47 protein-coding genes and 1 riboswitch (2 of these 48 running past the window's edge) are annotated in these 57671 nt (G+C 47.5%); of the genes, 42 read left to right on the forward strand and 5 right to left on the reverse strand.

Annotated features, from left to right (window positions below):
* Positions 1-237: the final stretch of a transketolase gene (gene tkt, locus NST83_RS06650; RefSeq protein WP_342417040.1), read on the forward strand. Its footprint begins 1809 nt before the window's first position; the window shows 237 of its 2046 coding nt (coding positions 1810-2046); its start codon lies off the left edge, out of view; it ends in the stop codon at positions 235-237.
* A gap of 171 nt (positions 238-408) precedes the next feature.
* Positions 409-723, forward strand: a complete 315-nt coding sequence (locus NST83_RS06655) for a pyrimidine/purine nucleoside phosphorylase (RefSeq protein WP_044644689.1) — start codon at positions 409-411, stop codon at positions 721-723.
* A gap of 110 nt (positions 724-833) precedes the next feature.
* On the opposite strand, the gene NST83_RS06660 is transcribed toward NST83_RS06655, so the two are convergent.
* Positions 834-1733, reverse strand: a complete 900-nt coding sequence (locus NST83_RS06660; protein ID WP_342417041.1) for an NAD(P)-dependent oxidoreductase — start codon at positions 1731-1733, stop codon at positions 834-836.
* A gap of 257 nt (positions 1734-1990) precedes the next feature.
* On the opposite strand from NST83_RS06660, the gene NST83_RS06665 reads away from it, so the two are divergent.
* The 5 genes from NST83_RS06665 (at position 1991) to NST83_RS06685 (ending at position 7195) form a co-directional block, all read left to right on the forward strand.
* Positions 1991-3346, forward strand: a complete 1356-nt coding sequence (locus tag NST83_RS06665; RefSeq protein ID WP_014280425.1) for a glucose-6-phosphate isomerase — start codon at positions 1991-1993, stop codon at positions 3344-3346.
* Positions 3347-3495: 149 nt separating this feature from the next.
* Complete coding sequence (locus tag NST83_RS06670; RefSeq protein ID WP_014280426.1) at positions 3496-4128, forward strand: YigZ family protein; 633 nt, start codon at positions 3496-3498, stop codon at positions 4126-4128.
* 5 nt (positions 4129-4133) lie between these two features.
* Positions 4134-4715 (forward strand): TetR/AcrR family transcriptional regulator, encoded by a 582-nt coding sequence (locus NST83_RS06675; protein ID WP_342417042.1) that lies wholly within the window; start codon positions 4134-4136, stop codon positions 4713-4715.
* 494 nt (positions 4716-5209) lie between these two features.
* Positions 5210-6271 carry a sulfate ABC transporter ATP-binding protein gene (cysA, locus tag NST83_RS06680; RefSeq protein ID WP_342417043.1) on the forward strand — a complete coding sequence of 354 codons (1062 nt, stop codon included), beginning with the start codon at positions 5210-5212 and terminating at the stop codon, positions 6269-6271.
* A 153-nt stretch (positions 6272-6424) separates the two neighbouring features.
* Complete coding sequence (locus tag NST83_RS06685) at positions 6425-7195, forward strand: MBL fold metallo-hydrolase (protein WP_342417044.1); 771 nt, start codon at positions 6425-6427, stop codon at positions 7193-7195.
* A 9-nt stretch (positions 7196-7204) separates the two neighbouring features.
* Here NST83_RS06685 and NST83_RS06690 read toward each other — a convergent pair whose 3' ends face one another.
* Positions 7205-8698, reverse strand: a complete 1494-nt coding sequence (locus tag NST83_RS06690) for a PLP-dependent aminotransferase family protein (protein WP_342417045.1) — start codon at positions 8696-8698, stop codon at positions 7205-7207.
* A gap of 131 nt (positions 8699-8829) precedes the next feature.
* Here NST83_RS06690 and NST83_RS06695 point away from each other — a divergent pair, with 131 nt between their 5' ends.
* A complete protein-coding gene (locus NST83_RS06695) occupies positions 8830-9741 on the forward strand; it encodes an EamA family transporter (protein ID WP_342417046.1) in 912 nt (303 codons plus the stop codon).
* Between the two features lie 116 nt (positions 9742-9857).
* Here the strand turns inward: NST83_RS06695 and NST83_RS06700 are convergent, their stop codons facing one another.
* On the reverse strand, positions 9858-10658 hold the full coding sequence (locus NST83_RS06700; protein WP_044644680.1) for a Cof-type HAD-IIB family hydrolase: 801 nt from the start codon (positions 10656-10658) through the stop codon (positions 9858-9860).
* A gap of 162 nt (positions 10659-10820) precedes the next feature.
* Positions 10821-11822, reverse strand: a complete 1002-nt coding sequence (locus tag NST83_RS06705) for a lipoate--protein ligase (protein WP_342417047.1) — start codon at positions 11820-11822, stop codon at positions 10821-10823.
* Between the two features lie 164 nt (positions 11823-11986).
* On the opposite strand from NST83_RS06705, the gene cobD reads away from it, so the two are divergent.
* From cobD to NST83_RS06755, 10 genes are all read left to right on the forward strand, one after another.
* Positions 11987-13090: a threonine-phosphate decarboxylase CobD gene (gene cobD / locus NST83_RS06710; protein ID WP_342417048.1), complete on the forward strand. Its 1104-nt coding sequence runs from the start codon at positions 11987-11989 to the stop codon at positions 13088-13090.
* Entirely contained in the window at positions 13080-14051 is a 972-nt protein-coding gene (gene cbiB, locus NST83_RS06715) for an adenosylcobinamide-phosphate synthase CbiB (protein WP_342417049.1), read from the forward strand. The genes cobD and cbiB overlap by 11 nt, the downstream gene beginning before the upstream one ends.
* A 44-nt stretch (positions 14052-14095) precedes the next feature.
* Complete coding sequence (locus NST83_RS06720) at positions 14096-14845, forward strand: histidine phosphatase family protein (protein ID WP_342417895.1); 750 nt, start codon at positions 14096-14098, stop codon at positions 14843-14845.
* Positions 14846-15045: 200 nt separating this feature from the next.
* Positions 15046-15239, forward strand: a riboswitch (cobalamin riboswitch).
* 206 nt (positions 15240-15445) lie between these two features.
* On the forward strand, positions 15446-16450 hold the full coding sequence (locus NST83_RS06725) for a cobalamin-binding protein (RefSeq protein WP_137062082.1): 1005 nt from the start codon (positions 15446-15448) through the stop codon (positions 16448-16450).
* Complete coding sequence (locus tag NST83_RS06730) at positions 16447-17493, forward strand: iron ABC transporter permease (protein ID WP_342417050.1); 1047 nt, start codon at positions 16447-16449, stop codon at positions 17491-17493. Before NST83_RS06725 ends, NST83_RS06730 begins: the two co-directional genes overlap by 4 nt.
* Positions 17490-18356 (forward strand): ABC transporter ATP-binding protein, encoded by an 867-nt coding sequence (locus tag NST83_RS06735; RefSeq protein WP_342417051.1) that lies wholly within the window; start codon positions 17490-17492, stop codon positions 18354-18356. The genes NST83_RS06730 and NST83_RS06735 overlap by 4 nt, the downstream gene beginning before the upstream one ends.
* A 79-nt stretch (positions 18357-18435) precedes the next feature.
* The gene (cobT, locus tag NST83_RS06740) at positions 18436-19506 is read left to right on the forward strand and encodes a nicotinate-nucleotide--dimethylbenzimidazole phosphoribosyltransferase (RefSeq protein ID WP_342417052.1); all 1071 of its coding nucleotides are present in this window, start codon (positions 18436-18438) and stop codon (positions 19504-19506) included.
* Positions 19503-20267 carry a bifunctional adenosylcobinamide kinase/adenosylcobinamide-phosphate guanylyltransferase gene (locus NST83_RS06745; RefSeq protein ID WP_342417053.1) on the forward strand — a complete coding sequence of 255 codons (765 nt, stop codon included), beginning with the start codon at positions 19503-19505 and terminating at the stop codon, positions 20265-20267. The genes cobT and NST83_RS06745 overlap by 4 nt, the downstream gene beginning before the upstream one ends.
* Positions 20264-21136, forward strand: coding sequence for an adenosylcobinamide-GDP ribazoletransferase (gene cobS / locus NST83_RS06750; RefSeq protein ID WP_342417054.1), 873 nt, complete (start codon positions 20264-20266; stop codon positions 21134-21136). Before NST83_RS06745 ends, cobS begins: the two co-directional genes overlap by 4 nt.
* 39 nt (positions 21137-21175) lie before the next feature.
* Positions 21176-22792 carry a cobyric acid synthase gene (locus NST83_RS06755; RefSeq protein WP_342417055.1) on the forward strand — a complete coding sequence of 539 codons (1617 nt, stop codon included), beginning with the start codon at positions 21176-21178 and terminating at the stop codon, positions 22790-22792.
* A gap of 102 nt (positions 22793-22894) precedes the next feature.
* Here NST83_RS06755 and NST83_RS06760 read toward each other — a convergent pair whose 3' ends face one another.
* Positions 22895-24595, reverse strand: coding sequence for a methyl-accepting chemotaxis protein (locus NST83_RS06760; RefSeq protein WP_342417056.1), 1701 nt, complete (start codon positions 24593-24595; stop codon positions 22895-22897).
* Between the two features lie 438 nt (positions 24596-25033).
* Between NST83_RS06760 and NST83_RS06765 the strand changes: the two genes are divergently transcribed.
* The 24 genes from NST83_RS06765 to NST83_RS06880 form a co-directional block, all read left to right on the forward strand.
* Positions 25034-26269, forward strand: coding sequence for a PTS transporter subunit EIIC (locus tag NST83_RS06765; protein WP_342417057.1), 1236 nt, complete (start codon positions 25034-25036; stop codon positions 26267-26269).
* Between the two features lie 320 nt (positions 26270-26589).
* Positions 26590-27423, forward strand: coding sequence for a PRD domain-containing protein (locus NST83_RS06770; RefSeq protein WP_044644666.1), 834 nt, complete (start codon positions 26590-26592; stop codon positions 27421-27423).
* A gap of 165 nt (positions 27424-27588) precedes the next feature.
* Positions 27589-29493 carry a beta-glucoside-specific PTS transporter subunit IIABC gene (locus NST83_RS06775; RefSeq protein ID WP_342417058.1) on the forward strand — a complete coding sequence of 635 codons (1905 nt, stop codon included), beginning with the start codon at positions 27589-27591 and terminating at the stop codon, positions 29491-29493.
* A gap of 236 nt (positions 29494-29729) precedes the next feature.
* Positions 29730-31127 (forward strand): L-cystine transporter, encoded by a 1398-nt coding sequence (locus NST83_RS06780; protein ID WP_342417059.1) that lies wholly within the window; start codon positions 29730-29732, stop codon positions 31125-31127.
* Positions 31128-31366: 239 nt separating this feature from the next.
* Positions 31367-32065, forward strand: a complete 699-nt coding sequence (locus tag NST83_RS06785) for a queuosine precursor transporter (protein WP_342417060.1) — start codon at positions 31367-31369, stop codon at positions 32063-32065.
* A 569-nt stretch (positions 32066-32634) separates the two neighbouring features.
* On the forward strand, positions 32635-33687 hold the full coding sequence (locus NST83_RS06790) for a hypothetical protein (protein ID WP_342417061.1): 1053 nt from the start codon (positions 32635-32637) through the stop codon (positions 33685-33687).
* Between the two features lie 22 nt (positions 33688-33709).
* The gene (locus tag NST83_RS06795) at positions 33710-34144 is read left to right on the forward strand and encodes a DNA polymerase III subunit gamma/tau (protein WP_137062096.1); all 435 of its coding nucleotides are present in this window, start codon (positions 33710-33712) and stop codon (positions 34142-34144) included.
* A gap of 125 nt (positions 34145-34269) precedes the next feature.
* Complete coding sequence (locus tag NST83_RS06800) at positions 34270-34488, forward strand: hypothetical protein (protein ID WP_342417062.1); 219 nt, start codon at positions 34270-34272, stop codon at positions 34486-34488.
* Positions 34489-34553: 65 nt separating this feature from the next.
* Positions 34554-35228, forward strand: coding sequence for a hypothetical protein (locus tag NST83_RS06805; RefSeq protein ID WP_342417063.1), 675 nt, complete (start codon positions 34554-34556; stop codon positions 35226-35228).
* A gap of 56 nt (positions 35229-35284) precedes the next feature.
* Entirely contained in the window at positions 35285-35902 is a 618-nt protein-coding gene (locus NST83_RS06810; RefSeq protein ID WP_342417064.1) for an S-layer homology domain-containing protein, read from the forward strand.
* Position 35903: 1 nt separating this feature from the next.
* Positions 35904-36953, forward strand: a complete 1050-nt coding sequence (locus NST83_RS06815; protein WP_342417065.1) for a hypothetical protein — start codon at positions 35904-35906, stop codon at positions 36951-36953.
* A 10-nt stretch (positions 36954-36963) separates the two neighbouring features.
* A complete protein-coding gene (locus tag NST83_RS06820; protein WP_342417066.1) occupies positions 36964-40416 on the forward strand; it encodes a peptidoglycan DD-metalloendopeptidase family protein in 3453 nt (1150 codons plus the stop codon).
* Positions 40417-40523: 107 nt separating this feature from the next.
* Positions 40524-40943 (forward strand): hypothetical protein, encoded by a 420-nt coding sequence (locus tag NST83_RS06825; RefSeq protein WP_137062101.1) that lies wholly within the window; start codon positions 40524-40526, stop codon positions 40941-40943.
* Between the two features lie 3 nt (positions 40944-40946).
* Positions 40947-41333, forward strand: coding sequence for a Low copy number virion structural protein (locus tag NST83_RS06830; RefSeq protein WP_137062102.1), 387 nt, complete (start codon positions 40947-40949; stop codon positions 41331-41333).
* 17 nt (positions 41334-41350) lie between these two features.
* Entirely contained in the window at positions 41351-43669 is a 2319-nt protein-coding gene (locus tag NST83_RS06835) for a PKD domain-containing protein (protein WP_342417067.1), read from the forward strand.
* 40 nt (positions 43670-43709) lie between these two features.
* Entirely contained in the window at positions 43710-45134 is a 1425-nt protein-coding gene (locus NST83_RS06840) for a hypothetical protein (protein ID WP_137062104.1), read from the forward strand.
* A 37-nt stretch (positions 45135-45171) separates the two neighbouring features.
* Entirely contained in the window at positions 45172-47007 is a 1836-nt protein-coding gene (locus NST83_RS06845) for a hypothetical protein (protein WP_342417068.1), read from the forward strand.
* Positions 47008-47037: 30 nt separating this feature from the next.
* Entirely contained in the window at positions 47038-50652 is a 3615-nt protein-coding gene (locus NST83_RS06850) for a hypothetical protein (RefSeq protein WP_342417069.1), read from the forward strand.
* Between the two features lie 14 nt (positions 50653-50666).
* Entirely contained in the window at positions 50667-51752 is a 1086-nt protein-coding gene (locus tag NST83_RS06855; protein ID WP_342417896.1) for a cell adhesion protein, read from the forward strand.
* A 14-nt stretch (positions 51753-51766) separates the two neighbouring features.
* Complete coding sequence (locus NST83_RS06860) at positions 51767-52600, forward strand: hypothetical protein (RefSeq protein ID WP_342417070.1); 834 nt, start codon at positions 51767-51769, stop codon at positions 52598-52600.
* A gap of 144 nt (positions 52601-52744) precedes the next feature.
* The gene (locus NST83_RS06865; RefSeq protein WP_342417071.1) at positions 52745-53965 is read left to right on the forward strand and encodes a hypothetical protein; all 1221 of its coding nucleotides are present in this window, start codon (positions 52745-52747) and stop codon (positions 53963-53965) included.
* A 206-nt stretch (positions 53966-54171) separates the two neighbouring features.
* Positions 54172-54666, forward strand: coding sequence for a hypothetical protein (locus tag NST83_RS06870; protein WP_342417072.1), 495 nt, complete (start codon positions 54172-54174; stop codon positions 54664-54666).
* A gap of 36 nt (positions 54667-54702) precedes the next feature.
* On the forward strand, positions 54703-55320 hold the full coding sequence (locus tag NST83_RS06875) for a hypothetical protein (protein ID WP_342417073.1): 618 nt from the start codon (positions 54703-54705) through the stop codon (positions 55318-55320).
* A protein-coding gene (locus tag NST83_RS06880; RefSeq protein ID WP_342417074.1) for a filamentous hemagglutinin crosses the window boundary here: on the forward strand, positions 55305-57671 show its 5' portion. The gene runs 414 nt beyond the window's last position; the window shows 2367 of its 2781 coding nt (coding positions 1-2367); its start codon is at positions 55305-55307; its stop codon lies beyond the right edge, outside the window. The genes NST83_RS06875 and NST83_RS06880 overlap by 16 nt, the downstream gene beginning before the upstream one ends.

Raw genomic sequence — 57671 nt, forward strand, 5'->3', positions numbered from 1 at the left:
GATTTGTTCGAAAAACAAGACAAAGCATACAAAGATTCCGTTCTGCTGCCTGAAGTAAAAGCACGTTTGGCTGTAGAAATGGCTTATCCACTGGGCTGGGAAAAATATGTCGGCGACCAAGGCGACATTCTCGGTATCAGCACATTTGGCGCATCCGCACCTGGCGACCGCGTCATTAAGGAATATGGCTTTACGGTAGAGAACGTTGTTAATCGTGTAAAAGCTTTGTTGAAATAAAACAACCTATTAAACAGACAGTCGTAACCTGAGTAAGGCTTACGGCTGTTTGTTTCGTACATTGAGGAACTTTGCGGCCGTGTGTATTTTCGTACTGAGGCTTGGAACAAATATATGTTATGATCCATAAATATTCATTCAACCATTGATGAGCAGATGAGGGGATAACGAATGACACAGTTTGATGGAGTCAGCGTAGTTAAAAAAGCAAATATATATTACGACGGTCAGGTTACAAGCCGTACGGTTATTTTGGGTGACGGCAGTAAGGTAACATTGGGAATTATGCTGCCTGGAACGTATGAATTCGGCACGGATTCTCGTGAGATTATGGAGATTTTGGCAGGGGATTTGAAGGTGTTGCTTCCAGGTACTGAGGAATGGCTGGAAATACAGGGAACGGCAACGTTCCACGTGCCTGCGCAATCTTCCTTCAAGCTGGAAGTACGAAGCGTAACGGATTACTGCTGTTCTTACCCGGAATAAGCAGTGAAAAAAGGGCAAGCACCACTTGATTTTAAGCCAAGTGTGCTTCCCCTATAAGCTATGCGATATGTACAAAGCACAGCAACATGGATAACAAAGAAGGATGCGGCTTATTTGAGTGGCTTACCGCCAATAGTGTGGCCGATCCAAGCCTCATAGGTCTTCACGACAGCGGACAAGTCCTCATCTCCGTAGCCTTGCGTTTGACCGGCTTGAAACAGGCTTTTGGCAATGGACAGCATAGGCGCAGGAATGGACTGGTTATCCGTCAGCGAGGCAGCAAGCTTCAAGTCTTTGAGCATCAAGGCCAGTGAGAACTGGTTGCTGAAATCATGCTCGATGATTTTGCGTCCTTTCAGGTCAGCAGCCTTGCTGCCTGCCGATCCGAGCTGTACCAGCTCAAGGAAGCTTTCCGCCGGAATACCGGATTTGGCGGCGATGGCAAAGCCCTCAGCCAGAGCGAGATTGTTAATACCGACCATCGTGTTATGTGCGAGCTTGGCTACGGCCCCGCTGCCATTCGGTCCCATGTGAAGCACCTTTTTGCCCAGCGTATCAAAAACGTCCGACTGTGCGGCAATGGCCTCCGCGTCACCGCCGACCATGAACACGAGCGTACCGTCCACAGCAGCAGGCTTACTGCCCGTTACCGGAGCATCAATGAAGGAACATCCCAGCTTGTCCGCTTCGGCGGCCAGTTGTTTGACCAGCTCAGGTGAAATGGTGCTGTTGTCCATCACAGTTACACCAGGCGTAAGACCGGCAAACACGCCGTCCTCGCCGTAGTAGATATCACGGATCGAGTGATCATCGCTGACCATGGTAATGACCAGCTGCTGGCCTTCAGCCGCCTCACGGGGCGTTGAAGCCGTACGCGCGCCTTGTTCTGCCAGTGGTTCGCAGCGTGAAGCGGTGCGGTTGTAGACCGTGACTCCATATCCCTGCTTCAACAGATTGGATGCCATTGGGGCGCCCATGGTGCCCAGTCCGATAAATCCGATGTTTTTCATAGCTAATCACCTTTCTTGTTGGAGGTTGCCGTCCGATGCAGATACACGAGTTCGGCTTGAATGGATTGTTTATATATAGGGGTTGATCTCTATTTATTGTAGCATGGGTATCCCACGCTATCTACACTAGGGCCTGGCAAGGCACCGGACACATAGGTAACGCAAGCTTGTCAGGCCCTGCAAATTAAAGTATCCTATTCCTAAGTCCTTATGTTCGTATTCATGGTCTTAGCAATACAAAACAGGAGGTTCCAAACATGTCTAAAAAAGTTATTTTCGATTACACCAAAGCGCTCTCCTTTGTAGGACAGCACGAAATTGATTATTTTGCAGAACCGATCAAGCTGGCTCATGAGCAGCTGCATAACCAAACCGGTGTAGGTTCCGATTTCCTGGGTTGGATTGACTTGCCTACCAATTATGATAAAGAAGAATTTGCACGCATCCAAAAAGCTGCTGCAAAAATCCAAAGTGATTCCGAAGTGCTGATCGTCATCGGCATCGGCGGTTCTTACCTTGGCGCACGCGCTGCGATTGAAATGCTGTCGCATTCCTTCCACAATGCACTGCCTAAGGACAAGCGCAAAGGCCCGGCTGTTTATTTTGCAGGCAATAACATCAGCTCTACATATGTGAATCATCTGTTGGAACTGATTGAAGGAAAAGACTTCTCCGTGAATGTCATTTCCAAATCAGGTACAACAACAGAGCCAGCTATCGCTTTCCGCGTATTCCGTGCGGCTCTGGAGAAAAAATACGGTAAAGAAGAAGCGCGAAAACGTATTTATGCAACAACCGATAAAGAACGTGGCGCTTTGAAAAAACTGGCCAACGAGGAAGGCTACGAATCCTTCATTATTCCTGATGATGTAGGTGGCCGTTACTCCGTGCTGACAGCAGTAGGCTTGCTGCCGATTGCTACAGCAGGTATTAACATTGAGGAAATGCTCCAAGGGGCGGCAGACGCTTCCAAGGAATACAGCAATCCGAATGTAGCTGAGAACGAGGCTTACCAATATGCAGCCGTTCGTAACGCGTTGTACCGCAAAGGTAAAGCTATTGAAATTCTTGTGAACTATGAGCCGTCTCTGCATTTCGTTTCCGAGTGGTGGAAACAATTGTACGGCGAAAGCGAAGGCAAGGATTACAAAGGGATCTACCCTGCTTCCGTTGACTTCTCGACAGACCTGCACTCCATGGGACAATTCATTCAGGAAGGTAGCCGCAACATTTTCGAAACGGTTATCCAAGTGGAAAATGTACCTAGCCACATCACCATCGAAGCAGATGAGGATGATCTGGATGGATTGAACTTCCTGGCAGGCAAAACGGTGGACTTTGTAAATAAAAAAGCATTCCAGGGTACATTGCTGGCTCACACAGACGGACAAGTACCAAATCTGATCGTGAACATTCCTGACCTGAGTCCTTACTCCTTTGGGTACCTGGCTTATTTCTTCGAAAAAGCTTGCGGCATCAGCGGCTACCTGTTGGGTGTAAATCCGTTCGATCAACCAGGCGTGGAAGCTTACAAGAAAAACATGTTTGCCCTGTTGGGTAAACCAGGCTTCGAAGAGCAAAAAGCGGAGCTTGAAGCGAGATTGTCCGAATAAGGAAGCTGTAAACTCCTGAATGAAACAGGATTTCAGATAGGAGCGTTATAGCGTGTAGCACCAAATAAAGTACAGGAAAGCAGTTCACCGGCTGCCAGAAGCGGGGGACTGCTTTCTTGTAAAATGAAGTAAGGAAGGTTATTTGTGATATGTTGGAACAATACCGAACTGTACGCGGCTCCGGCAGCAAGGAAATTGTGATCCGGAAATCCCGTTTTATCGGTCACATCCAGCCTGTTCAGACCGAGGAAGAAGCGGCGGCTTTTATCGAGCGCATTAAAAAAGAGCATTGGAACGCAACCCATAATTGTTCTGCCTATATGATCGGGGAACGAGACGAAATCCAGAAGCAATCGGATGACGGTGAACCGAGTGGTACGGCGGGCAAGCCTATTTTGGAGGTTATCCGTAACCAGAAGCTGAAAAATGTGGCAATTGTCGTTACCCGTTACTTTGGGGGGATTTTGCTGGGAGCAGGCGGTCTGATTCGTGCCTATTCAGACGGTGCTGTTGCAGCCATTGAGGCAGGGGATGCGATTACGCGTGTGCTGCATCGTGAAATTTTTGTGGAATTGGATTACACCTGGTTGGGCAAAGTGGAAAATGAATTGCGAAATCGCAGCATCCGTACAGGAGAAACCATGTTTACGGATAAAGTTACCTTAACCTGTCTGCCGCTGGCTGGTGATGCGGAATCCTTCAGCAACTGGATAACAGACTTGACACAGGGACAATCGCTTGTGTCGGAGGGAGAGCAGCTTTACTTTATTGAAGGGGAATAAAAAATATGGCTAGAAGAGCAGTAGAACAGGAGTTGTCAAGAGGGCGGATTCTGGAAGCGGCCAGGCACTTGTTTATTACCAAGGGCTACCGTGCTATTTCAATGCGCAGCATTGGCCAGCATCTGGGTTACAGTCATGGTTCATTATACTATCATTTTAAAGAGAAGGCTGAACTGTTCTACGCCATTGTGATTGAGGATTTTAATACGTTACGCGGGATTTTACTGCAAGGAGCAATAGGCACGCTGGAGGATGGTCTGAACAGACTGGAGCACTTGATGCTGGAGTTTATCCGTTTTGGCTTGGAAAATCCTTATCAATACGAAATTATGTTCATGATGCATGATGAAGAACTGTTCGCTTACTGTCGCACGGAGCAAAACCGTTGTGTGGAATTATTCGCGTCCATGATCCGTCAGGAATTAAGTGGTCAGGGACATTCAGAGGAAGATTGTTCACGAGTACCGCAAAGTCTGTTTTTGTCTATGCACGGCTTTGTGTCCTTTTACATTCAGGATGGTTTAACATTTGAAGAGATCAGGCCCGCTGCTTTGGCACATGTAAAGCTGCTGTGCAGAAACCTATGAGCGTACCTGCAATCACACGCCTCGGCTATGAATCTGTAGGACGCTTTTCTGGGTATATTCACTTCATGACGGTGCCTTATCATTACGGTACTTTGCGAAAGCGACTAAGATTGTAACAGACGATGATGCATCCAGCAGGAGAACATCATGGTCTGTTTTTTTACATGGTCAGCCCTTTATGACTTTTACATGATACTGGCGCAGCGTGTAATATCACGCATCTCATCTCGTCCGCTAGTGGATAATTCTAAAGTATGCAACATTATTCCCCTCTCCCTTCTTCTTATTACTTTACCCATTTTACTTTACCCAATGAACACCTGACGTAATATATAGAGTTGACGACGAAAGCTTTCCTTTGATAAAGTATCACATAAGAAAAACATAGTATATACATTGGAATAATAATATGATTTCAAATGAGGTATGCGCTTTGCCGTAAGCAAGGTTGCTGCTCCTGCACAGGTTCAGAAGCGGAAAGGAAGTGTACGGTTATGCATGTAGAAGTAAGGGGTTTAAACAAGCATTTCGGTAATTTTCACGCGGTTAAGGACGTATCCTTTGATATTCAAGCGGGTCATTTGATTGGTTTACTCGGTCCGAGTGGTGGCGGTAAAACGTCCATTCTTCGGATTTTGGCGGGTCTGGAGCAACCGGATGCGGGCGAAATTCATTTTCACGGAAAAAGGGTAAACGAGCTGGCCCCGCAGGAACGCGGAATTGGATTTGTATTTCAAAACTATGCTTTGTTCAAGCATATGAGCGTGTACGACAATATTGCCTTTGGTCTAAAAGTGAAAAAAAGCTCCAAAGCCCGCATCAAGGAACGCGTCACAGAGCTGGTCGAGCTGACAGGACTTAAAGGCTTCGAGCATCGTTATCCGCATCAGTTGTCCGGTGGACAGCGGCAGCGGGTTGCTTTTGCGCGTGCCTTGGCACCAGAGCCTCAATTGCTGCTGCTGGATGAGCCTTTTGCAGCCATTGACGCCAAGATTCGCCAGGAGCTGCGTACCTGGCTGCGAGAGTTGATTGAGCGGGTGGGGATCACTTCAATTTTCGTCACCCATGATCAGGATGAGGCTATTGAAGTAGCCGATGAAATTATGGTGATCAATCAGGGACGGCTGGAGCAGAAGGGAACACCTTGGGATATCTATAAAAAGCCGGGGACGCCGTTCGTAGCTTCCTTTATCGGGGAATCGACGGTGATCGAGCAAGCGGACAGTCTCAAAGGCTTCGAGGAAGCTGCCGGAACGGGAGCATGTGCCTTGATCCGTCCGGAGTATATTGATGTCGGGCCAAGCGAGGAGTTTGCGCTTTTGTCGGCGACCGAGGAAGGCATTGTGAAGCATTTGCATTTTCGGGGGAGTGAATGGATGGTTGAAGTACAGGTCGGGGATCACCGGCTCATGACGTACCGTTCATTAGAGAAGTCCACGCTGGAGCCTGATCAGCAGGTGCGCGTGCTAGTGCATCGGGCTTATCTGTATAACGACCAGTCCAGTTGGATGGTGGAAAACCGTCTCAAGAAGGATCCAATGCCTGTTATGATTTAAAATTTTAACGCGATCAAACATAAAGGGGATGTCCGCCTGTATTTAGGGGTTTGGGGCATGCTCCTTTTGGCGTTGGGAGTGGAGGATTTACGCAAGGTTGGTGTGTTCGATATAATAGTAGTAAAAACAACCAGTATAGATAGGAGTTAAACCATGAATCGGCTTATTTTTCTTGGCACGGGGGATGCGATGGGTGTTCCGCGTGTGTATTGTGATTGTCTCGTATGTACGGAGGCCCGCACGACAGGGGCAAATGTGAGGCTGAGGTCGTCTGTACTGATCGAAAGCGAGACGGAGGACTTTATGATTGATTGCGGCCCGGACTGGTCCAAGCAGATGGAAATACGCGGGCTTCGCTTCATCCGTACGATCCTCGTGACGCATGCACATTTTGACCATATTGGAGGACTGCCGGAATGGGCGGATGCCTGTCGCTGGACCGGGAACAGAGGTCGTTTGTACGCTCCACAAGAGGTCATCGACACGATCCTGCGTCAATTTTCCTGGCTTCCGGGGCATATTGACCTTATCCCTGTCGATCAGGGAGCCTTGCTTGGAGGATGGAATATCCGGGGTTGGCGTGTGAATCACGGGAAGAACGGATATTCTTACGCTTATCGATTGGAAAAGGACGGCTTCTCGTGGGCCTACTGTTCGGATTCAATCGGACTAAATGATGCGGAAATTCTGCCCCTGCACAATCTGGATATGCTCATACTGGGAACGAGCTTTTATCATGAAGAGGCCGTATATGCAACCCGCTCGGTATATGACATGTTGGAGGCTCAGGAGCTTATAGAGAGACTCCAGCCCAACAGCACCGTGTTTACACATATGTCGCATGATGTGGATGTCACACGCAACTACGGGCTTCTGGATGGGATCAGCCTGGCACGGACTGGAATGAGCCTGCCATTGGAATAATGCTGTCCCTTACATCGTTCGGCTGATGCGGAGAAGGGTCGCGATGCCTTCTTTAATTTGCAACTCATTGGCATACGAATAGGACAATCTCACATGTGTTTTGCCTTCCTCGCCAATCGGATCGAATACATTACCTGGTACGAAGGTGACCGACTCCTGTACGCATTTGGCGAGCAGTTCATTAGGTTTCAACGTAGAAGGCAACTGGAGCCACAGACTGAGGCCACCTGCCGGGCTGGTCCATGTCCAGCCGGAATCGCGGAGGCTGTCTTCCATCGTTTCCTTACGGATCTGGAGCGCGATACATATCTTTTTGAGATGCTGCTGCATGCGTGGAGATTGAAAGTATTGCAGGAACAGCTTTTGATTCAGCAATGGCGAGCCGTTATCTACCAGTGCTTTGACGTTCAGCAGGCTGTTCATGAGCTGTGGTCGGCAGGTCACGGCTGCGATTCGCAGACCTGGCGCGACATATTTGCTATAGCTGCGAATGTAGACGACGCTTCCCGAAATATCATAAGCGAAAATAGGTAAAGGCGGCTTTTGCCCAAAGCTGATGTCATAGGTACTGTCGTCCTCGACAATAAGGCAGCCGTAGCGCTCGGCCAGCTCGGGCAGACGTTTGCGCTGTTCATCGGGTACCGTGAAGCCAGTCGGGTTATGAAACGTTGGATTGATATAGAACACACGTGGCTTTTCTGTCTTCATGCACCATTCAATGTGTTCCATATCATAGCCTTCCGGTCGGATATCGGTCATGGTCAGGCGCGCACCTTGTCTGCGGAATATTTCCATAGCAGGGCCATAAGCGGGACGCTCGGTCAATACGCGATCCCCTGTCCGGATCAGAGAACGGGAAATCAGGTCGATGGCCTGCTGTGCTCCGGAAGTAATCAGTACTTCGTCTGGTGACAATGCAAAATGCTTATCGACGCTAAAATGCTGCGCCATCGCATCCCGAAGCTCGGAATCGCCCTGTACAGAGGAATAAGTGGCCGCTACTTTCGGATGCTTTTCAAATACCTGCATCATCAGCTCACCCCAATATCGGTTGGGCAGGAGAGACGGGTCAATCAGCGCTTTGGAAAACTGAAAATTCGCATTCACCGATTGAACGCGGCTAAGTCCATCCATTCCTCTCCAGGCTGAAACAGACGGATCATCTGCCGCATGGGCGGATTCGGAGTGAAACGTAAGGTCAATGGATGAATGCCCCGGGTAGCCAGCATATTTCGCATGGCCGGTCGCTGGGGAAGCATGAACATAATATCCAGATTTGTCCTTTACATAAACCAGTCCCCGTTGCTTCAACTCCTGATAGGCCCGGAAAACGGTTAGCCGATGTACACCCAGCTCCTGAGCCAGGCTTCTTACGGACGGCAGCTTCGTGTCTGCTTGCCAATCCCCGCGATCAATCCGCACAGTCACATAATGGATGACCTGCTCATACAGCTTTAAGGCATGATCGGCTGGAAAGAGTAATTCGCTGTTGTTCTTGCCCACTCGCTCCACACTCCTTTTGTGTATTTTACTATAAAACATTTCAAAACCGCATACAACTGTTCTGTAGGTATACATCTGTTCTGTTCGTCTCCCTGTATGCTTGAAAGCAATTGAAGGGAGAGGGACGTATCATGATTGGTATCGCGTTTACGATAATGTGTCTTATTTTTGGTACAACGTTTTTGGCAATAAAAGTGGGAGTAGAAGCGGGACTTCCGCCGTTTTTTTCGGCAGGCGTACGTTTTTTCGCGGCAGGAGCTATTTTGTTTATCGCCATGAAGATGATGGGAAAAGTTCGCTGGTCGTTATTATGGCGGAAGGAAATGGTACTCATTGGAGCGGGAACGACCTTTGGTACGTTTTCAGCCTTGTATTGGGCAGAGCAATATGTCAGTTCGGGGATCGGAGCTATTTTGTCAGCTACCGGACCGATGATGATTGTTATTTTGCAATCAATGCTGCTAAGGAAAAAAACGTCGCGGATTACAGTCATTGGCTGCATGATCAGCTTTCTTGGCGTCGTGCTGGTGGTGCTGCCCGGATTGGCGGTTCAGATTAGCGGCCTGTGGCTGGCGGGATGCCTTGTCATTTTGCTGGGGGAGCTCTGTTATTCCGGGGGTGCTCTTTATTCCAAGCGGGTGATGGATGTATTTCGTGAAACCAACCCGATTGCTCTGAATGCGGTGCAAATGCTCCATGGGGGATGGATGCTGCTGTTACTGTCTGCGATTACGGAGCCGTGGAGTTCTGAGGGGTGGCAGTACCTTCCTGCCATGGGCTCTTTATTGTATCTGATTCTGTTTGGTTCGATGATTGCACATACACTGTTTTACTGGCTCATGGAGCGTACAAATCCTCTTTTCCCGACGACGTGGTTGTATATTTCACCGCCGATTGCGGTGGGATTGGGAGCCTTGGTGTATGGAGAGCATGTAAGCTGGTGGATGCTGGCGGGAGTGGTGCTCATTGTGACCGGATTAATGCTTATGAACAATGGAATGATTCGTCTGGTGAACAGGCGAAAGGTGCGTTCTGCTGCCTGATATTCAGAAGCTGTTAGGCACCCTATGATAGGACAGAAAAAACCTCCAAGCTGCCGCGTGTTACTGAATATGCGACGTTTGGAGGTTTTGTTGTGTTGCTATTTCATTAGCACAAATTATTCAGCATTCAGCACGAATTTGTCGATGGCGTGCTTAACACCGTCTTCGTTATTGCTGCTAGTAATGTAATCAGCCAGCTTTTTCAAATCAGGAATGGCATTCTCCATCGCTATGCCGAGGCCTGCGCATTCGAGCATTTCGTGATCATTCCAGGAGTCGCCGATTGCAATCGTTTCGGACAGATCACAGCCGTAATGGTTAGCAAGGAACGTAAGAGCGTGACCCTTAGTGCCTTCATGATGCATGATTTCCAGAAAATGAGGCTTGGATTTGGTAATATGCACTTCATCACCAAGCAGCTCGCGCAGTTCTGGAATCAATTTGTCAAGCACTTCCGGCTCGTCAATAATCAGCATTTTAGGCGTAGGAAGTTCTACCAATTTGCTGAATACAGGCTCAACAAAATATTCCGTATTGTTTAGCGCGGTGTAATCTTTGATTTTCTGATTATCTTCACGTGTGTACAATTTGTCATCTATATACGTTTGCAGATGCAAATTGCGTTCCACGCAGAATTCATACAAGCGACGTGCAGCCACGAGTGGAACATAACGCTCATACAGCACGTTTTCGTCCAGCAGGTTTTTAATCAAGGCACCTTGGTACGTAATGATCGGAACGTTCAAGCCAGTTTGGCGGGCGAGTTGTTTGGCAGATGCATAAGCACGTCCTGTTGCAAGTGTAACCACGACACCTTTGGCTACAGCAGCTTCAAGCGCCAGTTGCGTTGCAGGAGTAACTTCTTTCTGGTCGTTAATGAGTGTATCATCAATATCAATGGCAATTAATTTATACATACCGGTATTCTCTCCTTTATCTCTATCATGGGGCAATGTCCAAATTGTATCTTATAATATTCAAAATGACAATATCACAATGAAAAGGGGACGACTCCCTTAAGAGCCTGTCCCCTTATAACCACTGAAGAATTGGATTGAATCAATGGGAAAAAGTGGCTGTTAGTCTTCCAAAAATACGAGTCCTACAAAATCGTCCAGCTCAATATTTCCGAAATAATGCTTCAAATCAAGAGGGGACAAGGCTTGACGAACCTCCCCTTCATCGTAGCGTTTGCCGCGCAGAATATTTTCAATATCAGCGACGTCACCCACACCGAAGAAATCGCCGTAGATTTTAATATCACGGATGTGGCCTTCCTTGAGATCCATGCGGATATCAATAATGCCAACCGGAAATTTACGTGTGTGCTTGATATTGCTTTCAGGGGATTGACCATAGTTCCAGTCCCACGATTGGTAGCGTTCAGCGGAAATTTCATGGATTTTGGCCCAGTCGGCATCGGTTAGCTTATATTGGGGTACCTGGTCCAGCTCTGCACCGAATATGTAACGCAGCAGCTCTTCGCGGAATTGCTCAATGGTCATCTCACGGTCCATTAGCTCGCTGATGTTAGCGACGCGGCTACGGACAGATTTAGTACTTTTGGATTTAAACTTCTCTGGATTGGCATGCAGTGATGCAGCCACATTGTCCAGGTTCAGGTTAAACATCAATGTACCGTGGCTGAACATGCGTCCGCGCGTGGCAAATTGGGCGTTCCCTGAAATTTTGCGCTCACCGACCTGAAGATCGTTGCGTCCAGTCATTTCGGCTTCCACACCCATTTGGCGCAGGGCGTCTATGACAGGCTGCGTGAATTTGAGGAAATTATGAAAGGACTCCCCGTTATCCTTTGTAATGAAGCTGAAATTTAAATTACCGAGGTCATGATATACAGCCCCGCCGCCGGACAGGCGACGAACGACTTGAATGTTGTTGTCTCTGACAAACTCGGCGTTGATTTCTTCAATGGTATTTTGATGCTTGCCTATAATAATAGAAGGCTGATTAATGTAAAACAGCAGATAGCTGTCGTCCAACTGAAGATGCTTGAGCGCGTACTCCTCAATGGCAAGATTAATGGCTGGATCGTGTATGCCCTGGTTGTCGATGAACAGCATGTCCATTCCTCCGTATATACAAACTGTGTAGTTTTATGTGTAGCTCTTTCTATTGTAACCCAAGTCAGCGACGTACACAAAAGCTCATTTGCATTGACGGGACGCAAAAAGCAGTCCCATAATGGAGCTAAATGATTCGGAACGGTCGGAAAGGATGATAGGCAATGATAGAGGTTTACGGTCACGGCGGGGACAGGGAGACGGCTGCGGCGACATTCGGCGGGGCGGCTGCGGATTTTGTAGATTTTAGCGCAAATATTAATCCGCTGGGTCCGCCACCGGAGGTGCTTGAGGTGCTGCAAAGTGCGTTGGACACTGTGGTTCGCTATCCAGATCCCGGGCACCGGAATTTTAAAAATATGCTGGCGCGGCGACTGCATGTTCCACCAGAGTCGCTGAGTATCGGAAACGGCGCGGCTGAGAGCATGGCGTTGCTGTTACTGGGACTGGCTCCCAAGCGTGTAGGCACGGTGGAGCCGTGCTTTTCGGAATATGCAGAGCTGGCGGGTAAATTCGGAGCCGAGGTAAGCCGGGTGTACGGCAAGGCCTCGCTTCAATGGAAGGCGGACGTGGAAGACATACTTCAGCTCATGGAGCAGGTGGATGTTCTGTTTCTCGGTCAGCCGAATAATCCGAACGGTGTACAATACGGCGATCAGGAGCTGCGCGAGCTGGCAGAGGCAGCGGGGAAAACCGGCACCGTGCTGGTGGTGGATGAAGCGTTTATTGATTTTATCCCGCTAGAGCGGCAAATTTCACTGCTGCCTGTGCTGGATCGGTATCCTCATGTGATTTTGATCCGGTCGATGACGAAATTTTATGCCATTCCAGGCTTGCGCTTGGGCTACGCGGTTGCTCATCCGGATTATATCCGGCGAATGACGGCCAAGCAGGTAACCTGGAGCGTGAACGGACTGGCGTTGCTGGCTGGTGAGGCATGTTTGCGAAGCGGTGAGGCGTATGAGCGCCGCACGCAGGAGCTGATTGCTACGGAACGTAGTCGTCTGCTGACCGCTTTGGCGGAATGGGGCTGTGGTGTCATCCCCGGTGAAGCGAATTACGTGCTGGCACGGGCGCCGGGGACGTGGAGCGCATCGGCCATTCAACAGGCGCTTGGACAGCGCGGGATTCTTATACGGAGCTGTGCCATGTACCCGGGGCTAACGACGAGCCATTTTCGAATTGCGGTCAAGGACGCGGAAGCCAACGGTATGCTACTGTCTGTATTGGGTGAAGTGCTGGAGGAGGAACGGCGGCGTGACAGTTAGCTTGATCATGATGGCTGCATATCTTCTGGACAGGCTGATCGGCGATCCGAGGTGGTTGCCACATCCGGTCATCGGCATGGGACATGCCATTTCTGCCTTGGAAAAGGCGATTCGCCGCCGGGTTCACAGTGACCGTGGTTTGAAACGCGCTGGCTTGCTGCTGCCACTAATTGTGGTGGGCGGCTCCTTCGCGCTTGCCTGGGCGCTACTGCGCTGGCTTGCCTGGATTCATCCGTGGCTGTCTATCGGCGCGGAAATGGTGCTGATCGCCACCACGATTGCTTCCAAAGGACTAAAGGACGCGGGAATGGCAGTCTATCGGGAATTGAAGGCGGGTGACCTGCCTGTGGCACGCCGGGAGCTGGGGATGATCGTCGGGCGGGATACGCAGCAGCTTGATGAGCCTGAGATTGTACGCGGTACCGTCGAAACAGTGGCTGAAAATATCGTGGACGCGATTATTTCCCCGCTTTTTTATGCCCTGATCGGGGGAGCACCCTTAGCGCTGGCTTATCGTGCCGTGAATACCCTCGATTCCATGGTTGGCTACAAAAATGAAAAGTATCTGCATTTGGGCTGGGCCTCGGCACGTCTGGATGATGTCGCTAATTACATCCCGGCACGCCTGACAGCGGGGATGCTGGTAGTAGTGGCGTGGATTTATCGGCATGATGCTGGACGTAGCTGGCGTACGGTAAGGCGAGATGCGCGGCTGCATCCCAGTCCGAACAGTGGCTTTCCAGAATCAGCAGTTGCGGGTGCGTTGGGAATTCGCCTCGGGGGCTATAATGTATATCATGGCGTGCGCTCCTTCCGTGCATATATGGGAGAGCAGGTACGACCGACGGAGCCGGATGATATCCGACATACGATCCGGCTGATGTTTGCCGTGTCCAGCATGTTTGCGGGATTGTGTCTGTTCGTGTCCGCCGGATGCTATGCATTGGGGTGGACGCAGTGATGAAGCGTGACGCACCGAACACTGGGAATAGAGCAGGAAGTGAGATGACCTTGAAGCATGATTTTACAGAACATCCGCCATGGGATTTGGAGCTTGTGCTGGTACGTCACGGCACAACCTTATGGAACAGGGAACGTCGATATCTGGGGCACTCCGATCTGGGCTTGCTACCGGGAGCAGAGCAGGAATTAGAGCCTTTGCGGGAAAAATTACAGAGATATTCCTTTGCCCGAATCTATTGCAGTGACTTGATACGTTGTCGTCAGACCTTGCAGATCATTTTGCCAGAATCGGAACTGAAACCAGATAATATGTCTGCTTGGTCTGCCATCATGGAGCCACGTCTGAGAGAGCTTCATTTTGGGGAATGGGATGGAAAAACGTATGACATGCTCAAGGATGAGGCGTTGTACCGCGCGTGGATTAATGAGCCGCAAAGGGTTACGCCGCCGGGTGGAGAGCCCTGGAAAGACTTTGTGAACCGCCTTGGTGAATTTCTAGGCTCTTTGTATGAGTGGCCTAAAATGATGGATGTTCAGAAAACAGAATTGTCTGATGCTCCGCCTTCCGTTCTGGTCGTTACGCATGGGGGAGTGATTCGTCAGTTGGCTTGTATGCTGGTACCGGGGCATGATTTTTGGAGCCTGAATCCGAAGCCGGGAGCGGCCATTACGATTCAGTTGAGGTTGGCGCAAAAGCTGCTTGAAGATTTAACCACTACCCGTTCTACAACATCGCATCTGGATTTGGCTACAGGGCACAAATTCACCGGATGGCTGGTCGAGCAGACATGATGTTTATAGCTCTTCTCCGCATTCGCTACTCTTGAAAAACCGGGATAAACTAACTACCTATATACTTCTCATGGTCACAGACATAGGGCAGGTTAACAGGCGGTTTGGGTTGTAAGCCAGTCTTTTTTAACCTATAATCATCAAGTAAAAGAACGGCTTGACCAGCACTACATCAAATATCCAGCAGACGAGGTCGGCGCAGTGGGATGAACCCCTCGGGTTCTTTCCGGTGCGCTGTTAAAAGGGAAGTCGGTGTAAATCCGGCGCGGTCCCGCCACTGTAAATGGAAAATTGCCAGCCCGCTCTGCTTTATGTGCCACAAGCTTATGAAGGAGCAGCAGGCTGTCGCATGTTTCTGTAAGTCAGGATACCTGCCCGTCTGCCTGTCACCATAGTCCTTCGAGGAAAGGATGACGTGTTCGCAGTGACTGTCCATGCGGAAGAAACTGCCGCCTGCGTACGATCTGCGCTAACGTGACCCCTGTGTCCTTATCTGAGGATGCAGGGGTTTTTTGAAAGGAAAAGAAGGCTGGATTTTGCAGATATCGGATGATGTTCAAGTGACGCTCTTAAAAGAATTTATATGGAGGGGTGTAAATCATGGCAGGGAATAGAATAAAGGTCTGGACTACAGGCTTATTGGCTCTGGTCTTGGCGGTTGTGCTGAGTGCATGTGGAGCTAACGGAAAGAACGCTGAAAATAAAGGGGATCAAGCCTCACAGCAACCGGGACAGACGGCAACCGCTCAGGAGCCTCCGGGCAAAACGGTCTACCCGCTGACCATTAAGGATGCGACCGGGCAGGAGTTTACATTCAAAAAAGCGCCGGACAAAATCGTTTCCGTCTCTCCGGCTGAAACCGAGGCGCTGTTCGCCATCGGACTGGATAAGGAAATTGTCGGTGTATCGGACTATTCGGATTACCCGGAAGCAGCTACGAAGAAGCCCAAAGTGGGCGGCATAATGAAGCCGAATGAAGAGGCGATCATTGCTGCGAATCCGGAAGTCGTTTTTGCAGGGATATCACTCAGTGAGCAGGCGACAACCAAGCTGCGTGACCTGGGAATTATGATTTTTAAAACCGAGCCGAAAACGGTTGAAGATGTCATGGCTAACATCGAACTATATGGGAAAATTACCGATCATCAGAAAGAAGCGAGAGCGGTAACCGACAAGATGAGAGCCGATGTAGCGGAAGTGAAAAACGGTGTTAAAAATATCGGTAAAGGGCAAAAGCTGAGAGTCTACGTCGAATTTTCACCCGGCTGGACGGTCGGCAAGGGCGAGTTTATGGACGAGCTGATTTCTTTGGCGGGCGGCGAAAATGTGGCTGCAACGCAAAAAGGCTGGTATCAGATCAGTGAGGAAAATATTATAGCGGCCAATCCGGACGTCATTTTATACAGCAAAAATGTCAAGGACGACAAAACAGGCCAGACACTGGGCGATATCATCAAAGCCCGTAGTGGGTGGGATCAAATATCAGCTGTTCGTCTCAACCGGGTGTTTGCCGTGGATGATAATTTGATCAGTCGTCCGGGTCCGCGCGTAACGGAAGGTCTCAAGGAAGTGGCCAAGGGCGTGTATCCTGAAATTTTCAAATGAATCGTAGGCTGATCGGCTTTGGAGGGGCAGGCCTCGCCTTATTGCTGCTGACGCTGCTGCTCTGTCTCGGCATCGGCTCGGCCAAGCTTCCCGTCAGCCAAATCGCGGGTATTCTGGCCAACCATCTGCCGTGGTTAGGTGAGACGGTCACACCGGATTGGAATACATCCACAGAGCAGATTATTTTGAAGGTCAGACTGCCGCGTGTGTTACTGGGTATGCTGGTAGGCGCAGCGCTTGCGCTGGCGGGAGCTGGATTTCAGGGTGTGCTGCGCAATCCGCTGGCTGATCCGTACACGCTGGGGGTATCCTCGGGGGCTTCGGTAGGGGCAGCGGTACTGATTTATTGGGGGCTTCAATTTTCGTTTGTAGGCGTATGGACACTGCCGCTGGTGGCATTTACGACCGGAATGCTGACGTTGTGGATGGTGCTGACGCTGGCGAGGGAAGGCGGCAAAATTCCGACGCAGAGCCTCATTTTATCGGGCGTGGTGATGCAGTCTTTTCTGGGAGCGGTCGTTTCCTTTCTGACAGCTATGTCGAAGGAGACAGTCAATGAAATATTGTACTGGACGATGGGAAGCCTCAGTCTGCGCGGCTGGTCATATACGGGCATTCTTTTACCTTATGTGATCATTGGACTGGTGTTTCTATGGAACCGGGCACGAGTACTGAATATTCTGGCTTTGGGTGAACGTCAGGCAGCTCATATAGGGGTTCATGTAGATGCAACGAAGCTATCCGTTCTCATCGTATCCACGCTGCTGACAGCCGCGGCAGTCTCGGTATGTGGAGTGATTGGCTTTGTAGGACTCGTTGTACCGCATATCATCCGTCTGGTGACGGGTCCTGACTATCGGATGATCGTTCCGTTATCTGCGCTGGGCGGGGCTATTTTTATGGCTTGGGCCGATACTGCGGCGCGTACATTGCTGGCTCCGACGGAAATTCCGCTTGGTGTCATGACAGCCTTTGTCGGTGCTCCGTTCTTCGCATATCTCTTGTACCGGAACAAGAAGCTGCGCAGGGGGGGATTGCTGTGAAGGAGCTAGGTGGACCACAAAAGCTGCGGGTCCGTGCCTTGGAGATTACCAGTCTGAGTCGTGATTTCGGTGAGTTCCATGCGTTAAAAAATATTAGCTGGAGCATAGACGAAGGAGATTGGTGGGGGATCATCGGTCCGAACGGAAGTGGAAAATCGACGTTGCTGCATCTGCTTTCCGGTGTGGATCACCCCACTTCGGGCAACGTGCTTGTATATGGTAAAAAGGTCAGCAGCTATGGCAGAAAGGAGCTTTCCCGTCTCGTAGCTGTACTCCAGCAGGAAGGGCTTCCCCCGGTCGGTTACACGGTAAGGGAAGTCGTGGAAATGGGGCGATTTCCCCATCAGGACTGGTTTGGCAGAGAAAAGTTGGAAAAGGAAAAAGGGATGGACCCGGGAATCATCACGGATCGTGTGCTGGAGAGGCTAGGTCTTACCAGCTTGGCGGACAGGCCGTTAGACCGTTTGAGCGGGGGACAACGGCAGCGCGTGGCTTTGGCGAAGGTGATGGTGCAGGAGCCGCAGATTTTGCTGCTGGATGAGCCTACAACCTATCTGGATCTGCGCTATCAGCTTGAATTTATGGAGCTGCTGGCGGAATGGCGCCGGGAAACAGGTGTGACGATTATATCTGTTCTGCATGATCTCAATTTGACTGCCCAGTTTTGTGATGATTTGCTGGTGCTCAAGGATGGAATGGTTACAGGGTTAGGGGCTTCATCTGAGCTGTTAACAGAGGAACAAATACGCCATGTGTATGGTGTTGAGCCTGTAATGTTGCCTCATCCGGATAGTGGTGTGCCGCAGCTTTTACTGCGAAGACGTGCAAGGGATGTATCTGGTCAGGGTGAACGACTTGAGTAGCTTGCTTGAGTCAAGTGCTGAAGCAACAGAATTTACGATGAGATCGCTAAATATATATACGGAGCAGGGAGTGGAAGGCATGAACGAAAAATTACGTCAGCTGATCGCCAGCATTGCACAGCCGGACGGGGCGGCAGCCTTGGCGGCCTCGGAGCATCTGGATCAATTAACGAAGCCACCGGGAAGTCTGGGAAAGCTGGAAAGTCTGGCTATACAACTGGCAAGCATTACAGGGGTGGACAAGCCTGAGTTTGACCATAAAACGGTTATGGTGATGGCTGCGGATCATGGTGTGTGTGAAGAGGGGGTCAGCGCCTTCCCGGCAGAGGTTACACAGCAAATGCTGTATAACATGCTGTCCGGTGGCGCGGCAATTAACGTGTTGGCACGTCATGCAGGCGCAGATGTCAAGGTGGTAGACGTGGGTGTGAACGCAGATGTCGCTCATGCGGATCTGGTGGACCGCAAGTTGCGTATGGGGACCGCGAACATGGCGAAGGGGCCGGCGATGCTGCGTACGGAAGCGGAGCAGGCGGTTTTGGCTGGAGCTGAAGCCGTGGCGGAAGCAGTCAAAGGCGGCACACGACTGTTCGTAACCGGAGAGCTGGGCATTGGAAATACAACGGCCAGTGCTGCGGTCGTGTGTGCTCTTACTGGGCTGGAGCCGGAAATAATCGTCGGTCGGGGCACAGGTGTGGATTCGGCTGGGCTGACCCGTAAAATAGCGGTCGTCTGCCGCGCATTGGACGTGAACCAGCCAGACGGGAACGACGCCCTCGACGTACTGACCAAGGTCGGCGGTCTGGAGATAGCCGCCTTGGCAGGCGTCATCCTCGGCGCAGCCGCTCATCGCTGTCCAGTCGTGCTGGACGGCTTTATCTCGGGCGCTGCTGCGCTGGCTGCGCGTACACTTGCGCCTGCAAGCGCAGCGTATATGCTCGCCTCGCACGCCTCGGACGAGCGCGGGCACGCGGCGGTGCTCCGCGAGCTCAAGCTGGAGCCGATGCTTCATCTGGACATGCGGCTCGGGGAGGGCACAGGCGGTGCACTTAGCCTGCACCTGATTGATGCGGCGTGCCGCATTATGCGCGAAATGGCGACCTTTGCCGATGCAGGCGTATCGGACGGTCAGGGAGCCGCGCAGCGATGAAGGCGCTCGTGACCGGCGGCGCACGCAGCGGTAAAAGCGGCTTTGCCGAGCGATTGTGCATGTCGCGCGCCCCGCGCGCCTGCTACATTGCAACGGCGCAAGCCTATGACGTGGAGATGAAGGAGCGCATCGCCCTTCATCGGCTCCAGCGCGAGTCTGCCGGGTACGACTGGCAGACGCTGGAGGAAGCGCAGGCGCTGCCGGAGCTGCTGTGGCGCCTGGGCAGCGGCGTAGAGCCACGGCTGGCTGCGCAAGGCGACAAGCCTGCCGACGAAGCCTCCGCGTCGGGGGCATCTGCTGCGTTCTCAGTGGCGCAGCCTGACGACGCATCGCCAACAGGCGAAGGCCGCAGCGTTTTGCATTCTGCGGCGAGGTCTGCCGCTGCGGAACAGCAGATCGGCAGTGGCACTGTCGATCTGCACGCCAGCCAAGCACCGCAGCCAGCGTCCGCGCCGATGGTGCTGGTCGACTGCCTGACTTTCTGGCTGTCGAACGTGCTGCTGGCCGCAGGCAAGGACGGCGATGCTGCGTCCAGAGCTGCCATGGATGAACTGGCGATAGCTGTGGAGCAGTATCCGGGGCCGCTTGTCATCGTTACCAATGAGGTCGGTGATGGCATTGTGCCCGAGTATCCGCTTGGACGGCTATATCGGGATTTAAGCGGGATGATGAATCAGCGGATCGCCCGCCTTTGTGATGAGGTATTTCTGGTGACGGCTGGCATTCCCGTAGAATTAAAACAGTTGGAATACAAGCTATGAGCGGCGAACGTCAGGCAATGGCGGCAGCTTTTCAATTTTTGTCCCGTCTTCCAGTTAAGGCAGAGCTGGATTTTTCGCCAGAGCTGCTAAAACGTAGTGCAAGCTATTATCCGTTGGTAGGGATGGTCATTGGCCTCATCGTATGGTGTTTTGCAGCGCTTGCCTCTCTGATATTGCCACCGTTGCCATGTGCAGTTCTTACTCTTGCCGTTTGGGTGTGGCTTACGGGCGGGCTGCATCTGGACGGATGGATGGATGCGGCTGATGCTTTGTTCAGCTACCGTTCCCGTGAACGGATGCTGGAGATTATGAAGGATAGCCGTGTAGGAGCGATGGGCGTCATTGCTTGTGTGTTGTTGCTTATGCTCAAGGCTTCTTTGCTGTATACGGTGCTGGCTGAACGGGATCTGTCCGGCTTATTGCTGCTTCCGCTGGTTTGGAGCCGCTGGTTTATGGTAAGCGCGATGAAACGCTGGCCGAAAGCTCGTAATGATGATGGACTGGCATCGCGTTTTGCCGATATGAGCAGCAGACGTGCCGGCTTGGCTGTGTTCTGGGCTGTACTCATTACGGTGTGTGCCGCAGCAGGGCAATGTATCATTGCCGGATGGTTCACAGGAACAGGCGGCATGGACCTGGGCAATGTATCTTTTACAGCGTATGGGGAGTCCATTTTTTTCCATTCGGGCGAATTAGCCATTTGGACAGGCTTTTTACTGCTGCCGCTGCTGGCCAATGGTGTTGGAAGCTTCACAGCAAACCGTATTAACCGCCGTTTGGGAGGACTGACAGGAGATATTTACGGAGCCTTGAACGAATTGCTGGAGACCGTTTTATTGCTATTTATTGTAATTTTGCACGGACTGTAGGCAGATTTTTAAATGAATTGGTAAAAGGGGAAGAGGCAATTGTCAAATTTCGAACCGTCCCGCACGAATCCCGCAGCGGTGCTTATGCTCCAGGGCACAGCATCGGATGTGGGCAAAAGCGTGGTGACCACTGCACTGTGCCGTATATTTACGCAGGATGGCTATCATCCCGCACCGTTCAAGTCACAAAATATGGCGCTAAATTCTTATGTCACCGAGGACGGCAAAGAAATTGGACGCGCTCAGGGTGTGCAGGCAGAAGCCTGCGGTATTGAAGCGACGACCGACATGAATCCGATTCTGATCAAGCCGGTCAAGGATATGCATTCACAAATTGTTGTTCACGGTGTGCCTTATGCATATATGAGTGCTTCCGATTATCGAAAGGAATTTTTGCCGCAAGCCAAACAGACGGTCATGGACGCGCTGAATCGGCTGCGTGATACCTATGATATTGTGCTTATGGAAGGGGCAGGCAGTCCGGCAGAAATTAATTTAAAGGACCGCGATATTGTAAATATGAATCTTGCAGGTTGGGCGGACGCTCCAGTGCTGCTTATTTCGGATATCGACCGGGGCGGTGTTTTCGCCTCCCTAGTAGGAACGATTGAGCTGCTGGAGCCGCATGAGGTGCAGCGTATCCGTGGATTTGTCATTAACAAGTTCAGAGGGGATCTGTCCCTGCTTCAGCCGGGATTGGACTGGCTGGAGGAACGAACCGGTATTCCTGTACTCGGCGTGCTGCCCTATCTACCGGATATCCGCATTGAGGCAGAGGATTCTGTGGTGCTGGACAAGAAGCCCAAGCTGTCTGCAAAGGATAAAGCGCTGGACATCGCGGTCATTCGTTATCCGCGTATTTCCAATTTTACAGACACGGATGCTTTGGCCGCAGAGCCGGATGTGAGTGTACGTTATGTCACGGAGGCCGGAGAACTGGGGGTACCTGACGCTATTATTTTACCGGGGACGAAGGACACGATTGGCGATCTGCTTGAATTGCGGACAAGAGGTGTGGAGCAGGACATTCGGGAGGCTATGAACGCGGGACGCACGCAGTTGGTTGGCATTTGTGGAGGCTATCAGATGCTCGGCACAGCCTTGTTTGATCCCGAAGCGGTCGAATCTGGGTTGCCGCAGCAGGCAGAAGGGTTGGGCTGGCTGGCTCTATCCACGACCTTTTTAAAGGAAAAGCAAACGGTACGCGTACAGGGAACCTTGTCTGATCACTGCCCATTGTTGCTAAATGCACCCGATTCGGATTCTGCTCCCACGACGATGATTGAAGGCTATGAAATACATATGGGCGTCACGGAGTGTGTTACGGAACTACACGCGCCTTCAGATGGCACCGAGGGAATGAACCCAATGCACACCTTATTCCATATCCGTCGCGGCGAGGGAACCACCTTTGAGGAGGGTTGGGGAACAGCGGATGGTAAAGTATGGGGTACCTATTTGCATGGTGTGTTTGATAATGATCGTTTTCGCCGTTCCTGGCTGGATGGATTGAGACAAGCCAAGGGCTTGGCAGGGCTGGATAGCACCTTTACCGTACGTGAAGCCAAGGAACGTGAGTTTGACCGTGTTGCAGAGGTGGTGCGGGCTCATTTGGACATGGACCGAATCTACCGCATTATGGGGATGGACTTTTAACCTTTATAGATGATCGTATAACATCACGCTTTAAAAAAAATAAAGAGGTATCTCCACAGCCGTGTTCGTGGCCGCGAGATACCTCTTTCATTGGAGTTCAGCTTACTTGATTTTGAATTTTTGTACGGCTGTTTGCAGTTCGGTCGCTTGCTTGCTTAATTGGCGTACGACCTCGCTGTAGCCTTCCATTTCATTCAGTTGCTCATCGGAATTTAAACCGATTTCCTGAATCATAAGCTTGGCATTGGCAGCGATGAGAGCTGTCTCTTCCACGGAAGCCGATACTTCCTCCGAGCTGGCGGATACCTGCTCTGTTGCTGCGGATACCGTCTGAATCGTCGCGTTGATCGTCTGCATGAGCTGACTTAGCTGATTAAAGGCTGTACTCGCTTGCTGCACCATTTCCGTTCCCGAATGAATTTCACGGCTGACCCGGGTCACAGAGTCAACGGACTGTTGCGATACTTCCTGAATGGTTACCAGGTAATCGGAAATTTGCTGTGTCGCTTCTTTCGACTGCTCGGCGAGCTTCCGAACTTCTCCGGCTACAACGGCGAAGCCGCGTCCATGCTCACCCGCACGGGCAGCCTCAATGGAGGCATTCAGGGACAACATTTGGATCTGCTTCGTAATATCAAAAATAGCTGAAACAATGCTACCAATGGCTTCGGAGCGCTCATTCATACTATGGATGTATCGAAGCGACTCATCGGCAGCCAGTCCTACCTGCGACATTTGGGCAACAGCATTTTGAGCGAGCGTATTACCGTTCACTGTTTCTTCAGTCGCTTCACTGATCTGATCGGATACATCATTGGCAGAGGAGGCGATATGCTGAACACCTTGAGCGATTTCCTCCATAGCCTGTGCATTTTCCGCAGAAGCGGAAGCTATGCTGGTACTGCCCTTTGCCACTTCCTCTGCAGCAACGGTGGAGTCCTGTACTTTTACACCCATGGCTTCAGTTCGGCGAAGCAGCTCGTCCGAGCCTTTTACAACTGCATTGGATGTGGAAAGCACATGACCGATCATTTCTTTCAGATTATGGGACATGGATTGGAAGCTACGGGCAAGCTGCGCAATTTCGTTGTTACCGATAACCTTCGGTTCCTGTGACAGGTCACCTTGAGCAATTTTTTCACTATGACGAACCAGTTCAGCAATTGGCTCTACAACCTTGCGTATGATAAGCGTAGAAATAATTCCTCCCAGCAGGAGTGTTGCAATTGTAATACCTATGCAAATCCATAAAATTTGTTGGGATTTATCCTGCACAAACCCCACATCCTCGTTCACACCCAAGACCAGATTACTACCCGCTATGGCAAAGAAGGCGGTTTTGTGTATTCCGTATGAATCGCTGTAAATATCGCTAACATTCATCTCGCCTTGTTTTGCTTTTTTGATATCCTCCACAGGAACAAGTACATCCTTAACCTTATATACCGATTTTTCATTTCGTGCGACAACTTCGGCCTTATCGTCTTTCACCACTGCGATATATGCCGATTCAAGCTTAAGTGTGTTGACCTTATCCTGAAGATAAGATTCCATCTGCATACCAGACCCGGAATCCGAACCATTTCCTTGCTGTGCCTGAACTGCCAAAGAAATATTAAGATCCTGATACACACTCTTGGCCCCGGTTTCCAGCATTTGATCCACCTGAGGCATGACGCTGTTATTAATGATACTCATGGAAACTGCATAAAAACTGACACTGAACAGAATGGACGCAAAGAGCAGAATCAATAAAATCATAATCCGTAATTTTGCGCCAATGGAACGATTAAAACGCTGCATGAAAAATCTCCTCTCACATGATAACACGTTATGATCTACTTATTTTCCTTTTCTGCTTGAAGAAAAAACTGAAAACGTTCGGATTCTATGTATATTTCAGTTGTATTCAAGGGGCAAGAACAAGAAAGGGAAGCAATTCATGAATTACTAAAAAGTAGGTTAGACCTATTTTACATAATTAACAGGCGGTTGAATAGTCATATTTGCCCAAAAACAAACAAAAAAATGTAACTATGGTCGTAGGCTATTAGATGTAAGCTTGATGTAAAATCATCAGAGCATGACAATGAATATCTCATTCCTTCTTTTAAGACTATTGTAAAAAAGAAGGAATGAAAGTAGTATAAGGAATGTCGCTTTCCATGTACTTCCTGTAAGCAGTTATATATAAGTACGAATGTGGCCTTCAATATACATAAAAAAGGGGAAAAGGCTTTTATGAATCAGGATTTACTTTCCAAAGAAACGAGTTTGCAGGTAGGAGGAGAAGACCAACAGGAGCTTTCTTCCAGCACCAGAAGAGCTGGAACAGCAAGGAATCCAATAAGTCGCCTGTTTGATTTTATTTCCGGTGTGTTTACTCCCATCCTGCCGGCACTGATCGGGGCGGGAATCATTCAGGTGATTGCTTCTGTCTTGTTGTATCTGGATCTTCATTCTAATTTTAAAATTTTTACAATTGTAATGTACATTGGCGGATTAGTATTTTATCTTTTACCCATTTTGGTAGCTGTAAGTGCAGCCAAAAAGCTTGGCAGCAATATATTCATTGCAGCGGTCATCGGAGGCTGCTCATTTTTTCCCGGCCTTACAGAAATGCTGAAGTCCGCTAAAGAGATCAGCTCGACCAGTTTACCAGTGGCGGAGCCGAGGTATATTTCTTCCTTTATACTAATCCTGATTGCTGTTTGGCTTGCAGCGAAGATTGAGCAAGGGTTAGGCAAATTTAGTCGCTATGCCATAAAGCTGATTATTGTCCCCACGTTGACGCTCATGATTATCATGCCGTTATTGCTGTTTGTTTTCGGTCCTCTATGGACTAAACTTGCTCATACGTTGTCAGAAGAGTTTTCTTCAATGTTTTTTTTCAATGGGGAAGTTGTTGCAGGTTTGCTGTTTGGAGGCACGTTACCTCTGCTTCAATTTACGGGCATGCAATATATGATGATAAACGATATGTTGGAATCCATTGCTGCGATGGGATATGATTATATTGCTCCTGTCATAGTGGCGGCAGTTATGGCTCAAGCGGGGGCGGCGTTCGGCGTATGTATTAAATCCAAAAATGCCAAAGTCAAGGTGCTGGCCGCCTCTACAGGCTTTCTGGCTTTGCTGGGAATCCTTGAACCGGCCATGTATGGTGTGAATGTACGTTTCAAAAAGCCGTTTTTTGCCGCATTGATCGGCGGGGCTATTGGTGGTGCGTTTATGTGTTTTTTTGAAACAGCGCTCACAGCTTTGTCAGGCTTATTCGGACTAATGACTTTACCGTTGTATACTGATTCCACTCTTGTGTACGCCGTTTTGGGAATAGTAATTTCGTTTGTGACGGCTGGTGTAATTACGTATTTTATGGGCTTTGCGGATGAACAAGAGGAACACTCCAAAGGAGCAACTGCATCTGGCATTAGCACAGCTTCGGACTTGGTTGTGGAAAAGAGTGCAAACAGCTAGGAGACTTCAATTAAACCGTCGCAGGATGTGTCATTCCACACATTGGGCAAACATGTTTTCTAACTTCAAAAGCGGATACGCGGCAGCACTGTCGTGCGAATAACATCAGTGATTTGGTACTCCCCTCGCCTAAGGGCCTTATGAAAGTGTTTACAAAAAACTTGTCAGCTCAGTTCTTATATGATATTATGATGGCAGTTATTCAAAACTGCACATTCGTGGGTTGTTACTGAACATATCAGGCAAAACCATAAGCAGGCACTAAGTGTCAGTTTTGGTATTGCCTTTTTTTACTACTCCAAGCGGCCTAAGGTGATGGAATGAAGATAGCAAAGGTGCTGAATAACAATGTCGTAACGGTCATTGATGAGCAGCAGAAAGAATTAGTCATTATGGGAAGAGGCATTGCTTTTAAAAAAAGCGCAGGCGATGAGATTGATGAAGGGCATATCGAGAAAATCTTTAAGCTTGAAAGCACCGAGGTTTCCCGCAAACTGATGACCCTGATGTCTGATATCCCTATTGAATATGTTGAAATTTCTGATGAGATTATTCAATATGCCAAAACGATACTCGGTGTGGAATTGCATGACAGCATCTATATTTCGCTGACGGATCATATCCATTTTGCCATAGAGCGTTATCGTTTGGGGATGGATATAAAAAACGCCCTTTTCTGGGAAATCAAACGAATGTACCGCAAGGAGTTTTCGATTGGGACCAAGGCACTGCACATGATTCAGGACAAGCTGGGAGTTACGCTTCCGGATGATGAAGGAGCCTTCATTGCTCTGCATCTGGTGAATGCTCAGCTCAACAGCGAAATGCGCGAAACGATAGCCCTGACTAATATCGTCAAGGATATCATGAACATTGTAAGCCGCTTTTTTGTAATGGAGCTGGATGAAGAGTCGTTAAGCTACTACCGCTTTATTACACATCTCAAATTTTTTGCTCAACGGGTAATGAATGGGACTCCTGTACAAAATGCAGATAATTCCCTTCATGATATGGTTAAGGTGCAGTACAAGAATGCCTACGCCTGTGCTGAAAAAATAAGAGATTATACCACTAAAATCTATGGTCGGAGCTTGTCCCAGGATGAGATGCTATATCTCACCATTCATATCGAGCGTATCATTAAAAATCAATGATTTCATGGATGATCAGGGATTTAGGATTGCTACTTCCAAACCAGAAGGCAAAACCTGAATGCTGAAAGAAGATTGGCTTTTTATAAAGCTGTCTGCTTTCTGTATTCAGGTTTTTTTACTGCCAATTTACGCATTTTATACCTTAAAAGAAAAGAGGAAACCCTCATGGATCGAAATCAATTATCCAAAGAGATACTTACACTGGTCGGTGGTGAAGAGAATGTTGAGCAGGTAGTTCACTGCATGACTCGTCTGCGCTTCAATCTTCATGATGATAAGAAGGCTCAGAAGGAGCAGCTGCAAAAAACGGATGGCGTTATGGGAGTGATGGAGAGTGGTGGTCAGTTTCAGGTTATTATCGGTAATGATGTAGCTAACGTGTACAAATCGTTGGTGAGCAACATGTCCAAGGTACCACAAAGTGAAACAGGCGCAAGCAATGCATCCAAGAAAAAACAAAACCCGATTAGCAGTCTGTTTGACTTTATAGCTGGTATGTTTACACCTATTTTGCCGGCGATCACCGGTGCAGGTATGATCAAAGGGATCATTGCTCTATTAGTGGCAATGAACTGGATGTCCGATAAGAGCCAAACCTATACGATTTTAGCGGCCATAGGTGACGGAGCATTCTACTTCCTGCCGATTATTCTGGCTGTGAGTGCTGCTAGAAAACTGGGAAGTAACATGTTTATCGCGGCTGCGATAGGTGCCTCTATTTTGCATCCGACGATTACGGCATTGCTGGCATCCAATGTGAAGGTCAGCTTTATCGGTCTTCCGGTGACGGCGGCCACTTATTCTTCGACTGTTATTCCAATCGTTATTGCGATCTGGGTGGCGTCCTATGTTGAAAAATTTATTGATAAGTATACGCATGCATCACTGAAGCTGCTTGTTGTTCCGACACTGACTCTGTTGATTATTGTACCTTTGACGTTGATTGCTGTAGGGCCGTTGGGCTCGATTATTGGTAATGGCTTGTCTGGCGGTATCTCTTGGTTGTTTGAAAATACAGGTGCCCTTGCAGGTTTGCTGCTTGGCGGTACTTTCTCCCTGATCATCATGACAGGTATGCACTACGCGTTGGTTCCGATCATGATCGGTTCTATTGCAACGTTGGGCTTTGACTATATGATTCCGATTATGGGAGCAGCCAATCTGGCTCAGGCTGGTGCTGCACTGGGTGTATTCTTAAAATCCAAAAATGACAAAGTCAAAACAGTGGCTTTCTCCACGAGCTTGACAGCTATTATGGGTGTAACCGAGCCTGCAATGTATGGTGTAAACATGCGTTTTAAAAAACCATTTACGGCAGCGCTGATCGGGGGAGCCATCGGCGGGGGCTTCATGAGCTTGTTTGGCACAAAAGCGTATGTCATGGGTGGACTGGTTGGTTTGCCTGGTCTGGCGATGTTTATTGGACCGACTTTCTTGTACGCAATCCTTGGTCTCGTGATTGCTTTTGTGGCTGCTACAGTGATTACCTATTTCATGGGCTTTGAAGATGTGAAGGAAGAAGGAGTACCACAAGCATCTGCAGTAGCTGGCGGAGATACCTCTTCTGGGGAAGTAGGTCAATCTGCTGTGGCCTCACTGCCAAAAGGTGAGAAAATCCCGGTATACAGCCCGATTATGGGTGAGGTTAAGCCGCTCAGTGAAGTCAATGACCCTGCTTTTTCTCAGGAAATCATGGGTAGAGGATGGGCTATTGAACCATCTGAAGGTCGAGTTGTTTCTCCAGTTGTAGGTACAGTATTCTCCATTTCCAAAAGTGGACATGCCGTAGGTTTGGTGAGTGATGCCGGGCTTGAAATGCTCATACACGTTGGGATGGATACGGTTAAGCTGAAAGGCCTCTATTTTACCCCTCATGTGAAAGCAGGGGATCGAGTAAAGGTAGGCGACCTCTTGCTGGAGTTTGATCTGGCGGAAATTCGCAAGGCTGGTTACGAAACGATTACACCTGTTATTGTTACAAACGTAGCTCAGTTTAGTGAGCTGGAGCCTGCTGGAAATGAGCATAAAGTGGTTAAGGAACAGGAGCTTTTTTATACAGTAATCGTCTAACGACAACAAAAGATTTTACGTATAATCTAACATCAATCGTTGGATTCTAACCAAAGGCAAGTCTTCGAAACAGGAAGACTTGCCTTTTTGCGTTTTCAATGTAATCCCCCAAAGCTAAGCGGGCTTCAACCCATTTATTAAAACAAAACCTACAAAAATAGTTGGTATTGTGATATAGTAATGAACGGATTACAGGGTCATTTTATAAAATATCATCTATTTGGAGGAGATAATATATGGATACCTTGTTTATTATTTTAAATGTGCTTGTGCTGCTTGCACTGCTCGGCGTGTTGGTCTGGATGCAGAAAAAGCACATTTCCTTTACAAAAAGGGTATTTGCCGGACTGGGCTTCGGGCTGATTTACGGGGCTATTCTTCAATACGCCTATGGTGCGGGCTCAGAGGTCATTACGAAATCAGTCGATTGGTTCAACCTCGCAGGCAATGGTTATGTTCGTTTGCTGCAAATGGTAGTTATCCCGCTCATCATGGTGTCGATTATTTCAGCCATTATGAATTTGAAGGGAAGGCAGAACCTTGGCAAAATAAGCGTGTCCATCATTGCTGTACTGCTGATTACAACGGCTATTGCCGCTTCAGTCAGTATTGTGACCAGCTTGTCGTTCGATCTTAAAGCGATTGAGATTCAAAGTGGGGAAAAGGAACAAGCACAGGGCTTGAAGATGGAGGAGCGTCTTGGAACAGTTCAGGATATGACGATTCCACAGCAGGTGCTGGAATTTATTCCATCCAATCCTTTTGAGGATATGACGGGAGCTCGTCGGACTTCGACGCTGGCAGTAGTGATTTTCTCGGCTTTTATCGGAGTGGCCGTGCTTGGACTGGATCGTAAAAAGCCAGAGCAGGCGCAAACCTTCCGTAAAGTAATTGATGCCGTGTACGCTGTAGTGATGCGGATTGTGACGCTGGTGCTGAGATTGACGCCTTACGGTATTTTGGCGCTGATTACTAAAGTTGTAGCCACGACGAATCCGGATGAAATCTTGAAGCTGATCAAGTTTGTGCTGGCTTCTTATGTGGCCCTGTTGGTCATGTTCGTCATTCATCTTATTTTGCTGGCTCTGTTCGGCTATAACCCGGTAACGTATGTGAAAAAAGTATTGCCTACGCTGGTTTTTGCCTTTACATCCCGTTCCAGTGCGGCTACGATTCCGCTGAATGTTGAAACGCAAACGAAAAAGCTGGGTGTATCGGACGGCATCGCGAATCTGTCTGCCACCTTGGGAGCGACCATTGGACAAAACGGCTGTGCAGGTATATATCCAGCCATGCTGGCGGTCATGATTGCGCCAACCGTGGGCATAAATCCGACGAGCTGGGATTTTATCCTCACGCTCATTCTGGTGGTTACGGTCAGCTCCTTCGGCGTAGCAGGTGTAGGTGGTGGTGCCACCTTCGCTTCTCTGATCGTGCTGTCGACCATGAACTTGCCCGTAGCCTTGGCAGGCTTGCTTATTTCGGTTGAGCCACTGATTGATATGGGACGCACAGCACTGAATGTCAATGATTCCATTACAGCAGGACTCATTTCAGGCAAGGTGCTCAAGGAGAATGATCAGGACGTGTTCAACGACCACGGCATGGATTTGGATGCGGCGGCACGCTCCTGATTGGGATGATAGAAACTCTCCACGTAGTCTAGGGGCAGGTTTTAGAGGGAGAAGTATCTGCGTGCATATTAATGCTCAGAGTCGGCCATTAGGCCGGCTCTTTGTTTGGTTTCATCGTAATGTAATTATAGCTGTTCACAAATCCTGATCTGTGATACATTAAAATAATGTTTTTCCGGCTTACTCCGGATGAACCGCGGTTCGCAACCATCCCGCGCTATCAAAACTAGGAGGCTTTCATGTTTAATTTGCTATGGGGGGCAGTCTTTGTCCTCGTCAATTTTATGTTCTTTTTGTTATGTTATCGTTTGTTCGGTAAAAAAGGGCTGTACGCCTGGATTGGTGTGGCTACCGTACTTGCCAACATTCAGGTCACCAAAACCATTGATTTGCTCGGCATTACGACGACATTGGGAAATACAATGTATGTCTCTATGTATATGGCCAGCGATTTACTGAATGAGAAATACGGGCCTAAAGAGGCGCGTAAAGCGGTGTGGTTCGGATTTTTTACCTTAATCATGACGACGCTAACGATGCAGATGGCGCTGGTGTTTCAGCCTAATGCAACCGATTTTGCCCAGGCGCCCATGCAGCAATTATTCGGACTATTACCAAGACTTGCACTTGCCAGCCTGACGGCCTATGCGATTAGCCAATTGCTGGACGTTCGTCTATACTCATGGATTCGCAAGTTTTTCCCGGAACGTCACCAACTCTGGATTCGCGGCAATGGCAGTACGATGATTAGCTCGTTTATGGATACGCTCATTTTTTGCAGCATCGCCTTTTACGGCTATGAATGGGGAATATGGCTGGAGCTACTGTTCACCACCTATATTTTAAAATTTGTACTAACTGCGGCGGGTACACCGATATTGTACATCGCACGCAACTTCCACTTTGCAGAAGAGGAGGGGCAGATGCTCAAGCCGTAATTTGGCTTGGGGTTGCTCCTCCTTTTTTTGTATAACTAATGTAATTGTTCAATGAAGCTTGCAGTTGCTTATATTGAAGTATAGAGATCGTCAGATGAAATGTAAGATTGGAGACTATGTAAGGAAAAAAACAAACCTTGTACTATAAAGGAGGCTACAGGAATGATGCAGTTTACCCCATGTATCCGGTGTAAAATTCGTTATGTGACACAAAGGGCTAGAGAAAATTTTATGGCAGAGAAAATGGTAGGAGAACCCTTGCTATGCCTGCATTGTATTAATGAACTCACAGGTAAAATAATAAATCAGTCCAGGAGCCTTGTTTATCCACATGAGGTTGAACAGTCTAATCGGCAGCAGCATATTCCGAGGTCGTCTATTGAGGGGTGTAGACCCTGTATGAAGAAACAAGGACGATGAAGAGATCAAGTACGTCGCTACAGTTAAAACATCCAATGCTTCACTTATATTGATATCGTCAGGAAGGTGGTTTGCTCCAAGGTCAAGATGTCACGGATTCAAATCGCCATAATCGTTGGAATGGAATAATAAACTGGAGGTTTTTAAGAATGGGAATAACGAAAAACAAAAAAATGTTGATTAAAGGTGCGGGCAAGTTTATGGCTAAAATTCCGAATAGTGATGAACTCATCACGATTGGAACACTGAACAACATGCTTTTGGACATCCAACTGGATATGCAGGATATCGAGGGTGGAGATTCCAGTGTGCCCTTGGATGCATTGCTTCGTAAAAAAACGATTGATATTACAGCTCAAGATGCCAAATTTGACTTAAATCTGGTCCGTCTCGTCCTCGGTTCCAAGCTTCGTGAAGGTGTTAGCGGAGCGTCTTACCGACTGACAACGGAAACCGTGACGGTTCCAGGGGAATCCCCATACCAGGTGCTGCTCACAGAAGCCGCAGCGACAAGTCCTGCTATGAAGGCTTACGAGGATGTAATTACAGGCACAGATGTAACCACAGAAGTTACCGTGACAGGTAATAAGGTGGTGTTCGATGCAGCGTTGGCCGGGAAAAAAGTAGTGGTTGTCTATCCTGTCGCTTTGAGTGGAATTCAGCAGGATGATGATGGATTTGTGTGGGAGCTGGAAGAGAAGCACGTTATTCAGGAAGTAAACGGGAAGTGTGAGGCAGAGCTTGTCTTTGGTACCTCGCTGCATACCACGCCTGAAATTTCAGTGCGTACGCTAAATGGAAACAAGCTTCTCAAACGTTCGCTCACCGGAGCCCCTAACGAGGAGCAATACCTTGTTGAAGGGGAAAAGCTGATTTTCAATGCAGCGTTGAAGGATGTAGCCATTTATGTAAACTACAAACGCAATGAAGTGGTGGATGTTCTGGATATTTCGAGCAGGGATTTACCGTTGACGGTTCACCTGGTTCATGATGGCCGTTTTGAGCAAAAGGACGGTTCTGTGCAAGGATACCAAACGGAATTGTATCAATGTCGTGTGAAATCCAATTTCACCATTGATGCTCAGCGCCAGCAGGCGTCTACGCATAGTGTAACCTTGACGGTCATTGACCCGGAACGCTTTGATCACAAGCTCGGCACGATCAAGCGTTATGAGATTGCAACAACATCTGCTAACAACTGATATGTAAGGATGTGTTTTCGGAATGAATGAAAGAGAGTTCACCGTTCCATCTAAAAATGAGCCTTCCAAGTCAGATACGGTGGTAGAAAGTACAAAGAAGGTTTTGACAGAAGAGGAAGCACAGATCAAAGAAAAAGCTTTCTTTGAAGAAGATGAAAAGGTGCGTCTCCGTGATGGTAAAACGTATTATTTGCCTCCGCTTGGGTTAAAGGATGCGCGTAAGCTGATTAAAAAGCTGAACGCTATTGATTCCGGCATTATTATTGCAAATCTGATTCCAGATGACCCGGAAGGTGCGGATCGTTATCATGAGCTGTTGGATGTGCTGATGATGGGCTTTAAACCTTACTATAGCTGGATGACTCCCGAGCACCTGGAAGAGTATGTTGATCTGGAAACGGCCAAGCAAATTATTGATGCCATGATTGGTCTGAATGGAATAAAAAAGTCCATGTAGCCACTGAGGATGAGGAACTGGAGTATGACCGGCAAGCTCCCATTGATTGGGCGAATCTTTTTTTTAAGCTGGCCCATTATTGTCACCTGGACAAGCATCAGGTTTGGGATCTTACGCTCCCTCAGTTGGGCTACTATCTGGAGCAGTGTCATGACCATATCGAATTTACCATTAAAGTATCCTCCATGTCTGCCGGTGGGCTATGGAGTGGGACAGATCAAATGGATCGTTCGGATACCCGCCATACAGGCCGTGAAGAAGTCAGGGAAGACGGCGCATATATGAGCGGCTATAAAATAGCGGACGAAGAAGATATGGTATTTCTGGCTAATATGCTTGGATGAACAACACTCCTGCTCTGCTCCGTAAGGAGGAGCGGGAGTTTCATTTTATAAAAGGCGGTGAATGTATGGGCAATATAGAGGTTGATGTGCTTGTGGAGCTACAGGCATTTATTCAGACACTAAGGCAATCTTCTAATGTAGAGAAGCAGGGGCTGGTTTTACGCTTCGGGTGTTTGGAGGAACACAAGCACACATTAAGCACCATATTAAATTGTAGGACAAGGTCCGAAGTAAACCAGCAAAAACCAGATCAGCTATCCGCAGATGAGAGTCAAAGTCTGCAACATGATATGAATGGTAAAACGAAGCCGCCGACCTTCCCCATGAATGAATATATGAGAAAGGTGCAGAGGGATCAAAGCAGGAAGATGCTAAACGCTGAAATAGCAGATATACGAACAGGCTCTATGGAGTATATCTGTATGCGCAAGCACCAAACTCAGGACTTGCAAGGTGTACTCCGTCATCAGCGTACATTTCATATGCCAGAAGGCGTAACGGAGCTAACCAGAAATGAATATCTGACACGTGCAAACATGCATCCATCGTACACGATCAACTCCGGTGACGTCATCGTCCATATGACATTGCCTAAGGTCACGAATGACGTAAGTCCGACCCAACTGGAAGCGATCGGTAACGGACTGGGAAGAGGTCTTAAAAACGGTAGAGCCGGAAGCTTACGGGATCAGCTTCTTATGAATCCGACCACTGCTTATCGTAGCAGTACGTCATATTAATCCTTACTCTGTCGCACCGGAGCAAACATCATTTTTAATGACAGGAGGTATACATTTTGACTCAGCAAAGTTCCCATAAATCAGAAGATGTGATCTACAAAAAGCGACTATTTTACGATAACGGAATTCGTTTTGTCGAGGTTAAGGCCAAACTAATCAGCGAATACAAGCCACCGGCTCCCCATCTGAAATCTCATGTTCATGAGACGTTTTCCTACTCAGCAGGCTTGGTCAACCGTGGAACCTCACATTATACAGCGAGCCTAACGCTGCTATTCTACAGTAAAAAGGAATACGCGGACTGGCTGTCTTTTATAGGCTCAGAGCACAAATACTATGATGAAAAAGGCACGATTTATCTGGGGATTGTGACAGGTAGACCGGATATTCAAACGGCAGAGCTGGAGACTAAATATATCATCCAAGTCCAAATGTCACTTATTCGCAAACAAGGTGATGAATACCGCTGCAAAAGTCAATTCATCGACCTCAAGGGCCATTGGGCATCCAGCTATATTGAGGAAATGGATCAGCGTGGTATGGTTGCCGCCACAGCAGATGAAGGCGAGGTCAGCCCTTATTTTAGACCGGACGAGGGCTGTACCCGGGCAGAGGGAATCACCTTTTTGATGAGGTCCTACAGGTATGTGGACCGGATTCTAAGGGGGTATTGAGATGAAACGTTGGATTGATATAGATCCACTGGATTGGTTTTATAGAGATATGTTAGATATGGCACGTTTGGGTCTCGATGCCCGCAACGAGCACAGCTTTATCGAGGGGATGCCCTACGACACTTTTGAACCAGGACATGAACGCATAATCAAGCGCTTTGTAACGTTCGATGGTCAGCAGGAATTTGCCATTCCCGACTATCAAATGCATATTGAAAACCCGGTTTTTGTTTTCGTCGCTGGAGTTCAGGTACAGCCTGAAAGAGTGGAAAACGAAAAAATAACGATGTCCCATCCTTTATCCAGTGGACTTGAGGTGGTATGTATCGCTTATGGCAGACCCGCTTATCAGGAGGATGGCTGTGTTCATAGGCCTTATGTTGAGACGGATGAAAGTGCGATTTCCCTTCCTTCTGCGACCTTGCCCATGGCGGCTGATGATCAGACCCAAACGAAATATCAGCCGGAGACGGTCACAGTTCTGGGAACCAAGCTCAAGCGGTTGTCTGTGAAAATCCAATCGGAAGAAGAACCAAAGGAAGTGATTAAGAAAGCATTCGGCTTCAGACAGGATGTATTTGCGATCCACCGAGGAATTGTGTATCTCCCCTTCAATTATAACGGATTTCCCGTGACTGTCGGATATAACTATCGAGAAGCCGGAAGTGTGCAATTTAAACAGGAGACCGTCGTTGTCAACACTGACCACCCTCGTTATCATGATCGTTTCTTTCCGAATGTTCATATGAAACGAGCACAGTTTCTTGTGCTTCTGCAACAGATACGGGTGGATATCTATAACAGATATACCGATCGTGGATTGGAGAGCAGTACGTATCCACCGAGAACCCTGCTGGACCGAAGCTCTTTCTCAGGCCAATGGTATGAACAGGACGTTATGGACTTGGTGAGCGAGCAGTTCCTGGATGGAAGCTACGTATTTCCGCTCTATGAAAACAATATGCTGGAGCCGGAAAAATGTATTACACGTGCAGAAGCCGTCGTATTTTTAAACCGATTCATAGAATGGGCCCTAGAAAAATTCAGATAGGTGATGAAAAATGACTTTTGAATCCATGAATAAGCACGGACAGGCTCGGGGTCATCAGCCACGCGTCATTGTAGAGCTGGACAAAATGTCCTATGTCCGTGGCTTGCGGCCAAACCAAGCCGTCGTTCAATATGTAAAAGATACAGCCGTTAAAGAATTTTTGTCCATTGATGGTATGACCCAGCTATCAAGTGAAAAGGAAGCGACAAAGGTTAGCGAGATAGCCCGTCTCGCCAATTTGCCTATGTCCATGCCTATTCTTTCAAGCTCAAAAATGCGTGAACATGTTACCGATTCCAATCACATCCAGGGCATGCTGGTCATAAGTCGCCACTGGTCAATGAATCCCAAGCGTCCTCTCCACAAGGGATTGGACCTGGATTGTAACAAGGGCGACACCATCCATGCCGTATGGGATGGAAGAATTACTGCCGCAGGTGCCGTAAAGGGTTATGGTCACGCGGTATATATCGATCACGGCAATGGCTGGACGTCCCGGTATGCTCATTTGAAACCCAATGCCATGAGGGTCAAGGCTGGAGATTGTGTGAAGGCTGGAGACCCGATTGCTACAGGCTGGAACTCGGGTCACAAGAGTAGCAGTGGGGGTGGGGATGGAGCACATCTTCATTTTGAGGTTCGCAAGGATGGCGAGGATTTGAATCCCGAAGCTTTCCTGCGCGGGGAAAAATCCATACAATTGCCCATTCGATTGCTGGATACGGCTGTTCAGAATAAAAGTATATCTACTCCAACGGTGGAAGCTAGCGTCGTCGAATCCTACACGGAATATAGTATGGAAGCATGGGCTTATTATGTGAATCCCGCAAACTCTGAGGGTATTACCAGAGGCGGAACAGATGTACGGCAGTGGGAGGATTACAAAATTATCGCTGTCGATCCTTCTGTCATCCCTTTGGGAAGTAAGGTTGAACTGCTGGTAGAAGGGAAAAATTGGGGCGAATATGTGGCTGATGATACGGCTGGCTCCACGAAGGGCAAGCGTATTGAGATTTTAATGGAAAATGCGGAGCAATGCCTTCAATTTGGGCGAAAACCTGTCATTGTGAAAATCAAGCAGTGGGGGGACGGAAGAACTCGCAGTGCAAATTCGGAAGTAGATCAATCCGTTCCATCCTACCAGATCAACCGGACGACAGAAAAGGTATCGTATAGCAAGAATTTTACGGCCCATAAAACGAGTCTGGACCATTTGAAATTTGTGGATATCGTGGGTGCCACTCAATTTTTCACCAATGAAACGCCTAATCAGGTCCGTAATGTTTTAGGTTTTCAACGAACAGACGGGGCAGGTCAGGTGAAGAAATTCACGTTTGTGCATGACTGGTTCAAGCCGGGGTGTTTAAGCTGGGCCTATGTTTCGGATATGGATATCCAGGACAGAGTAGAGGTAAAGGTGGACGACCATGTAGTTGCCACCATTGAAGGGGTAAATGCTAAAAACGGATTGGCTTACCCTCCCTCTATTCCGGTGCCTGGTGGACACCACAAAATTGAATTTTCCATGTCGAATCCTTCCAAGGCGTCGAGAGGCAATTTCGGGATCACTTTTCTGAAAGCCAGAGAATTTGACGTGGAATCCCTCTCAGCCAAAACAGTCTGGACGTTCGAAGACCCGATGAGCACAACGAATGATTGGACTCCCGACCAGCAGGTAGTGGTGACAGATATGGGCAATCAGCAGAAAATATCCACTGCACGTGAAGAAGCTGGTATTGAACGGACAGGGAAGATCAGGAAATTTCCATTTACAATGCAATTCCGAATCAAGGCCGATCAGGGAACACAAGGGAAAATCATGGTGTCCAATGGCTCTAAAGCCTTTGTGGTCAAGGTCACAGATCAAGGAATTTCTACGAATGTCGGCTCCTATAGCCATAAGCATGTGAGCGAGTACACCGACTATGTTGTAACCTGCCATAACGAAACAGATATGGATGTATATATTAAAAGTATACTTCCGGGCGGTATCGAACAATGGGAAAATACCCGTGTACGCGGCGTATCCGAAGATGATACGACGAACAGACTTCGATTTTCCGTATCCAGCGGTAGTCTGTATATTGCAGAGGTTAAATATGCTTTTCATGATTACGCTATTGAGCAGTTTGCCACTCATATCGCAGATACGTATAAAGAAAAATGGTATGACGTCGGCGGGTTTCAGTATGAGAATACCGCTTCACTGGAACGGGACGTGATGAACTGGGAGGTTCATTCTCACATGGACATGTCGTCGACTTCAGCCACCGTAACTTTAAATAATGCCAAAGGGATCTACTCCCCATCCTTGGAACGGTACGCTGCATTTTCGGATGGAAGGAAGCAGCCTCCTAACGAATTTACCTATTGGGAGGAGGGTGAGCGACGACATCTGATTAGTGAAGGAACTCCCATCCGTATTTATGCAGGTTATGGCGATGAGCTGGTACGTGTATTTACAGGCATGATCAAGGGTGAAATTGAGGAGGATGCCCAGAGAAGAACGCTTACGTTTCATTGTGTAGACCGTTATGACATGCTGGAGGAATTTATATTTTATAAGGATATGATCTACCCTCCGGAGGAAGCGTATGCTGGGGACGGTGGCGCCTTTGCCTGGATGAAATCCAGTATTGTAAAGGATATTGCAGTTGCAGCCGGGCTGGATTCGTGGCGTGTACACGGTGAAGACTGCCAATACCCCAATTTGGATATAGACGAAACGGTATATGTGGATGTGAAGAAGGACAAGCACGCCTACATGAGATTTGATCCCGAGACAGGGGAACTCCAGACGATTCCCAAGGATCAAAAATGTATGAAGACAACCGAAGGCTGGAAAACTCCTTTCGTAGCAACGGTATCCTTCAAGGCTGGGACAAGGGCATCAGATGCTATGCAATCACTCATACAGGATTTGCCTTATGATGTCAGATGCGATCGTTACGGAACGTTTACACTGAAACGAATGAATTTTCTGGATACCCCGGATTGGGACCAGGTAGCGCGCTCCAAATGGGAATTTACAGAGGATCATTTGCTTGAAATGACGTCTTCTACCGACTACTCGCGTGTTCGCAACCATCTGATGATTTCTGGTTCTGCGGGGTTAACAGAGCATTTTCTGGATAAAAGCCTGATTGTGGCCACCAAAGGGAATATGAGAACCGCTGGATTACAGCTACCATGGATTGAAGAACAGGGTGGAGCATCCATGCGTGATCTCAAGCAGCAGATAGCGAATAAAGTATTTTTTGATATGAAAAGACAAGCCCGCACCAAAAACATTGTCATTCGCGGCAACCCGCTCATAGAGCTTTTGGATGGGTGTTATGTGTATGACAACCATACCTGTAATGCAGGATATTATCTGATCAAGGGCAACCGGCTGGTCGGTGATGAATGCGGTATGGTCAACTATCTGGAGCTAACCTGGTCCGCTCTTCCTGCAACATCCTGATTTGACGCTATGATCTATAAATACAATCCAAGGAAATGGCATTACGCAGCCTGCGTTAATTGTCGTTTCCTTTTTCTTATATTGAAGGGGAAGGTGAGGTGTAAACTTTGGAGAACCAGAATTTTACGAACTCTAACGAGGTATTTCCGATTATTGATCTGATTCGACGTGAAGTACGTAAGGAAAGGATACATGCGGGTCAGACGGACGACTTGTTGGAAAAAAAGGCTCAGGAGGAGCCCAATGTCATTACCATCGATGTAGCCCGTGAAATGCTTCAATATCCTGCATTGGTAACGTCAGTGCTATACACCTATGATAATGGCTTGCTGGAACGGCTAACGCTGTACCGGGATGATCTGTTGCAAGTGACCGGATTTTTTATTGAATTTGAAGCCTCCACAACCCTGAATGCAGAAATGGAGGAAGAGGCTGACATTCCATTGTTAAACGCTATACGGGGAAGCATTATTCGTGAACATGGCTTGTTCAAAAATTTGACTCTTGATTATGTAAGGGCGGTGTAGTCGTTGTCCAGTGGTGCTAATTTTGCAAGCTATATGGTAGGTGGGCGTTTGGACCCGCCTTTTATGCCAACGAAGACCCAACCGTACATTGTGGGCAATCGGATTGAATCCAGAGGAATTGGCAAGGTAGAAAGCACAATGAAAGTCAGTCATGATTGCGAGCTGCTTGCGGTAGCTGTGGGAGCATCCTTTTATGAGTCCAGCGATTATTGGAACCTGTATGTGGGGGATAAGCTGGTATGCCAACGTATCTTCACGAAGGATCTGCCTGAAGGGATGTATTTTACAGCCGTTATTCCTTGTCCGACAGGGACTGAATTTCGTTTTGAGTTTTTTAATGAAGGCGGCAGGAACAAGGATATATGGGTGAATTATCAAATGCTTCAATAGAAAGGAGGTGAAACATCATGCCAGATGATAGTCCTTGGCTGGAAATGCTCGTTAACGAGGATCAGCTATTGAGCCAAATCGTTACCCTGTGCTCTCAAAATGGATGGGATATTGTGGATGAATTTCATAAGGTCGTCTATTCGAGCCGACTGTCCAAACCCACGATTCAGCGCTTCTCTCTTCCACTCGTCAATTCCTATGTAGATATTCCCAAGCTTGCGCATAAGGGTAACTACTTTGTGTATTTGGATGGCGAGCTTATGCCTTCTTCCTATTATTCAGCAGAAGAGAAAAAGGATGACGGACAACGTATTAGCTTTGCGCCAGAGGTTTCAGGAGAGGTGGTTGTTTATTATAGCGACCTGAACGGCTCAGAGGAGTTTGAATTTGTTGTAGCCAAGCATTATATTTTGCGAAATGTATCGGGGCATCTTTTTGGCATGGCTATGCTGGGAAGTGTGAAGGAAAAGCTGCACAATACAGGCTCAAAAATCCCGTTTGCTATTCGCAGGAACCATGCCGGCTGGGGAACACAGCTGGAGCCGCAATCTGACGGTATATTCTCTTGGGCTGTCCAGAAGATCGAAGAGGACAATCTGTATGAGCGTCATACGATGTATTTTTATCAATTGGAAAAGTTCGTGAATACGAGCAGAATGATTGTAGGCTGGGAACAACCTGCTGATTTTAAAAGGCTCGCTTTGGATGTGGAGATTCAATCTTCTATGTGGGGGCTGCACGATGAGACCCAGGCGCTTCAGTTGATGATCACGCATCAATTCCCTCAATTTTACCAATCTCCTTACGTCGCTTCGCGGACACGTATTCCGCAACTGGATCGCTATGAACAGGTAGCCTCCATGAATGTGAAATTTACGAACTGGTGGCAGGACAGCAAGGTCCAGCTTAGAGGCTACGTGGATGGAAAGTCTGCCATGCTGGTTTTGCTGGCAGATACAGCACCTGCCTGGGAGCGTAATGCAGTACCTTCGATTCCGATTTATATGGGCGATTTTGATATCAAGGGCAATACCCATTCGATAATGAACGAGAGTTGCGTTTTTGAATTGAATGGCGGTGAGGAATCTCGCAAAGCAACCTTTTTCTCGGATAGTCCAATGGTTCATATCGGGTCGACGATGAAGGTATGGTTATCAGGAGAGGTGGCTGCGGAATCAAACTATATTTCTCTACGTATTGCAGGTCAGGAGCTTGTAAAGCTACGAACCACGGAAGCCCACACCCCCGTCCAGTCCAGAGATCAGGCAGAGTATCTTGGAGAGTTTTCTCTATACGGAATTGATGGTAAAAATTCATTGGATTTGGAAGTGTTCGCTTCTTCCGGAGTTAATGGTTTTAGTCCTGTTTCCGCAAGAGTCTGGGTGGAGCTTCAAATCTATACAGAAAACGCGGGTGCTACAGCCGTTCTATTCGCAGGAACTGCATTTGCAAAAGACGGTCTAAGCTTAGAGAGTGCGCTCAGTCAATCGGCCCGGTTTGACTATGATGATGCCGATCCCAAACGTCATCAGGAAGTGCTTATGCCGATGTTAAAAGAATATCCTGCTCATCCGAGTAACGGTATTGATTCTGTCATGGTCAAGAGAACAAAGTATGGTGCGCGTTATCAATCCTACTATTTTGCCTGGACTGTTCCGTCGAACAGGATGCCTCCCTTGCGGGAGGACACAACTGGAGCCAAGCACATCCGAGCCTGGAACAATAGCGATATGAGCAATGCCTATCATTATCAGTTTAATCCATCTCGATACACGGAGAAGGTACATTCTTCGAGAGCTTTATTAATCCATCCGGAAGATGGTACGCACGGAACACTACGAAATGTTATTTTACTGTCGCCCCTAACTATAATGAACGGGGATGAGCTGGAGGCCGTTGATGAATACTGCACCGATGGAGAGGGTCCTAAGCATCAGACGTATTCTTATTATCTGACAGAGGGCATATCACCATTGACCAAGCGAGCAGCGACACCTTATCGACCAGCGGGTATCGGTATTCTGAAGGCTGGAAATCTTCGAAGGCCAGAAAAACGGTTACCTATTTCGCCGCCTACGCTCGTTGTATCCCTGACTCCGTCCCATATTTCTGTCCATGCTGGGGAGGGAGTGGAATTGATGTCTTCCTATAACAAGCATTCTCCGGTATTGATCTCCAACTGGTTTGCTTCAGGTGGTGCGAATCCAGAAGGCCATACGGTGAATAACGCCCGCTTTACTTTTCATAAAGAGGGGAAGTATACCGTAACCTTTACCTTAACGAATGAGCTGGGGCAGACAGGAACGGCGACAGCGGACATTACCGTAGTTAAGTAGTAAAGAACACAATCGTAGTTCAAAGAAAGGGGAGAAACAAATGTCATTCATTGATACGACAGCAGCAGCATTTACTCCAAAAGTAACGGAAGCGGACCTACAGCCCCGTTTGGGAGAGTTGCTGGCTACCGCAGGCTGGAAAGTTGCAGCCAATTATAAAAGGGTCATCTTTGACGCCAATATTACCCATCCTTCAGATGTAGTGAGGAATTATACAAATTTCCGGATTACGGTAGCCGAGCATTTTATATATTCCAATAAGGATAATCAAAGCTTCGGTATCGCTATCGCAGGAACATGGTACCCTCGATTGGCTGATTATGTGAAGCGTCCGGATAAAGACACCTACAAGCAGTTTGGGGAATGGGCAACAAATGAATTCCGCAAATACCGACTTTCCCATACTTTATACGTGTACATGCTGGAGGATTTGAAAGGATTGAAACCGGATGGTTCGGATGTTGTACTGGCCTGGAATGATAATTCTGAGGCTGGACAGCTTCGAGCAGCGTTAGATATTGAAGTAGAGGAATCAGCCTGGAAAACAACGGCTAGCGGTCCTATGTTTACGGTGACCAAAGCAGAGGGCGCTCGTATGCAGTCTCCGATTATGCAAGCAGGTCTGCGCTACAAGCTGATGGAGTCTTATTACAACAACTCTTTTAACTACCCTGTCCAAAACACAAATTGGTGGAGTGACTCTGAAATTTCCGTGAAAGGGACTCTTTCAGACACTAATTTCTTTTTTACCATTCAGTGTGATAATGTACCAGCTCCAGAAAACAATCTGGTTCCGATCATTCCACTCTATTTTGGCAAGCTGGACCCCGTCGAGGAAGGAGATAACGTTTACGCCTTATTCGCAGGAACGGTTCCAATCAGGGATACGGTGAATGGAGTCGCTACGTATGACTTTGACGATACCACCACCAGACAACCTCATATTATGCCTTTATTAAAATCATATCCCAACTTTCCAGCTAATGGTCTGGATAATATCATGGTTAATCGCGCCAAGCTGGGTGCGAGATATCAAGCCCATTATCTTTCCTGGAATTCGCCACCTAATCTCATGCCGCCAGCTAGAACCTCTGTTGACGGTAAGAAAGATTACCCGCGAGCCTGGAATCATGCCGAAAATCCTTTGTACAAATACACTTTCAATCCTTCTCGATACAGTGGGAAGGTGCATACTTCCAAAGTATACGTTATTCATCCCGAGGAGGGTGTGCGGGGCACGTTAAAAGATGCGATCTCCTTAGCTGCCTTTTCGTTTAATGCCAACAAATTAAGAGTCAAGCGGGCCAACTGTCCTGATGAATTTGATGTATACCGTTACTTCTTGATAGAGGGAATTTCCCCACTGACCAAAAAACCGGGTACTCAATTCAGATCCGCGGGCATCGGCTTGTATGTGAACACTGTAGATGATGAAGGAAATGAAATAAAACCAACTACCCTGTAGTGTAGCTTGGAAAATCTAATCGTAGAGGTGATTGATTGTGTCGTGGTTTGATGGAGATGCTACTTTTCAACTGTTTCCGCAGGAATTGGAGAAACAATTCAATGCTCATGGCTGGAACACGTTTATTAAATACCGGGCCGTAACCGGGAACCCTAGAAATACGGCGACCAAATTCGCTGACGTTCGATTGTTCAGATCCACAGGCAGTGACGGTCAGATACGTAATTTCGGCATGGCTTTTGGTTACGGTGGAACGGTCAAACAGCCGGGAGAGATGGACTTTATCTCACAAAACTCCATGCTTGGAGAGGCACAGCGGGTACAAGGTAGTGACACGCAATTGCAGGTCGTCGTACGTCCTGTAGAGGCGGACTCGGAGATGCTGTATAAGAATGGCGTATTCGTTCAGAAGACAGAATATACCTTTGAACCTTACAGTGGCGTGTTTAAGCTAAATAAAGCTGCACTGGCAAGCGATCAATTTACCGTATCCTATGCACCTGCTGCTAATGCTCCAAGTCTGCCCAAACGTTTATTTTTCTTTACCTTCGATGATGTACGCTCGGAAAAAATTGTAGAAGCTGTAAATAACGGAGTAAGGGTAGGCGATCCTGAATCCCTTCTTCCTGACGGAAATGGAACTCGTCGAGAGTTTAAAATACCTGCTGACACGACCATCAAGGCAGGAAGCGTCCGGTTATATATTAACCAGGTAGAGGTTTCTCCTACCGATTTTACAGTTGACTACGATACCAATACGATTAAAATCCCAACCACGGTTAAGGCACCGGACGCCGGTAGTGAGCTTCACGCTTCTTATATCAGGGTGTTGGCGGGTACGGGAACAGAAATGATTAATTTCGGGGATGTGACTACCCGGAACTTTGACCCGGATTCCGGAGCAAGCTTAATGGACGCTGTATACTCCTGCATATACTATATCTATCCTTCGTTGCCTACAGCGTTGTCCTTTACTTCACTGGATAATTATACTCGCGGCTGGCAGCGTGATTCCAGCATCTATTATTGGGGGAACTTCAACAAAGACCGCATTGTCATGTTTCTGCGTCCTGACCCTACCTCGGGTCCTGAGAACACATACTTTGCACCACTTTACATTGGCAAAATGACCACGCTGGGCAAATCGCCAAGAAAAAATCACGTGCTGATTTCCGGATGCCGGGAAAAGGACGAAGTGAAATGGAAAAAGGATATGAAGCTGGGTGCCACCTACGTAGACTATGGACTGAATACCTCGAACGGTAACAGCTCTGTACAGCTTCAACAGTCTATTGGCGGAACGTATTACCAGCAGCATTATCTCGCTTTTATTACACATGACAAGCAGGTGGACGCGGGTGAGTCCCGGTTCAATCCTTCGGTCTACAGCGGAAAATACCATATTTCTCCTATGTATGTGGTTCATCCCAATGACGGCTTTGTCGGTAAGCTGGATGAGTGCTATGCTGTTCATCCGAAAAATATCTCTCAGCTCGATGAGCTGGAGGTCGTAGAAACGACAGATCATGAAATTCTGGGCACAGGTAATGGGAAAAATAAGGTGTTCCATTTATCTCATCAGCCTTCATTAAAAGATGATGGTACACCCTTCAATCTGGTGATCAAAGTCAATTGTGTCGAGGCCAAATTCGGCACGGATTACACATTGGATCTGGAAACCAAGCAAATCATGTTCCTGGACGGTAAAGCACCGAAGGCGGATGAAGAGGTTCTGGCCACCTATGAGTACAAACAGATTTACCGTTATACCTTGGCGGATACACCTGTGAGTCCGTTTACACTGGCTACCATCAGTCCATTCGCTCCAATCGGCTTGGGTATTCTGAAGGAAACGCTTGTTAAGAACAGTTAACCTACAGGGTTAAAGGAGGTCGGCGGTGACATGCTGGACGGTAAAAAATCTTACCTGATCAGTATCACCGCCCTTTTTTCTAAAAAGGGCTATGAACTGGCATTTGGTACAGACATGATCTTGGATACACAGCGGGAAACGCGTTACCATCTGTCTGCTCCTGTGAATAGTACGTACCGAACGCTGAGGCAGGATACGTTAAAGAATGCATCCAAAGCTCCATATTCCGCTACAAGTTTATTCGGGAGAGATTGGAGAGAGGCAGCGATTGCTGGTGAATTCGAGGGTCAAGCCGTGGAAGCCGTTCACTCGACCATTGTATCTTACTTATCAGATATTCACAGGCATTTTAAAGGAGAACTCAGACAGAAAGCGCAGCAGCCTTCACGTTCTACAGCGTCAGATGCGCGTTGGAAAATGGGTAGCCAGATCCATTCCATGGAACATGCAGATTCTATACAGCAGGGATACAGGCAGGAGTCCATTCAGGCTGATTCTATTTTTAATGCGGTGCAGGAAGAAGACGCAGTTTTTGAAATAAGGCAGCAGGTAGAGGCTTCAAGTGATGCTTATGAATCCGGGAGGGCTTTCTCTATCTATGAGGGACTTCTTGATGCAGGTTCTGGATCTGAGCAGCGTCAGGGTGATGGATTTCCCTCTTCTGAATCTGCAATTCACGGAGAAACGGTGAAGCAGGGAGATACCGCTACACAACAGACGGTTATTCACCAGATATTTCAGGATCGAGAAGTAGTGGTAGAACAGCAAAACGCGGCAGAAAGCCTTGCGATGGAAACTTTCTTCCAGCCAGCAAGTGAGGCGTTGCGCTATCGAACCGATATCCGGGATGTTCTGATTGATACATCAGAGTCTAGTGTGAAGGAACAGATGTTGGATTCGGACGAAATCAACGATTTAACAAAAGCCCGGAAGCTTGAACAGGTAGTCGGGACGATTCCCGATGATTTGCGAGAGACAGAGGCTAGAGCCAAGAATGATAATGCCCCTGTAGAAGCTCGTATGGAAAAGTCTGACAAAAGTGAGGATGCCATCATAGATTGGCAGGTGTCTGTCAATCAGCGCCAATATAAGGATTCCACCGACGAACATAGCACTGCTGTATCGATACGTTCTGGCACTGGTACAGAACATGAACGAATGGACTCAGCAGAGTTGAGTCATGACAAGCCCATGATGATCCATGAGTCTGCAACAAGTAATCGTATATATCTTCAAGAGGCTACAGAGTCTCAAGACATACTGAATGCGGAGCCTGGCATATTTTCTATTCAACCGGAGAACACTTCGTCCATTACAGCAGACCCAACGATGGGATCGATCACCGAGCGACCCGAGATGGGCAGGATGTCTAAAGGAATCCATCCTGTATATGGGGAGCACACGACAGAAATGGTCGAAGCGGGAATGGAAAATGTCCTGCCAGAGGGCTTGCAGCACGTTGATGTACCAGCTTCACCAAGCTCGATTGAAAGTGTAGTTCATCGAATGCAGGAGACTTCGAACGGCGGTTCACTTGAGGGGGTTCAAGGTCATCCGATGGTAGGTAGCATGGAATTCGCTGATGGCACAATAGGTGTAGAGACAGAAACAGTTACAAATGGTCTCGTATCCTCAGGTCAGGACGGTTTGAACGAGCCTGCGAGCGTGGCTAGCTACAATAATGAACAAGTCTACCCTACCAGTCTAAATCAGTATAGAGCAGCTTCTCCATATGATGACTCTAAAGCTCAGCCAGTGGAGCAGAGCAGTACAGCTTATATTCATGCTTCCACAGATGCTGACAATGAACAATTGAGTTCAGCATTATCTGAACATCACGCGACGTTAGACGAGCCTCAGCGTGGTGAGCGGATATATGTCAGTGAAGAAGCAGAGTTGGACGACCTTAGTTCTGCGGATTTTAATCCATTGGAGTTGGAGGCGCAGTCTGGAGAGTTACTTGCAGCTGACGTTCTGATAGAAAAGATTGCGGAATCTCCTGAAATCAGCAAAATGGCTCGAATGCTCCAAATTATGTACGGTGAGCAAGCAATGGAGCTGATTGAAGCAGGTATTGAAAATATTGTGGCAGAGGCTGTGAAGGAAGGCACAACGCAGACTTCGGTTGCTCTAATTACTGATAGCGTCATTCATCAGTTGGAAACATCATTGGCTGGTGGTTCGTTGGAAGCTATCCAGATTCGTTCCGATCAAGCTAATATCGAGCATACCAAAGGGACGCTACAAACAAGTGCCGAGCAGGGCAGCAAGTCTTCCACTGAAGAGGGACAGCTTACGAATTCCGAATCCGGTAACTCTTTCTCTTCCAAGGAAGGTGCGTATCATGTGATGGGACATGCAGAAAGACACATGTCTACCGAAGCTGAAATCCAGGCATTGGGCAAGGCACTTATTAGCTCGGATCGTGCGAATGTCATGATACAGGACATAGAAGCAGGCAGAACCTTCTCCAGTACTACAGGTGTCACAGATTCCATGGAACAGGGCACCATGATCCAATCGTTTACGGAAGGTGAATATAGTCATTTGGAAAAGGCAGCCATGAGCACTGGAAACTTTGATACAACGGTGTCAGGACCACTCGAAAGCGCACAGTATATTGGAGAAATGGAAGCGGAGAAAGTCGCACTGATTCCGTCGGAGCGGATAAGTATAGAGAGCCTGGAGGCGGAGAAAGTCGCGCTGGTTCCGTCAGATCGAATAAGCGTAGAAAGTTTGGAGGCAGAGAAAGTTACGCTGGTTCCATCGGAACGTGTAAGCATCGTGAGCGTGGAAGCCGATCTGCATGAGGTCAAAGCTGGCGAGCTTTTAGAACAGATGAAGGAAGCTGACGCTACTTCATTGGAGCATGCTTTGGTCTATCCGGATATTCAAGCAGGTGTTTTCACTAGCGGCACTTGTGCAAACAGTCAAGACAATAATCAGGTCTCTGATGCTGTTCTCGTTGACGGAGAGCAAGCAGCCTCTATGGAATCCGTTCAGGAGACGATTACAGGTGAGATCGATCAGGCGAACAGCATCATGAGGACGAATGATGCTGTGATCGAGCAGGTGCATGGACAAGGTAACAATGTTGAAAATGTACTTGAAGCCCTATGGGTTCACGTGGAAGGCTCTAGTGGTGAGAAGCAGACCTACACCAGTGTCAGAGACGATCATGAAACAGCCACGCTAGGAGATATCAGCAGAATCATGGATATTCAGAAGCTGGAACAAGGCCAACCCAACGAACAAACGTTGGAAGCAGTGGCGCCTGCTCATACCGATGCAGAGCCTATTTTAAAAATTGAAGAAACCGACCTGCATGCTATATCTGAAGGAACTCGCAAGAAGAAGGTCATGTCTACCAATATTGAGGATGAACACCAACAAGCTAGCAGAGAGAAAAAGCTAATAAAGACACAGATTACAGATGCAGAAGCTGGTACACGTTTGAAAAAAAAAGCTACTGTTCGTATCGAAGCTCCAGAGTCGGCCAAGCGGCATAAAACCTTAAAGACGATGATTGAGACTCCATCCGAAGCTACGAATCAATCGGTACCAGGCATGCCTAAACGAAAAATATGGATGATTATGGGCAAGATTGCTTCTTGGAACATCTGGAACTGGAAGAAGACAAGGTAGGTGATAGAAATCTCATGGGGATTTACAAGAAATGGAGTGGATTGATTTTTGATGACGCGTTCCAAAGTGGAGAAATCCATTCCCGCTACCAATTATCTCCGACAACGGCTTGTACCCTGGATACAGGCTTGCAGCAGTTAATCATGTCCCACACAGAACCGGAAACTATGCTTTTGTTTGATGCACCCAAGGATGAGCCTACTCTGCTGTTAGAAGTTACTGCTGACTATGTTCCTATTGCATACGGTGACGAAGGGGGAATTGTCATCTGGCAGGATGGCTACCATCGGCTGGAATTCCTGGAGAGTAAGGATACGACAACCCGGGAGTATAGCCGATGGCGGGCAGAGAAGAAGGGGAATCGATGGACCTTTTATGCTGATCGCGGATTGGGGTGGGAGCTATTTGACTCGGCTGATCTGGAGGCTGAAAAAATAGGTATCCTCTTAAAAAATCCACAGCGTGATGAATATGAAAAACTTGGTTTAGACAGGCTTGTGTTATGTAAAAGCAACAAAATAACAATGGGAAATTTGCCGGAGGGCTATTCCGTGTTTTTATGCGATCCCCACGGATATGCTATTGCTTCCTCTAAAGTAGAGCCCACGTGGACAGGGGTTCATCTGGAGCTTCCGACGATGCCTTTTAGCGGAATGCTGAGGGTTTATGATGAAAACGGAGTTCTTTTATCGAGCCTTGGGGCAATGGATATGTACGGTGGGGATCTGTATCTGTATGGTACCGATCTTCGTGTGCTGTGGAAGGATAAAGAGCTTAGTCTAAGCGGCGAAACTTACCTGGGCACGATGTATGACAATACCATTCAGGTGCAGATGGAGCTATATAATCCCTCAAAAAATAAGAAGGCCGAGCAAATCTCGATGGGTATCCTGAAATATCTGGAGGAATTTGGTTATGAATGGGCGGACTTGAGTCATGATGATGGATCAGATCATCCTCAAGGGGATTATATGCAGCGACTCCCTATGGGGACTCTCCCCCCCGACGGCAAGATGAAATTCTGGATGAAGATAGAGCGCAAAAATGAGCACTTTGGCATCAAGCCTCTTCATTTTATTTTGGATATTACTCATATATAAGGAGGTGTTGGATTTTGGCTGGTACGAAGATGACGTTGCGCAGATATGGAAATGAACTAATCTATTGGAACGAGCAGGAGATTATTGTGGATCAGGCCTACCTGGACAAGCATAAAGACTTGTACATCCGTCTGACACATCCTTATATATTGGGTACAAAGATGCTGGACGTATATCTAAATGGGCAGCATTTGCTGGTTCAGGGTGGATATGAGGAAGTGGACGAAAAAACCATTCGTCTCGATTTGGGTACTTATCCGCTGGAGCATCCCTTGGCAGGAGAGCATATTCCTCTCGTAATTGGTGATGAAATATACATTCGTACCTGGAAGCCTGAGTATCGTCAAGGGAGTGGAAGCGGTATTGATGATCTCAGGTTCAAAAGGCTGGAGGAAGAGATTGTCTCGGCTCGTAAATATACGGAACGTGATGTTGAGTTTCACCGTCTGGATGACAGGCTGGATTATATTCAAGAGCGGGCAGAGGTCAAAACGATGGTATTCGTGCTGGATCGGATTCCGCTGGGTCCCTGTAAATATGAAATGAGATTCCCCTTCGAAGGTAAGATCAGGGAAATATATGCTTCTTGCGGAGTGTACGGGACGAGTAAAAGTGAGTTTTCCATTGAAAAATGTTCACAGCTCGACTATGAAACATTGCCAAACTGGACTAATATTTTCAGCCGCAACCTGACCATTCATGCAGGTGAGAAATCTAGTAATACGAGCAACTTACCCTATGTTCTGTCCGATCCTATGATTCATAAAAATGATCATTTTCGTATTTACACTCATGTGGCAGGCGAAGGCTTAAGAGGCTTGACACTAGAAATTGTCGTTACGATATAAAATGGAAAATAAGATAAAAAATTGATGGTTTACAACAAAAAATGACTACAATATCGGATAAGAAGGCATCAAGCAAACTTATATTGCATTTGTAACAAAACATAAAAGAGGATTTTGCAAAATCCCGACAAGGAGAGGTATGTTATGGCAGAAACAAGAGGTATTGCGAGATTTCGTGGTGAGCAGTTGAACAACAAGCTGTTACGGAATCAACATTTTGACGAAGCGAACAAGATTGCAGAGAAGTACATTGACCTCCAGTTTCATAATCACCGTGAAATTTTGGAAGACACCAAGATTGATGTATTTGTACAGGTAAACGGAAAAGCGGTTGCCGGCAGCACACAGCTGGATGTATCGGGCGATATCGGTACAAGAACCGTCTCGACCGGAGACAGAGTGGAAGGTGTTGTGCTGACCGAGAAGGTGCAGCTTCGCGCCGCTGGCACAGACAGCCCCATCGGAGACAGCGATTCTGACGTGGTATACGGTCGTCTTGAAGAAAGTAAAGGCAGCTACCTTCTGAAATTTTATAGTGTAGAAGGGGGGAAAGAGCAGCCTTATACATTTGATGCAAAAGCAGGCAAAATTGATTATCGTTTCGTGATTCGCACGAATTTGTCTGTCATTCCTTCGGATGCGATCATTCAAGGCGGTAGCGGATTCGTGGAAGGTGCCACCGATGCGAAGGCCTATATGAACCTGATTCAATTGATGAAGGATGTATATGGTCCGACGGGTACGCTGGACAATGACGGTAATTCGAATCTGATAGTTTCAATTCAAGACCAGATTAGCCAGGAGGTACAAGATCGCCAAGATGCGGATCAGGCGATTCGGGATCAGTTGGCTTCTGCTACAGGCGCACAACTGATCGGGGTTGCAACAGATTCGAACTATAGCGGAGTGACTTTACAGCTGGCTCTCAGCAATTTAGCGAAGCGCTTGAAATCTTCTGAGGATTTAATGAATGGAATTAATGACCGAGATGTAGATTCCGCAAACGGGTATTTCAAGGCAGGGGCTTTTGGTCATGCGGAAGGCCGTATTCTTGATTTGGAGAAGGCTGCAGATGCTGTGTTCAAAGCATTAAGTGTGAAAGTGGGCACGATCGAAGCGGCGGACGAAGAAGAGGTATTTGAAGCAGTTGGGGGAGAGACAGAATACACTCTAAAAAAAGGAAAAGCCAAAGACAAAACGGTACGTTTGGCCATTAATGGGCAGCTCCAAACACCAGGCATTAACTTTACCTATATCAAGGATGCCAGCGGATTGATTACAGGCTTTAGCTTTACGCCGGATACGTTGAAGGTTGTCGAAGATGTACCGGATGTGTTGTTCATTCAGTATAAAAAGGCTGAATAAGTAATAGCAGCACCCCTTAGAAGCGTTGAACGAGTGTGTGCTCATTCGGAGTAGCTAAGGGGTGTATTTATGTCCTCTAAAGAAATTTGTAGGTTTTATTTCCTCGGAATGTTAGTTTTTTATACTAGTTACTTATATTGAGTATGCCATGAAGAACGTGGCGAAGGGTTTTATTTTATCTTTTCTAAAATGAAGGAGGAAAAAACATGCCAGCACCAGCAGTATCATGGCTTAAAACAGACAACGTAACAACATTGTCAAAATGGGAGATCGGGACGATTGACGCAGGATCTTCTTCTCCAGCTCTGGGTGTACTTATTTGGAACAACCGGGGGAATGTAAATAACGATTTTTCGACAATGACCAATTGTACCATTACAACTAAGGATAGCTCAGGTGGAGATAATGGTGAGCTGGTCCTGAATACATGGATTCAGGTACGTGTAGATAGTATGGGGGAATCCAGCTTTACTTCCATTGGCGGGACAGCGACGAAGGTCATTCAGGCGGGGGGGAATACGGTCAATTCCAAGGGAACCTTTTCGCCGGGAAACAAGGAAATTTTGGGGGTTATCAACGATGGCTCTGTAGGTAATTCCAAAGGCAACTACACACAAGTGACACTACAAGCAAGCGTTCCGGCTACGGCCACGGCGGGTAATGTCAACTTTTTGACACGTGTGGCCTATCAATACGTCTAACAACTGATATCCAATACAATGGGAGGAAGAATATCTATGTTTGCACAATGTAACGGATATTCTCCTGTGTCACAGGATTTTATTTGGCTGGGTGAGTACACGGACGGTACTCACCTTTCTGAGTATGATTTTGTCACTCAGGCAGAAAACAGCTTTTACGCCATTCAAAGAGAAAAATTGGTCCGTTTTGGTATGGTTGGGCATGGTCAAACCTTTTTCTTTGAAAGTGACGGTATTTTCAAATTAGCTGGCAGGATGGTGGAGCTGGTATATTCAACGCCGGACAAAGACTATACCCTGACGGGTAATGTGTTTCAATCCTACAGAGACATTATTGCATATAAGGATGCGGAGGCATCTGGATTACCCAACTACAGTCCTGCTGCGGCTGGGGAAAAAGGCTTAATGAGCAGTACGATTACCCAATTTAATTTTGGATATAAGGCGGCACTTCTGATTGACCATGTTGAATTTCATGTCAAAGCGATCTGTAAGATTCCATTCAATGCACCCGTTCATATGGCATTGAGACTCGTATCTAATACGGAACTGAATGGTAAATTACGGGTCAAAGTAAACGGCTTGGTTACACAGGAATTCAGTGCTCCATTAAAACCCGATATCGGAGGTGAATTGAATTGGCTGGTTCAGTAATACGTAATTATACGATTGAAGTGGATAACATCAATAAAAAGTCAGTGTTCAGTATATATCCTTATCCTGTAGAAGTGCTCACTCCAAATGGCTGGGAAAATATCCAGGAAGAATTTGAAGAGCTTCAGGAAAAAAAGCTGGATGGCAATGTTACATTAACATCTGACGAAGAGCAGATATATAAAGAATATAAGCAATTGGCTGATTCCTTTTACGAAAATAAAATAGCTTCCACGATTATTTTGGATACCGTCGATCCGGCGGGAATTGACATCGTGGGTAGAGATCGGGTGAAGCATGTATTGGATGCGGAAACCCGTGAACAGATTCCGTTTGGTCGTGAATTCGCTTATGTCCATGGAGCCTCTAACCTGAGCGGAACGATTATTTTACCCTATGATGATTATTCGGATGTATACGTAGTCAGTGATGCGGATGAAGACGGTGTTGCCGAGCTGACCTATGTGAAGACGAAGGAAGAGACGGACGGCGTAAGGCCCTATTACGAGAAGGTAGAGGGTCAAACCTATATTTATGTGGATCATTTTTCCGGTGGTGGTGGTACGCAAGCAGATCCTTACATTGTTTCTACCGAACAGGATTTGGATGATGTACGGAAAAAGCCTGGGGCCTGGTATATGCAGGATAGGGATATTGTCATGGGCAGCTTTCAGAGTGGAGAGGGGTTTACACCGATAGGTGATGATACTAACCCTCTTAGGTTTACAGGTGTTTATGATGGGAATGGTTACACTATAAAAAGCTTATTTATGAACCAGGATAGAAATTTTGTTGGCTTATTTGGTTATACCAGGTCTGCAACAATACGTAATTTAAGATTGATTGATCCTAGCATCACTAACAAAAAGGGGTATGCTGGAGCTTTAATAGGTTATGGATTTAATACTTCAGTATATAATTGTAATGTTATTTCAGGAATAATAGAAGGTCAGGGTGGGTATGTTGGTGGATTAATAGGTTATCTGAATCAGGATGCCCGCACTTACCAAGGAAGCTCAATCATTAATTATTCATATAATTATAAGTGTAACGTTCGATCAGCAGGCAATATTGCAGGAGGGTTCATTGGAAATGTAAATTATTACAGCGGCAGTATCTCAATTGCATATTGTTACTCTACCGGTAAGGTTGAGGATATCACATTAGCTCGGGAAAGAAGCAATATTGGGGGCTTTATAGGCAGTAATAATACTTCTGCAATCACAAATTGTTACTGGGATATAGAAACCTCTGGAATTCCAACCAGTGCAGCAGGTGTTGGCAAATCCACATCCGAATTAAAGGTTGCATCCACATTTGAAAACTGGGATTTTGCAAATTATTGGTATATGAGTCAGGATTACAATGGAGGATATCCTGAGCATCGACAGTTTATTCAATATCAGAACGGAACAGGAAAAAAAGAGGATCCTTTCATTATCCTGACGGAGTTTGATCTTTCTCAAATGCGTTGGTTCCGCAATGAATATTATTTCAAATTCGAAGATGATATCAAGATGACACAATTCCAGGCGAATGACGGATTTTATCCCATTGGCTATAATCTTGTGGGTAAAGAATCGTATTTTAAAGGATATGTTGATGGTGGGGGGCGCTGCGTTGCTAACTTATTCATCTATCGTCCCAATGATTCATTTGTAAGTCTGTTTGGCTACATGATGGGTGGATGGATCAAAAATCTGGATATCATTGATTGTAATATTACAGGCAGCAGTTATACGTCAGCATTAGCAGGTCAGGTTTCCAAAGCTACCATTAGCAATTGCCATGTCGATACATTTTCTTATTGCAAAGTTACAAGTAAAGGAAGTCATGGAGCCGGCTTGGTAGGACAGGTAACTACGGATGGAATCATAGAGGATTGTAGTGTAAATGCAACTGTTGCAGGAGTAGACTACACCGGAGTGTTTGCAGGCTATTTAACAGGTAATGGGATTATACGCAGATGCTATGCTTCTGGTAAAGGTGAGAGTACTGGAAATTACCTGGGAGGATTTTTAGGTTATGGTACCGGTTCCTCTGTAGTGGAGGATTGCTACACCATTGCAGAGTTAAATGGAGTAACGGTAGGTGGATTTGGTGGCAATACTGCTACCCTCACGATAAAACGGTGTCTCGCGTTAGGTAAGGCATTTGCTTCATCCGCTTTGAATGGATTTATTTATACAGGTAGTGGAGTCTTTTCAGATAATTACTTTGATAAGGAATTGTATAAGAATGCTTCCAGCACAGGAGGATCCGGCCTGACTACCCGTGAAATGAAGTACAGGGGAACCTACTCCAATACGGCTTGGAATTTTGACGACATATGGATCATGGATCCTAAATAT

The sequence above is a fragment of the Paenibacillus sp. FSL R10-2782 genome, from assembly GCF_038592985.1.
In the GTDB taxonomy this organism is placed as follows: Bacteria; Bacillota; Bacilli; order Paenibacillales; family Paenibacillaceae; genus Paenibacillus; species Paenibacillus terrae_C.

What these genes read in the sequence shown, in the direction of transcription:
- cysA (WP_342417043.1), top strand. Translation starts at nt 5,210, where the DNA reads ATGCATGTAGAAGTAAGGGGTTTAAACAAGCATTTCGGTAATTTTCAC.
- NST83_RS06675 (WP_342417042.1), top strand. Translation starts at nt 4,134, where the DNA reads ATGGCTAGAAGAGCAGTAGAACAGGAGTTGTCAAGAGGGCGGATTCTG.
- cobS (WP_342417054.1), top strand. Translation starts at nt 20,264, where the DNA reads ATGAGCGGCGAACGTCAGGCAATGGCGGCAGCTTTTCAATTTTTGTCC.
- NST83_RS06695 (WP_342417046.1), top strand. Translation starts at nt 8,830, where the DNA reads ATGATTGGTATCGCGTTTACGATAATGTGTCTTATTTTTGGTACAACG.
- NST83_RS06770 (WP_044644666.1), top strand. Translation starts at nt 26,590, where the DNA reads ATGAAGATAGCAAAGGTGCTGAATAACAATGTCGTAACGGTCATTGAT.
- NST83_RS06760 (WP_342417056.1), bottom strand. Translation starts at nt 24,595, where the DNA reads ATGCAGCGTTTTAATCGTTCCATTGGCGCAAAATTACGGATTATGATT.
- NST83_RS06765 (WP_342417057.1), top strand. Translation starts at nt 25,034, where the DNA reads ATGAATCAGGATTTACTTTCCAAAGAAACGAGTTTGCAGGTAGGAGGA.
- NST83_RS06875 (WP_342417073.1), top strand. Translation starts at nt 54,703, where the DNA reads ATGTTTGCACAATGTAACGGATATTCTCCTGTGTCACAGGATTTTATT.
- NST83_RS06725 (WP_137062082.1), top strand. Translation starts at nt 15,446, where the DNA reads ATGGCAGGGAATAGAATAAAGGTCTGGACTACAGGCTTATTGGCTCTG.
- NST83_RS06855 (WP_342417896.1), top strand. Translation starts at nt 50,667, where the DNA reads ATGGGGATTTACAAGAAATGGAGTGGATTGATTTTTGATGACGCGTTC.
- NST83_RS06780 (WP_342417059.1), top strand. Translation starts at nt 29,730, where the DNA reads ATGGATACCTTGTTTATTATTTTAAATGTGCTTGTGCTGCTTGCACTG.
- NST83_RS06840 (WP_137062104.1), top strand. Translation starts at nt 43,710, where the DNA reads ATGTCATTCATTGATACGACAGCAGCAGCATTTACTCCAAAAGTAACG.
- NST83_RS06815 (WP_342417065.1), top strand. Translation starts at nt 35,904, where the DNA reads ATGAAACGTTGGATTGATATAGATCCACTGGATTGGTTTTATAGAGAT.
- NST83_RS06685 (WP_342417044.1), top strand. Translation starts at nt 6,425, where the DNA reads ATGAATCGGCTTATTTTTCTTGGCACGGGGGATGCGATGGGTGTTCCG.
- NST83_RS06745 (WP_342417053.1), top strand. Translation starts at nt 19,503, where the DNA reads ATGAAGGCGCTCGTGACCGGCGGCGCACGCAGCGGTAAAAGCGGCTTT.
- NST83_RS06660 (WP_342417041.1), bottom strand. Translation starts at nt 1,733, where the DNA reads ATGAAAAACATCGGATTTATCGGACTGGGCACCATGGGCGCCCCAATG.
- NST83_RS06805 (WP_342417063.1), top strand. Translation starts at nt 34,554, where the DNA reads ATGGGCAATATAGAGGTTGATGTGCTTGTGGAGCTACAGGCATTTATT.
- NST83_RS06775 (WP_342417058.1), top strand. Translation starts at nt 27,589, where the DNA reads ATGGATCGAAATCAATTATCCAAAGAGATACTTACACTGGTCGGTGGT.
- cobT (WP_342417052.1), top strand. Translation starts at nt 18,436, where the DNA reads ATGAACGAAAAATTACGTCAGCTGATCGCCAGCATTGCACAGCCGGAC.
- cobD (WP_342417048.1), top strand. Translation starts at nt 11,987, where the DNA reads ATGATAGAGGTTTACGGTCACGGCGGGGACAGGGAGACGGCTGCGGCG.
- NST83_RS06790 (WP_342417061.1), top strand. Translation starts at nt 32,635, where the DNA reads ATGGGAATAACGAAAAACAAAAAAATGTTGATTAAAGGTGCGGGCAAG.
- NST83_RS06795 (WP_137062096.1), top strand. Translation starts at nt 33,710, where the DNA reads ATGAATGAAAGAGAGTTCACCGTTCCATCTAAAAATGAGCCTTCCAAG.
- NST83_RS06820 (WP_342417066.1), top strand. Translation starts at nt 36,964, where the DNA reads ATGACTTTTGAATCCATGAATAAGCACGGACAGGCTCGGGGTCATCAG.
- NST83_RS06665 (WP_014280425.1), top strand. Translation starts at nt 1,991, where the DNA reads ATGTCTAAAAAAGTTATTTTCGATTACACCAAAGCGCTCTCCTTTGTA.
- NST83_RS06670 (WP_014280426.1), top strand. Translation starts at nt 3,496, where the DNA reads ATGTTGGAACAATACCGAACTGTACGCGGCTCCGGCAGCAAGGAAATT.
- NST83_RS06835 (WP_342417067.1), top strand. Translation starts at nt 41,351, where the DNA reads ATGCCAGATGATAGTCCTTGGCTGGAAATGCTCGTTAACGAGGATCAG.
- NST83_RS06655 (WP_044644689.1), top strand. Translation starts at nt 409, where the DNA reads ATGACACAGTTTGATGGAGTCAGCGTAGTTAAAAAAGCAAATATATAT.
- NST83_RS06705 (WP_342417047.1), bottom strand. Translation starts at nt 11,822, where the DNA reads ATGCTGTTCATCGACAACCAGGGCATACACGATCCAGCCATTAATCTT.
- NST83_RS06785 (WP_342417060.1), top strand. Translation starts at nt 31,367, where the DNA reads ATGTTTAATTTGCTATGGGGGGCAGTCTTTGTCCTCGTCAATTTTATG.
- NST83_RS06730 (WP_342417050.1), top strand. Translation starts at nt 16,447, where the DNA reads ATGAATCGTAGGCTGATCGGCTTTGGAGGGGCAGGCCTCGCCTTATTG.
- NST83_RS06720 (WP_342417895.1), top strand. Translation starts at nt 14,096, where the DNA reads ATGACCTTGAAGCATGATTTTACAGAACATCCGCCATGGGATTTGGAG.
- NST83_RS06865 (WP_342417071.1), top strand. Translation starts at nt 52,745, where the DNA reads ATGGCAGAAACAAGAGGTATTGCGAGATTTCGTGGTGAGCAGTTGAAC.
- NST83_RS06700 (WP_044644680.1), bottom strand. Translation starts at nt 10,658, where the DNA reads ATGTATAAATTAATTGCCATTGATATTGATGATACACTCATTAACGAC.
- NST83_RS06850 (WP_342417069.1), top strand. Translation starts at nt 47,038, where the DNA reads ATGCTGGACGGTAAAAAATCTTACCTGATCAGTATCACCGCCCTTTTT.
- NST83_RS06870 (WP_342417072.1), top strand. Translation starts at nt 54,172, where the DNA reads ATGCCAGCACCAGCAGTATCATGGCTTAAAACAGACAACGTAACAACA.